The 42,728-nt window shown below is 51.9% G+C and carries 45 protein-coding genes; 22 read left to right on the forward strand and 23 right to left on the reverse strand.

All coding sequences use genetic code 11. The features are described 5' to 3' along the window. Positions 1-184: 184 nt before the first annotated feature. Both ACXAF9_RS17020 and ACXAF9_RS17025 read right to left on the reverse strand, forming a co-directional pair. The gene (locus ACXAF9_RS17020; RefSeq protein WP_475076298.1) at positions 185-1,564 is read right to left on the reverse strand and encodes a TRAP transporter large permease; all 1,380 of its coding nucleotides are present in this window, start codon (positions 1,562-1,564) and stop codon (positions 185-187) included. Then, complete coding sequence (locus tag ACXAF9_RS17025) at positions 1,561-2,112, reverse strand: TRAP transporter small permease subunit (protein WP_475076301.1); 552 nt, start codon at positions 2,110-2,112, stop codon at positions 1,561-1,563. Before ACXAF9_RS17025 ends, ACXAF9_RS17020 begins: the two co-directional genes overlap by 4 nt. A gap of 171 nt (positions 2,113-2,283) precedes the next feature. Here ACXAF9_RS17025 and ACXAF9_RS17030 point away from each other — a divergent pair, with 171 nt between their 5' ends. The 5 genes from ACXAF9_RS17030 to ACXAF9_RS17050 all read left to right on the forward strand — a co-directional run bounded on the left by ACXAF9_RS17030 (position 2,284) and on the right by ACXAF9_RS17050 (position 5,487). Continuing rightward, positions 2,284-2,895, forward strand: coding sequence for a YjaG family protein (locus ACXAF9_RS17030; RefSeq protein ID WP_475076303.1), 612 nt, complete (start codon positions 2,284-2,286; stop codon positions 2,893-2,895). Positions 2,896-2,897: 2 nt separating this feature from the next. Then, positions 2,898-3,170 (forward strand): hypothetical protein, encoded by a 273-nt coding sequence (locus ACXAF9_RS17035; protein WP_475076306.1) that lies wholly within the window; start codon positions 2,898-2,900, stop codon positions 3,168-3,170. Next, positions 3,160-3,588 carry a hypothetical protein gene (locus ACXAF9_RS17040; RefSeq protein WP_475076307.1) on the forward strand — a complete coding sequence of 143 codons (429 nt, stop codon included), beginning with the start codon at positions 3,160-3,162 and terminating at the stop codon, positions 3,586-3,588. The genes ACXAF9_RS17035 and ACXAF9_RS17040 overlap by 11 nt, the downstream gene beginning before the upstream one ends. A 198-nt stretch (positions 3,589-3,786) precedes the next feature. Continuing rightward, entirely contained in the window at positions 3,787-4,776 is a 990-nt protein-coding gene (locus ACXAF9_RS17045; RefSeq protein ID WP_475076309.1) for a GTP-binding protein, read from the forward strand. 6 nt (positions 4,777-4,782) lie between these two features. After that, positions 4,783-5,487: a DUF8082 domain-containing protein gene (locus ACXAF9_RS17050; protein WP_475076311.1), complete on the forward strand. Its 705-nt coding sequence runs from the start codon at positions 4,783-4,785 to the stop codon at positions 5,485-5,487. A gap of 78 nt (positions 5,488-5,565) precedes the next feature. On the opposite strand, the gene ACXAF9_RS17055 is transcribed toward ACXAF9_RS17050, so the two are convergent. Next, positions 5,566-6,507, reverse strand: coding sequence for an NADP-dependent oxidoreductase (locus ACXAF9_RS17055; RefSeq protein WP_475076315.1), 942 nt, complete (start codon positions 6,505-6,507; stop codon positions 5,566-5,568). A gap of 130 nt (positions 6,508-6,637) precedes the next feature. Here ACXAF9_RS17055 and ACXAF9_RS17060 point away from each other — a divergent pair, with 130 nt between their 5' ends. Together ACXAF9_RS17060 and cysZ are read left to right on the forward strand one after the other, a co-directional pair. Continuing rightward, positions 6,638-6,865: a hypothetical protein gene (locus ACXAF9_RS17060; RefSeq protein ID WP_475076319.1), complete on the forward strand. Its 228-nt coding sequence runs from the start codon at positions 6,638-6,640 to the stop codon at positions 6,863-6,865. Between the two features lie 32 nt (positions 6,866-6,897). Continuing rightward, the gene (gene cysZ, locus ACXAF9_RS17065) at positions 6,898-7,641 is read left to right on the forward strand and encodes a sulfate transporter CysZ (RefSeq protein ID WP_475076324.1); all 744 of its coding nucleotides are present in this window, start codon (positions 6,898-6,900) and stop codon (positions 7,639-7,641) included. Here the strand turns inward: cysZ and phoR are convergent. From phoR to ACXAF9_RS17085, 4 genes are all read right to left on the reverse strand, one after another. After that, positions 7,638-8,933, reverse strand: coding sequence for a phosphate regulon sensor histidine kinase PhoR (phoR, locus tag ACXAF9_RS17070; protein WP_475076327.1), 1,296 nt, complete (start codon positions 8,931-8,933; stop codon positions 7,638-7,640). The two genes, cysZ and phoR, sit on opposite strands and share 4 nt — an antisense overlap. Before the next feature lie 85 nt (positions 8,934-9,018). Further along, positions 9,019-9,714, reverse strand: a complete 696-nt coding sequence (phoB, locus tag ACXAF9_RS17075) for a phosphate regulon transcriptional regulator PhoB (protein WP_475076329.1) — start codon at positions 9,712-9,714, stop codon at positions 9,019-9,021. A gap of 86 nt (positions 9,715-9,800) precedes the next feature. Then, positions 9,801-10,691, reverse strand: coding sequence for a 4-hydroxybenzoate octaprenyltransferase (gene ubiA, locus ACXAF9_RS17080; protein ID WP_475076331.1), 891 nt, complete (start codon positions 10,689-10,691; stop codon positions 9,801-9,803). A 24-nt stretch (positions 10,692-10,715) separates the two neighbouring features. Continuing rightward, positions 10,716-11,285, reverse strand: coding sequence for a chorismate--pyruvate lyase family protein (locus ACXAF9_RS17085; protein WP_475076333.1), 570 nt, complete (start codon positions 11,283-11,285; stop codon positions 10,716-10,718). A gap of 149 nt (positions 11,286-11,434) precedes the next feature. Between ACXAF9_RS17085 and ACXAF9_RS17090 the strand changes: the two genes are divergently transcribed. Next, positions 11,435-11,998: a DUF1415 domain-containing protein gene (locus tag ACXAF9_RS17090; RefSeq protein WP_475076335.1), complete on the forward strand. Its 564-nt coding sequence runs from the start codon at positions 11,435-11,437 to the stop codon at positions 11,996-11,998. On the opposite strand, the gene ACXAF9_RS17095 is transcribed toward ACXAF9_RS17090, so the two are convergent. The 6 genes from ACXAF9_RS17095 to ACXAF9_RS17120 all read right to left on the reverse strand — a co-directional run bounded on the left by ACXAF9_RS17095 (position 11,995) and on the right by ACXAF9_RS17120 (position 20,378). Beyond that, positions 11,995-13,506 carry a diguanylate cyclase gene (locus ACXAF9_RS17095; protein WP_475076337.1) on the reverse strand — a complete coding sequence of 504 codons (1,512 nt, stop codon included), beginning with the start codon at positions 13,504-13,506 and terminating at the stop codon, positions 11,995-11,997. The genes ACXAF9_RS17090 and ACXAF9_RS17095 overlap by 4 nt on opposite strands. A 109-nt stretch (positions 13,507-13,615) precedes the next feature. Beyond that, positions 13,616-14,350: a phosphate signaling complex protein PhoU gene (gene phoU, locus ACXAF9_RS17100; protein ID WP_475076339.1), complete on the reverse strand. Its 735-nt coding sequence runs from the start codon at positions 14,348-14,350 to the stop codon at positions 13,616-13,618. A gap of 54 nt (positions 14,351-14,404) precedes the next feature. Next, complete coding sequence (pstB, locus tag ACXAF9_RS17105; protein ID WP_475076341.1) at positions 14,405-15,238, reverse strand: phosphate ABC transporter ATP-binding protein PstB; 834 nt, start codon at positions 15,236-15,238, stop codon at positions 14,405-14,407. 38 nt (positions 15,239-15,276) lie between these two features. Continuing rightward, on the reverse strand, positions 15,277-16,965 hold the full coding sequence (pstA, locus tag ACXAF9_RS17110) for a phosphate ABC transporter permease PstA (RefSeq protein WP_475076343.1): 1,689 nt from the start codon (positions 16,963-16,965) through the stop codon (positions 15,277-15,279). 23 nt (positions 16,966-16,988) lie between these two features. Further along, positions 16,989-19,262, reverse strand: coding sequence for an ABC transporter permease subunit (locus ACXAF9_RS17115; protein WP_475076346.1), 2,274 nt, complete (start codon positions 19,260-19,262; stop codon positions 16,989-16,991). A gap of 144 nt (positions 19,263-19,406) precedes the next feature. Continuing rightward, complete coding sequence (locus ACXAF9_RS17120; RefSeq protein ID WP_475076348.1) at positions 19,407-20,378, reverse strand: PstS family phosphate ABC transporter substrate-binding protein; 972 nt, start codon at positions 20,376-20,378, stop codon at positions 19,407-19,409. Positions 20,379-20,571: 193 nt separating this feature from the next. Between ACXAF9_RS17120 and ACXAF9_RS17125 the strand changes: the two genes are divergently transcribed. After that, positions 20,572-20,988, forward strand: coding sequence for an acyl-CoA thioesterase (locus tag ACXAF9_RS17125; RefSeq protein WP_475076351.1), 417 nt, complete (start codon positions 20,572-20,574; stop codon positions 20,986-20,988). Between the two features lie 11 nt (positions 20,989-20,999). Here ACXAF9_RS17125 and ACXAF9_RS17130 read toward each other — a convergent pair whose 3' ends face one another. The 6 genes from ACXAF9_RS17130 to ACXAF9_RS17155 form a co-directional block, all read right to left on the reverse strand. Beyond that, the gene (locus tag ACXAF9_RS17130) at positions 21,000-21,455 is read right to left on the reverse strand and encodes a c-type cytochrome (RefSeq protein ID WP_475076353.1); all 456 of its coding nucleotides are present in this window, start codon (positions 21,453-21,455) and stop codon (positions 21,000-21,002) included. 62 nt (positions 21,456-21,517) lie between these two features. Beyond that, a complete protein-coding gene (locus ACXAF9_RS17135; protein WP_475076355.1) occupies positions 21,518-22,063 on the reverse strand; it encodes a methylamine dehydrogenase light chain in 546 nt (181 codons plus the stop codon). Between the two features lie 15 nt (positions 22,064-22,078). Further along, positions 22,079-22,669: a methylamine dehydrogenase accessory protein MauD gene (gene mauD, locus ACXAF9_RS17140; protein ID WP_475076357.1), complete on the reverse strand. Its 591-nt coding sequence runs from the start codon at positions 22,667-22,669 to the stop codon at positions 22,079-22,081. A gap of 9 nt (positions 22,670-22,678) precedes the next feature. Continuing rightward, a complete protein-coding gene (locus tag ACXAF9_RS17145; RefSeq protein ID WP_475076359.1) occupies positions 22,679-23,218 on the reverse strand; it encodes a MauE/DoxX family redox-associated membrane protein in 540 nt (179 codons plus the stop codon). Further along, the gene (locus tag ACXAF9_RS17150) at positions 23,215-24,375 is read right to left on the reverse strand and encodes an amine dehydrogenase large subunit (protein WP_475076361.1); all 1,161 of its coding nucleotides are present in this window, start codon (positions 24,373-24,375) and stop codon (positions 23,215-23,217) included. The genes ACXAF9_RS17145 and ACXAF9_RS17150 overlap by 4 nt, the downstream gene beginning before the upstream one ends. 278 nt (positions 24,376-24,653) lie before the next feature. Next, on the reverse strand, positions 24,654-25,004 hold the full coding sequence (locus ACXAF9_RS17155) for a RidA family protein (protein WP_475076363.1): 351 nt from the start codon (positions 25,002-25,004) through the stop codon (positions 24,654-24,656). A gap of 186 nt (positions 25,005-25,190) precedes the next feature. Between ACXAF9_RS17155 and ACXAF9_RS17160 the strand changes: the two genes are divergently transcribed. The 3 genes from ACXAF9_RS17160 to ACXAF9_RS17170 all read left to right on the forward strand — a co-directional run bounded on the left by ACXAF9_RS17160 (position 25,191) and on the right by ACXAF9_RS17170 (position 27,649). Continuing rightward, complete coding sequence (locus ACXAF9_RS17160; RefSeq protein WP_475076365.1) at positions 25,191-26,093, forward strand: hypothetical protein; 903 nt, start codon at positions 25,191-25,193, stop codon at positions 26,091-26,093. Beyond that, entirely contained in the window at positions 26,094-26,651 is a 558-nt protein-coding gene (locus ACXAF9_RS17165) for a hypothetical protein (protein WP_475076368.1), read from the forward strand. Between the two features lie 125 nt (positions 26,652-26,776). Next, positions 26,777-27,649: a hypothetical protein gene (locus ACXAF9_RS17170; RefSeq protein WP_475076370.1), complete on the forward strand. Its 873-nt coding sequence runs from the start codon at positions 26,777-26,779 to the stop codon at positions 27,647-27,649. 382 nt (positions 27,650-28,031) lie between these two features. Here ACXAF9_RS17170 and uvrD read toward each other — a convergent pair whose 3' ends face one another. The 3 genes from uvrD to ACXAF9_RS17185 form a co-directional block, all read right to left on the reverse strand. Further along, positions 28,032-30,239, reverse strand: a complete 2,208-nt coding sequence (uvrD, locus tag ACXAF9_RS17175) for a DNA helicase II (protein WP_475076373.1) — start codon at positions 30,237-30,239, stop codon at positions 28,032-28,034. Between the two features lie 123 nt (positions 30,240-30,362). Then, positions 30,363-31,343: a homoserine kinase gene (locus tag ACXAF9_RS17180; protein WP_475076375.1), complete on the reverse strand. Its 981-nt coding sequence runs from the start codon at positions 31,341-31,343 to the stop codon at positions 30,363-30,365. 15 nt (positions 31,344-31,358) lie between these two features. Then, positions 31,359-31,640, reverse strand: a complete 282-nt coding sequence (locus ACXAF9_RS17185) for a DUF2782 domain-containing protein (RefSeq protein ID WP_475076376.1) — start codon at positions 31,638-31,640, stop codon at positions 31,359-31,361. 146 nt (positions 31,641-31,786) lie between these two features. Here ACXAF9_RS17185 and polA point away from each other — a divergent pair, with 146 nt between their 5' ends. Beyond that, on the forward strand, positions 31,787-34,537 hold the full coding sequence (polA, locus tag ACXAF9_RS17190) for a DNA polymerase I (RefSeq protein WP_475076377.1): 2,751 nt from the start codon (positions 31,787-31,789) through the stop codon (positions 34,535-34,537). A 194-nt stretch (positions 34,538-34,731) separates the two neighbouring features. Here polA and yihA read toward each other — a convergent pair whose 3' ends face one another. Beyond that, positions 34,732-35,388 (reverse strand): ribosome biogenesis GTP-binding protein YihA/YsxC, encoded by a 657-nt coding sequence (gene yihA, locus ACXAF9_RS17195; RefSeq protein ID WP_475076380.1) that lies wholly within the window; start codon positions 35,386-35,388, stop codon positions 34,732-34,734. A 229-nt stretch (positions 35,389-35,617) separates the two neighbouring features. Here yihA and ACXAF9_RS17200 point away from each other — a divergent pair, with 229 nt between their 5' ends. The 9 genes from ACXAF9_RS17200 to tatC all read left to right on the forward strand — a co-directional run bounded on the left by ACXAF9_RS17200 (position 35,618) and on the right by tatC (position 42,561). Beyond that, on the forward strand, positions 35,618-36,220 hold the full coding sequence (locus ACXAF9_RS17200; protein WP_475076383.1) for a c-type cytochrome: 603 nt from the start codon (positions 35,618-35,620) through the stop codon (positions 36,218-36,220). A 130-nt stretch (positions 36,221-36,350) separates the two neighbouring features. After that, entirely contained in the window at positions 36,351-36,980 is a 630-nt protein-coding gene (locus ACXAF9_RS17205; RefSeq protein ID WP_475076386.1) for a thiol:disulfide interchange protein DsbA/DsbL, read from the forward strand. Positions 36,981-37,107: 127 nt separating this feature from the next. Next, the gene (locus ACXAF9_RS17210; RefSeq protein ID WP_475076389.1) at positions 37,108-38,673 is read left to right on the forward strand and encodes a GGDEF domain-containing protein; all 1,566 of its coding nucleotides are present in this window, start codon (positions 37,108-37,110) and stop codon (positions 38,671-38,673) included. Between the two features lie 70 nt (positions 38,674-38,743). Then, positions 38,744-40,372 (forward strand): ubiquinone biosynthesis regulatory protein kinase UbiB, encoded by a 1,629-nt coding sequence (gene ubiB, locus ACXAF9_RS17215; protein ID WP_475076391.1) that lies wholly within the window; start codon positions 38,744-38,746, stop codon positions 40,370-40,372. A 19-nt stretch (positions 40,373-40,391) separates the two neighbouring features. Further along, on the forward strand, positions 40,392-40,790 hold the full coding sequence (gene hisI, locus ACXAF9_RS17220) for a phosphoribosyl-AMP cyclohydrolase (RefSeq protein ID WP_475076394.1): 399 nt from the start codon (positions 40,392-40,394) through the stop codon (positions 40,788-40,790). An 8-nt stretch (positions 40,791-40,798) separates the two neighbouring features. Next, a complete protein-coding gene (locus tag ACXAF9_RS17225; RefSeq protein ID WP_475076396.1) occupies positions 40,799-41,131 on the forward strand; it encodes a phosphoribosyl-ATP diphosphatase in 333 nt (110 codons plus the stop codon). Between the two features lie 55 nt (positions 41,132-41,186). Beyond that, on the forward strand, positions 41,187-41,417 hold the full coding sequence (tatA, locus tag ACXAF9_RS17230) for a twin-arginine translocase TatA/TatE family subunit (RefSeq protein ID WP_475076398.1): 231 nt from the start codon (positions 41,187-41,189) through the stop codon (positions 41,415-41,417). A 14-nt stretch (positions 41,418-41,431) separates the two neighbouring features. Then, on the forward strand, positions 41,432-41,785 hold the full coding sequence (tatB, locus tag ACXAF9_RS17235) for a Sec-independent protein translocase protein TatB (RefSeq protein WP_475076400.1): 354 nt from the start codon (positions 41,432-41,434) through the stop codon (positions 41,783-41,785). Next, positions 41,782-42,561: a twin-arginine translocase subunit TatC gene (gene tatC, locus ACXAF9_RS17240; RefSeq protein ID WP_475076402.1), complete on the forward strand. Its 780-nt coding sequence runs from the start codon at positions 41,782-41,784 to the stop codon at positions 42,559-42,561. Before tatB ends, tatC begins: the two co-directional genes overlap by 4 nt. Positions 42,562-42,728 lie beyond the last annotated feature (167 nt).

Raw genomic sequence — 42,728 nt, forward strand, 5'->3', positions numbered from 1 at the left:
TGCACCATGCGGGGTAAAGTTTGTTTCAAGCAGTGTAACTGAGGATTCGACCGCAGGTCGAGGGCTGAAAGACTTATCCGACAGCCTCAACTCCATAATAACCTTCCTTGTTTCAGAGTAGGCGAAAAATATACCATCTTAATACAACCGTGAAAAATAAACTTTCCACGGTTGTATATGCCTTCTATCCGTACACTACCTCAGGAAGCCATGTCGCTAGGCTTGGCCATGCGGCTAACAAGCCGAGCATGGCTAGCTGGATGATGATAAACGGGATAACCCCTTTGTAGATCTGGCCGGTCGACACACTCTCTGGGGCGACGCCGCGCAAATAGAAGAGCGCAAAGCCAAACGGAGGCGTCAGGAAGGAGGTCTGCAGGTTCAAGGCGATCATGATGCCAAGCCATACAGGGTCCAAGCCCATCGCAAGCAATATCGGCGCTACGATCGGTACCACCACAAAGGTGATCTCGATGAAATCAAGGAAAAAGCCCAAGAAGAACATCACCAGCATCACGATGATCAATGCACCCCAGACACCCCCAGGTAGGTCAGTTAGGAAATCACGCACCAAGTCATCGCCGCCGTAGCCACGGAACACCAGCGAGAAGATCGATGCGCCCACCAAAATGATGAACACCATGGAGCTGACTTGGGTTGTGGAACGCATCACATCCAACAGGATGCGGAACGAGAAGTTACCGTTCATCAGTGACAGTACAATTGCACCAACCGCGCCCACTGCCGCTGCTTCCGTTGGGGTGGCTAAACCGCCCAAGATGGAACCCAGTACTAAGCCGATCAATAAAATCGGTGGGACGAGCGCTTTAAGAATGCGCGAGCCTAAGTTGGTGACCGCCGCGCGTTCCTCTTCGGGGACGGCCGGCACCGATGCCGGTGAAAAGATCGCCTTACCCACCAAATATAGGATGTAGGCACCCACCAATAAAAGACCAGGCACCAAGGCCCCTAGGAACAAATCCCCAACGGTGACGGTCTCGGGGGAGAAGATCCCTTGGTCAAGCTGAGCTTGCTGATACGCCGAGCTGATAACATCGCCCAGCAAAACCAACACGATGGAGGGCGGGATAATCTGCCCCAGTGTGCCGGAGGCGCAAATGACACCGGTGGCTACTTTGGGGTCATACCCACGGCGCAACATGGTCGGTAACGAGAGCAGGCCCATGGTCACAACCGTCGCGCCTACAATGCCGGTACTGGCGGCCAACAGCATACCTACGATGGTGACCGAAATGCCTAAACCGCCGCGCATCGGGCCAAACAAAATGGCCATGGTGTCGAGCAGCTCTTCGGCGATTTTCGATTTCTCCAGCATGACGCCCATGAACACGAAAAGAGGCACGGCAATCAGCACTTCGTTGTTCATCACCCCAAACAATCGGTTAGGGATGGCTTCTAAAAACACGGTATCAAAGTGGCCTGTCACTGCGCCGATGCCCGCAAACAGTAAGCCTGTGCCCGCTAGCGAGAACGCGACGGAGTAACCCATTAAAAGGACAAACACCGCAGCCACAAACAGCAGAAGGGATAGGTATTCCATCATAGTGGGTGCTCCGTCATGTCTTCTTCAAGCAGGTGACCTTGTCCGGCCAAGACCAGAATGGATCGACCCATTTCGGCCAAACCTTGCAACCCCATCAGAACCGGCATCGCAATCAAGGTTGCTTTGAGTAGATAACGAAACGGCAAGCCGCCCGCCTCTTGGGAGCCCTCTTTGAGTGACCAAGACGCCGCGACGTACTCCCATGAGATATAGCCAATGAACCCAATCACTGGGAAGAGTAAAAACAGGGTACCGATTAAATTGATGATCGCTTTCGTGCGCTCGCTGGCCGGGCGGTAGAAAATGTCTACCCGAACGTGCCCATCGTGCTTGAGCGTGTAGGCCGCGCCTAATAAAAACACGAAGCTGTGCATGTAGATCACGGATTCTTGCAGGGCAATATTACCCACTTCAAAAACATAGCGCATGACGACGACCACGAAGGTCACGATGACCATCAGCAGGGTTAACCAGGCAACGGTTCGACCGGTCCACTCACTGATGCCATCGAGCAGTCGCACCAGACGACTCAATGGATTGCTTTGCATTATTGTTCTCTTTAGGTTGCAAGTTAGAGTTGGAAGAGTGTGGCAGGCAGTATATCAATAATAAATAGAGACATTTATCCGTATTACCACCGGTTTTTCCCGTCCGGTTGCTGCAAATTCCCCCAAAAACCTTACAATAGGGGAGTCACTGGGATAAGGATGATAGACGTCATGACCGATAGTTTGCCTGTAGAATCACAACTGCGCTCGCTGGATCACTCTAAGCTGGCGGCTTACTGTGTGGCGTTAACGGAGAGACAGTTTCCTAACTTCCGACTCTTCAGCCGTTTGGTTGAATTTGGCGATGCGGATCAACTGGCCACCATTATCGATGGTGTGTGGCAGTCGCTGGTGCCCGGTGGCGCAAAAATGAACTTTGAAGTTCAGCTCGATAAAGTCGAAGCCAGTATGCCTGACTTGGATGAGTTCGAAATGTACGGCGCGTCTCCTGCGCTGGATGCGGTGGTGTCCTTGTACTCAACGCTGGTGTGCCTACTTGAAGCGGACGTCGATGAGGCGATTGCGGTGGGTAACGTATCGCGTGAGTGTGTTGCCATGTTCATCGAAGTCACCGAGGGCGATGATCAGATGTCCGATGAGGAGATCATCCGACTGATCAACGGTCATGACCTGATGGTCGGCGAAGACGAGTTCCAAGAAGAGGTCGTCGAGCGACTCCAAAATGCCAAAGTCTTGGATAAAGCCTTTATCCAGTCGCTTCGTGAACTCGCACGCAACCAAGGTGCCAGTAACATCGGTATCAGTGAAGACGACGACGCCTAATCATGCTTAAAGCGGGCCTATGCCTTTTAGTGATCCCCTCTGTGCTGATCATGGCAGGCTACCTCTACGAGCTCTCCAATGTGAATGAGTGCATCGGTGCCGGTGGCTCGTTTGACTACTGGATTGGTCAGTGCGACTTTGAGCAATCTCATCTGTTTGTTCCCTTTATGATTCGTCATCCCGAGCTTGTAAACGGCGGCATGCTGGTGGCGGTTGCGGGTCTAGCCTTGTGTGTGGCGGGTTTATATCGCCGCGGAGTGCCAAATGAAGCGTAAGCTGTGGTTGCTGTTCCTACTGGTCGTCATCGGTGGTGGTGTTTACCTTTGGTTCCATCAAGATGAGATCACCGAAACCTTTAACCAAGAGCGTGCCGAAGACCGCGAAAAGTTCACCCAAGAAGGCCTTCAATATGGCCAAGCACACTCGCAACAAGCGTGTCTGGATAAAACCCTAACCGACCTGAACGGCTGTAACTCGTTTGGTTGCTCGGTGAATGCGGGGCTCTTCCTAAAACACTGCTGGAATGTCGCCAGCGACTCCCCTGCGATGTGTGACGGGGTACCTGCCTTTCAAGAAAAACCCAGTGAAGATGACAAAACCTGGGCCAAAGCGTATTGCATCGATCGGGACATCCGCAGCGAAGGATGTCGCAAGCTGATCATGCGTCAACTCTCTCAATTATGTAGTAAATAAGAGACGTTCTCATATGCCCCACGAAAGTTGAATCGAAAAGGGCAAAAACTTTCAAAAGGTTACTTTTTAAGCTATTTTTCATAAAGGTCCTGTCTGACAGGATTACTCGGATAATGACCTCATTAAATAGGACCGACTCGAATAATAATAATCAGAGCATCAACTCAGGCTTCAAGGGCCCAGCGTGGATTTTACCGAATGAAGTACCAAAAGCTCCTGTTCATAGGACCCGTAGGAGCGGGTAAAACGTCAGCGATCAGGGCGTTGAGTGAACACGATGAGAACATCGAAACAGAAGCGGTAGCGAGTGACCTTACAGGATTGCGTAAATCGACAACCACGGTTGCGATGGATTACTCAAGTTTGCCTGTAAGTGAAGATGAAACCATTCTGCTTTACGGCACGCCAGGACAGGCCCGATTCCGCTTCATGTGGGATCTGCTTGCGAACAACTTGGCGGCGGACTGTGCCGGCATCATTTTTCTGGTGGACAACACCCGAAACTATCCGATGCAGGATCTGAAATATTATGCACGAGAGTTTGGCGAATTAATCGCCAGAAAACAGGTCATTATCGGCGTGACTCGCTCGGACCTTCGGGCTGAACCAAAGCTTGAAGAGTACCAAGCAACGCTGGACGAGTTGGGGATTGATGCCCCCATCGAGTTTATCGATGCACGACTCGGTTGTTCCGTCTTACCGCTGGTTCAGCGGATTTTGGAAGAGCGGATGTCGTTTGATGATTGGCCGTCACTCTATGAACGGGCGGCTGAGAGGGACTCAGAAAGGATCGTGCAAGAGACGGATGTTCAGCCGCAAGAGTCGGATTTTGAAGTGGATTCTTACCAAGGGGATACAGTCGTCGTGAAAGATTCAATCGTCGATGATGTGATGAACTTTCAGGGAGTGCGTGGCGCTGCGCTGACCGATGAGATGGGAGAGATCGTTACCTCTTCAATAGAGTCTCAGGAAGTGAATGATTTTGTAGGATTTATCGCAGGCCTGGTCAAAGTCTTTGAGGAAACCTCAGACCTTGGCACGGTTCAAAGTGTGGTACTGAAAAGCACCAAAGAGGATAACCTATCGGTGTTTTTCAAAGGTGATCAAACGCTCGGTGTGCAGTCATCAAACCGAGTATCGGTGCGTACCCTAAAGCAGCAAGTTGATGACGTGTTGCAGTGGGGGTAATGATCAATGAGTAAGCTATTACAAGATCTCGAGAAACTCGGGGGGATTCAATACAGCTGTCTGGCCAGTGCCGAGGGCTTAGTAGCATCCACCTTCCCTGAGCTGCTGGCCTCAAATATGAGTGGTGCCTCCCAAGTGGTGAACCAGATTTTTGCGGCCGTCACGGGTGTTGGGATGGACCATCGCGAGATGATCCTTGAGCTTGATGAAAACCTCTTGATGGCGTTTCAGGTCACCGACGAGCTGGTGCTCATTCTGTTGACCGCCAAAGAGGTCAACATGGCCTTGATCAACACCAGTGTACGCTCGATGATGCCACGTTTCCAAAGTGAAGAGCAGACGAGCGCCGAAGTGAGTGTGGCTGATCCGCCGGTGCTAGAAGTCGCACCTATGCCAACTGAAGCTCCTGAGCAAGCGCCCGCAGCCGAGCCTGTTGCCGCCGAAAAACCAGCTGAAAACCCAGCGTTGGAAGCCCAACTGAAAGGCTTGATGAAGCAGTTAGAAGAACTCTTGGCGGAGTATATTGGCCCTGCGGCGGCAATCGTGTTTGATGATGCCTACGACAGTTGGAAGGCCAAGCACGGTGTGCGTATGAACAAGATTGCTGAGCTTTTGAAAGGCATGGCGATTGAGATCGAAGAAAAAGATGACCGCACAACCTTCCTTCAGCGTGCGGTAACCACGGTCAAAGCGTTTACAGGTAAAGCCTAGCTCGCGTTTTAATCTGAGAACGAAAAAAGGATCTCCAGTGAGGTCCTTTTTTTATGCTATCGCGGCCACATCGTACGACTAAAACATCACCACTACTTTGCCGCGGGTATGGCCGCTGGCCACGGCGTTGTAGGCGTCTTTGATCTGATCGATCGAGTAGTGGGCGGCAATGTCCAGCTTAAGTGTTCCTTGTGTTACTTGATCCACCAAGATGGCGAGTTGCTTACCGCAAGGCTCCACACGAATCGGTTCTGCGCGTTTTCCAGCGGCCGTTGCCGCTTCGATCACCTGATCTTTCGTGACACTTGGAAGCGTCACCAGAACGCCGCTGTATGTGAGTGCGCTAACGGCATCAACGCCCGTCTGACCGCCCACACCATCAATAATCAGATCAAAACCGGTCAGGGCCGAGATCGCGTCTGTGTCTTTGTAATCCACCACTTCATCACAGCCTAAGTTCAGAAGATGAGCGTGATTACTGGGGGAGGCAGTTCCGACCACATAAGCACCCTCGGCTTTGGCCAGTTGCACGGCCAAATGCCCAACACCGCCAGCAGCGGCGAGGATCAACACTCGTTGTTTGGGCTGCAAGTTGCCTTTGTCGAACAGGGCTTGGTACGCGGTCAGGCCTGCTAGGGCCAAGCCTGCGGCGCATCGATCATCCACAGAGGAGGGCAGGTGAGCAATCTGATCGGCCGGTGCACTGACTTGCTCTGCAAAACAGCCAGCGCGGTTTGGGAAGTGTAAAAAGCCGACCACCCGATCCCCTGATGCAAAGCCCGATACGTCCGAGCCGCAACCGATCACCGTACCGGTGCATTCCCAACCCGGAATAAACGGACGCTCTTCGCCAATAAATGGAGCGGCTCCACCCCCTGCGGCCGTTTTTACATCAATGGGGTTGATGCCAACGGCTCGGGTACGAATCAGAACATCACCGGCTTTCATTTCGGGTTCACTGGTGTTGGTCAGTGTCAGCGCATCGGTGCCGGTCAGCTCGTTCAGTACAATCGCTTTCATAAGATTCTGCCTATTGCCGGTGCAGTCAAAAACGGGCTACATCCAAAGTGGTAAGGCTTAGCAGCGTAACGCTAGAGCGAAGTGAGTGCAATTCTGTTAGGCTCGGTCAGTAAAAAACCGAGGAAAATCCATGTATTATCTTGCCGTGCTTGAACCCTTCCTGTTTTGGGGTGGTCTGATTGTGTTTTTGGTGTCGCTGGCGATGTACGTTGGCCGCACAAAAGACATGAAGTCCGTTCTGCTGTTTTGGCAGCCGACCATTTTGTTTAGCCCAAAAGAGTTTAAGGTCAATCGCATAGGACTTGGAATGATGGTGATGGCGGTCATAATCCGGATCACCCTATTTGTGGTGTACTGAGGCGTTAGGCCTTAGGCAAGAGAGGAGTTGTCATGAGAGGGAACCCCATAAAGGGCGTTGGTTATCTGTTTCGCGGCTTTGGACTGCTGACGAAACCTGGGCTTCGCCGATTTGTTATTGTGCCTTTGGTGGTCAATGTTTTGTTGTTTGCGGTTGCCATCGGGCTGTTGGTCTCGCAATTTGATGATTGGGTGGCGTACGCGCTGAGCTTCCTGCCTTCGTGGCTGTCTTTTTTGGACTGGCTGTTGTGGCCCTTGTTCGCGTTAACCATATTGGTGATGGTGTACTACGGGTTTTCCATCGTGGCGAACCTGATCGCTGCGCCGTTTAATGGCTTTTTGTCCGAAAAGGTGGAGCAGCTGTACCGTGGCGAGAAAGTGACGGATGAAGGTTGGGGCGAGATCATTAAAATCATTCCGCAGTCAATCGGGCGAGAGTTGTCGAAAATGATGTATTACTTGCCTCGTGCGGTGATCATCTTTGCGTTCACCTTTATCCCGGTGGTGAACATCATCTCTCCGCTTTTATGGTTATTGTTCGGTGCTTGGATGATGTCGATCCAATATTGCGATTACCCAATGGATAACAACAAGGTGACCTTTAAGCGCATGACCAAGCTGTTGGCCGAGCGTCGTTTAACCTCGATTAGCTTTGGTGGCATTGTTCAAATTGGCTCGTTAGTGCCTATTTTGAACTTGGTTGTGATGCCAGCGGCGGTCATCGGTGCCACGCTTTACTGGTTGGAAGAGCACATGCACATCGCAGTCGACGATTAAGCCGCCTGCGTTTTGCAGATCATCTCGTTAGGGAAGTGGCAGGTAAACGTACTGCCCTTTCCTAATTCGCTGTGAATCTCTAGGCGCGCCCCGTGTCGATAGAGGGCGTGTTTCACAATCGCAAGACCCAGCCCCGTGCCGCCTGTGGCGGTCGAGCGGCCTTCATCCACCCGATAGAATCGCTCGGTTAGGCGAGGTATGTGGATTGAGTCGATCCCGATGCCGTTATCCTTCACCGAGAAATGCCCACCTTTACCATCCACCCACCAACGTATGTGGATCTCACCACCATTCGGCGTGTAACGCACCGCGTTGTACACCAGGTTCGAGAAGGCGCTGTGCAGCTCCTGTGGTTGGCCTAACAGATCGTACTCATCGTCGGCTTGTAAGGTCAGGGTATGGCCGCGCTCCTGTGAGAGCACCGATGCATCATGGTGAATGGTCGAGAGCAACGCACCCAGCTCAATGGGGTGCTCATCGTGCACTTGCTGGCTCGACTCAAGTCTTGAAAGCAGTAATAAGTCAGAGACCAGATTTTCCATTCGGTTGGATTGGGCCAGCATCTGCTTGAGGGCTCGCTGCATCGCGTTGGGTAATGGTTGATCTTGGAAGGTCTCAAGATACCCGCGGATCACCGTAAGCGGCGTACGCAGCTCGTGGGAGGCGTTGGCCACAAAGTCCTGTCGGGTTTGTTCTAGGCGGACCAGTCGCGTGATGTTACGCACCACCAACAGGCGATCGTTATCGCCAAACTTCATGATTTGATATTGTAAAATGGTGTCCGATTGAACAGGGCTTGGCAGCTGAATCGGCTCATCGTACTGATGTTTTCGATAGTAGCGAATAAAGCGCGGATCACGCAGTAAGTTCATCACCGGCATACCGCGGTCACTGCCGTGCTTGAAGCCTAGAAGTTGCTCGGCGGCGCGGTTCCACCACTCGAGGTTGTGATTTTGATCGATGATGACGATGCCATCGGGCAGCGCAGCCGAGGATTGCTCAAAGCGATTGATGATTTTTTTGAGTTCAAGGCGGCGCTTATGATGGCGCTTTTGGAGTCGATGTAGGTCGTCAAACAACTCGCCCCACACCTGATCGGATTCGGGAACCGGTTGATCATGATTGTGCAGCCAAGCTTGAAGGCGGGCCAGCTGTTTGAGCTGAAAAAACGCCCACACTAAAAGGCCAATCACGATGCCCCAACTGATCGATCCGAACATCAAACCGATCACACCGAAGATCGCCGCATACATCACTAACTGACTGATGGCGGCTTTAGGAAAACTTTGCATGTGACTCCACATCATTCAGGCGAACGGGGCGTTTGGTCGACGCCCTTAAAGCTGTCACCCGATCACTTGCGGATAAAAACGCAGATTAGGCGACCTGAGTTGAGAAACGGTACCCTGTTCCCCGCACCGTTTGTACCAGATGATCATAATCGCTGCCAAGTGCTTTTCGAAGGCGACGGATATGCACATCAACGGTTCGCTCTTCTACATAGACATTTCCGCCCCACACCATATCCAGCAGCTGACCACGAGAGTAAGCTCGGTCTTGGTGGGTCATGAAAAACTGCAGTAAGCGAAATTCGGTCGGGCCAAGCTCTAGTGCTTTGCCACCGGCGGTCACACGGTGTGAGATAGGGTCCAACGTTAGGCCCTCAACCGTGACGGGCTCTTCGATCCCTTTTGGTGTCGCGCGGCGCAAAACGGCCTTAAGGCGCGCCACCAGTTCACGCGGGGAGAACGGCTTGGTGATGTAATCATCCACACCCGCTTCCAGACCTTTAATTTTGCTGTCTTCTTCGCCTTTGGCGGTCAGCATGATGATCGGGATATCGGCCGTGGTTTCATCTTTGCGTAGACGGCGGGCCAGTTCGATGCCGCTCACGTTGGGCATCATCCAGTCCAGCAGGATCATGTCCGGCTGTCGATCAATGATCTTTGCGTGCGCATCCTGCGCATTCTCAGCTTCGATGCACTCGTATCCAGCCATTTCCAAGGCTACGGCAATCATTTCACGAATCGGTGCTTCGTCATCGACGATCAGCACGGTTTTACTTGCAGACATGTGGGCGCCTCTACGCTTTTTGTTCGATCCTAAAAAGTCGCGAGTATTACAGTCTTTTTATGTGACAGAAATATGACAGATCGACATCAAACTGTCATAAAGTGTAAAACAATTCCGGCAAAAACCACTAATTCGGCCCAATGATTGTTCAAAAAGGCTTTAAAGCACGCATCGCGGTCCCGATCACGGATCAGAGTTTGCTGATACACAAAGAAGCCGATGGCCGCACACAAGCTTGCGTAGTAGATCCACCCCAGCGACTCCAAGACGCCAACTAAGGCTAACAGGACAATCGCCAACAGCTGCAGTAGGCCAATAATGACCTTATCCTGCTCGCCAAACAGAATCGCGGTGGATTTCACCCCGATTTTGAGATCATCGTCCCGATCCACCATGGCGTATTGGGTATCGTAAGCCACGGTCCACAAAATTTTTGCTAGGAAGATCAACCAGGCAGTGAGCGGAAGCGTCTCGTTAACGGCGGTAAACGCCATCGGAATGGCCCAGCCAAAGGCAGCCCCTAAGACCACTTGGGGCAGATGAGTATGGCGCTTCATAAACGGGTATAACGCAGCTAAAAAGAGCGCCCCAAAGGACATCAACACCGTGGTCGCGTTGGTAAAGAGCACCAAGATAAACGCCGCGATCATTAACCCCGCAAAAAGCCCCAAGGCTTCTTTTGAGCTGATTAACTTTTGCGCTAACGGTCGTCCTGCTGTGCGTTTAACGTGACCATCGATGTGGCGATCCGCAAAATCATTGATCACACAGCCTGCGGAGCGGGTCAGAAATACCCCGACAACGAAGATCAGTAATAAAGAGACACTCGGTACCCCCTCAGAGGCGATCCAAAGCGCCCATAGCGTTGGCCATAGTAGCAGGTAGCTGCCAATCGGCTTATCAAAGCGCGTCAGGCGCACGTACACGGATAAGCGTTCTTTTAAGCTAAGGGTGGGGTAAGTGTCCGTTGCAGCCATGCCTGCTCCCTGATCCGAAAACGATTAAAAACGGTGCGGTTGGTAGTCTACCTGCTCCAATGGGGGAAGAAAAACCTCGGCCACTAAGAGCGGTTTTCCAGATAAACAAAACACCGAGCGACGTGCCCATAAGGTATGCTCACGCTCTTTTAGGCGAGCGGTTTGGAGTGGTCCGCGGCGCATGGTGCGGTCTTTAAAGAGCACACTGCCAAGCGAGCGCTGACCAATGCCATACAGCTGACGCTCGCTGCCGATCAACGTGGTAACCGGAATAATCGTGCGCGCCACAACCCAAGATTGCTCGCAGCCTTCTAAAGATACGGTGCGGATGAGGGCTTTTTGCCGTGCGGGAATCGACAACAATCGCGCTTCGTCAACGGTTGGGTAACCCCAGCGTAAATCTAAGAGTTTGACTTCAAAACGGCTGTCACTGGCCAACACCAGATGTTGAGTCAATGATCCACGATCGGTGAGCCACGACTGCCATTGGTGTGGCAAGCGCGCTTGGCGGCCACGTGTGTGATCGTTCCAGTGGTGACATTGACCGGGTGCCCAAATACGTTGCGATAACAAAAGGGCGTCGTGCGTGTTCAATCCAATCATCCTTATTTCGAATGGCGCTAGTGTACGCGCTAAACACCCCTTGCCCAAGTGGAAAGCCGACAACGCGGTGTTGCACTGACACAAGTCCTTGGGAGGCGCGTTAAAAGCACGTATCCTTACCCTTTTGCCCGAGACCTCGCATGACGCCCTACCAACCTGAATATGCCGAACAACTAACCCGCGAGTGGGTTGATACCATGGTGGTTGGGTTAAACCTGTGTCCATTTGCTGCGCCTGTGGTGCGGCAAAACAGCTTACGCTTTGCGGTGAGTGACGCCACCGAGATGGTGGATGCTGTGCAGTTTTTTACGACGGAGCTAGAGCGCATCGCGGACGCCGACCCTAAAGAGATCGCCACCTCGTTACTGATCTTCCCGTATACAGTGGCCGATTTTTATGAGTATTTGATGCTGCTTGATGAATGCCAGTGGCTATTAGGGCGCGGTGGTTATGAAGGTACCTTTCAATTAGCGAGCTTCCACCCAGGCTACCTGTTTGATGGGCCAGACCCGGATGATCTGTCCCACTGGACCAACCGCTCGCCGTTTCCAACGATTCATATCATCCGCGAAGATCAAATGGCCGCGGTGCTCAAACACGTTGAAGACCCAGAGGCGATCCCAGAGCGCAACATCGAGCTGATGGAGTCTCTGGGAAAAGAGGGGCTGATCGAGCGTTTTCCACCGCTTGGGGAATATGCTTAAGCGGCCACTACACAGTTACGTTGCTTGCCTTTGGCTTTGTAGAGCGCCGCATCGGCTTTCTCCACTAACTCATGTGGACTGTGGCTGTTAGACGGAGTAAGCGCACACACACCCTGGCTTGCGGTAACGACCAACCCTGTGGATGAGCGCTCGTGTTTGATGCCAAGCGACATTATGTCTGTGCGGATGCGCTGGGCAACCGCTTCGGCACCGAGTCGATCGGTTTCTGGGAGTAGCACCACAAACTCCTCTCCGCCATAGCGGAAAGCAGCATCGTGGGAGCGGTTTAACGCACCTTGGATTGCGCTGGCCACTTGGCGCAAACAGCTGTCTCCGGCTAAGTGCCCGTAGTGGTCGTTAAAGGCTTTAAAGTGATCCACATCGATCAAAATTAATGAAAGCTGCTGGCGACCACGGCTGGCACGGCGCCATTCCATCTCTAGCACCTTCTCAAACTCGCGTCGATTATTGACACCCGTTAAGCCGTCAATGCGTGCTGAGCGCTCTAAAATATCGCGAGAGCGTTTAAGCTCTAGCATCATTTTAATGCGGGCTTTGACTATCCCGACGGCGCGATGTTGTGGAATGTAGTCCGATACTCCGTGCTCATACGCTTGAAGCTCGGCTGCATCGTCGGTATCACCATTAATGATGGCGATCGGAATAAAAGCGTTATGGATCTTCTGGATTAAGTTTTGGCAGGCCATTAAAGACTCCATCGCGCTGTCACTGCCATCAATTAACAAGAGATCCGGCGTTTCTTCTTGTGCTAACAGATGCTTTTTAAGATCGTTCAGCGTGGCGGGCATCAAAATATTGTACTGCTTGCGCAAGCCATCGATGGTTTGCCAAACGTGTTCTATACCATTTGGGGCAAAAATCGCCAGCGTGTGGTGATCCGAATACTTACACAAGGTGCGCGCGGTGTACTCGCGCTCGGTCAGCTCCCCACCCATAAAGGCTGAAAGCTCCTCTTCGGTGGCTAAGCCGACCAGCGTGCGTTTATCCTCTGCCACAATAGCGGGGACGCGACAGCCTACGCCTGCGACCTCCCAACTTTCTTGCCAGTCATCGAGTTGATCCTCGGTGTCCATATCAATGGACAGCTCGGTGGGTAATCCAGCGGTTTGCAAGGCTTCATAAATCACAGTAGGGGAGGCGATGTCTTGTCCTTCGACCCAGAGTGCATTGTAGAAAAGATCAATAAACGTACGGGCTTTGCTCTGATCAATCTGCTTGGCAGCAATGGCACACAGGTTGGCAAATCGGCTATCTGGACGCTCAGGTGGGAGCGCGATAGTGACCTCGGGGGCTTGGGAGCGCACTTTAAACACATCGCTGGCAAGCTCGGTCAAGATATCGGGGGTATTGCCATAAAGGCCGATGTCTTGGGCGTGTTCGACCAAGCGGATTTCTACACGATCCAGCACATCCAGTGCCTTTAGGCGATGAAACATCGCATAGCTGTAAGGGCAGTTAAGATCGGCATAGGCCACGTACTTACACATGTGTGACTCCAAACAACGGATTTATTAAGTGTCTGGAATGTAACGGCCGTGTGATCAAAAAGTTGACAATAAAAAAGCGACCCTTAGGCCGCTTTTCATATCATCAAGCTTAGGCGTCGTCGTCTTTGGCACCGGCCACTTCACGCATCTCGTCAAGAGGTGTGTGACGTACGTCTGTGCCGCTGACCAGGTAGATTAGGTGCTCGGCCATGTTGCGGGCGTGGTCGCCGATGCGCTCTAGGCTGCGAAGCACCCAGATCACGTTCAAGCAGCTGGAGATGGCACGTGAGTCTTCCATCATAAAGGTCACCAGAGAGCGCATCGCGGTGCGGTACTCTTGGTCGACGGCTTTGTCTTGCTTAGCCACTTGGTACGCCAGCTCCGCATCGTTACGGGCAAACGCGGTTAGAACGTCTTTTACCATCGCGCGCACCAAAGAGCCGATGTGACGGACTTCCTGATAACCGCGCTGTGATTCGCCTTCTTCAACCAGTTCGATGGCGTGACGGCAGATACGGCTGGCTTCATCGCCCATGCGCTCAAGGTCGTTGACCGCTTTAGAGATGGCAATAATCAAACGCAGGTCGCTGGCCGCTGGCTGACGGCGTGCGATGATCATGGTGCAGTGCTCGTCGATCATCAGCTCCATATCATTGGTCTGACGGTCGTTACGGCGTGATTTCTCGGCCAAATCAGCATCGCCTGTTAGCAAGGCTTCAACGGCCTCGCTCACTTGACGCTCTACAATGCCGCCCATGGTCAGCAGTTCGGTACGAATGTTTTCTAGCTCTTCGTTGAACTGCTGGGAGATGTGTGTTGAATAACTTTCGGTGCTTGGTTCCACAATAGACCCCTTAATAATCCGTTTTCCTGACGCAATCGAAGTGTGGGCAGACCGTTAACCGTAACGGCCTGTGATGTAATCTTCGGTTTGCTTCTTCTCAGGGTTGGTGAACAAGGTGTCAGTGACACCGAATTCGATCAGATCACCCATGTACATAAAGGCAGTATAGTCCGAAACACGGGCGGCCTGCTGCATGTTGTGGGTTACGATCACGATCGTGAAGTCATCTTTGAGCGTGTGGATCAGCTCTTCGATTTTCAGTGTCGAGATCGGGTCCAAGGCGGATGCCGGCTCGTCAAGCAACAAGACTTCGGGCTTAACCGCGATGGTACGCGCAATCACCAAACGCTGCTGCTGACCACCGGACATGCCCAGTGCACTCTCGTGCAGGCGGTCTTTGACCTCATCCCAAAGCGCTGCAGAGCGCAGAGCCCATTCAACGGTCTCGTCGATTTCTCGCTTTTTCTTGATCCCTTGAATACGAAGGCCATACGCCACGTTTTCGTAGATCGATTTAGGGAATGGGTTTGGCTTTTGGAACACCATGCCCACACGGCGACGCAGGTCGGCAACATCGACCGTACGGTCGTAGATGTTATTCTCGTCCAGCAGGATTTGACCGGTGATGTTACAGCTGTCCACCAAGTCGTTCATGCGGTTGAAGCAGCGCAGCAGGGTGGATTTACCACAACCGGATGGACCGATAAACGCGGTAACACGCTTTTTCGGGATATCCATTTCGATGCCGTGCAGGGCTTCTTTCTCGCCGTAGCTAAGGCGCAGGTCGCGCACTTTCAGGGCGATGGTTTCGTTTTCCAGAGACAGTTGGCGATCTTCACGCTGCAGTGAGGAGATGTTGACGCCATGGCTTTTGATAGTACTCGTCATTTTAATCAAACCTTTTTAAATCGCTTCGTTCTACAGCGTTACATTTCAAGAGATTTATACTTTTCACGCAGGTGGTTACGGATCTGTACCGCGCTGATGTTCAGCAAGGCGATGACCACCACCAGCAAGAAGGCCGTTGCGTACACCAGTGGGCGTGCGGCCTCAACGTTCGGGCTTTGGAAACCAACATCGTAGATGTGGAAACCTAAGTGCATGAATTTCTGATCCAAGTGCAAGAATGGGTAGTTACCATCCAGCGGCAGATTCGGCGCCAGCTTAACCACACCCACCAGCATCAAGGGCGCTACTTCTCCCGCTGCACGGGCAATCGCAAGGATCACACCGGTCATCATCGCTGGGCTTGCCATCGGCAGTACCACTTTCCATAGGGTTTCTGCTTTGGTTGCACCAAGGGCCAAAGAGCCTTCACGTACCGCACGTGGAATACGGGATAAGCCTTCCTCGGTCGCGACAATCACCACTGGCACGGTTAACAAGGCCAATGTGATGGATGACCACATCAAACCACCGGTACCAAAGGTCGGTGATGGTAAAGCTTCAGGGTAGAACAGACGGTCGATGTTGCCACCTAAGAAGTAGACAAAGAAGCCCAGACCAAACACACCGTAAACGATGGACGGTACACCGGCCAAGTTGTTTACCGCGATGCGGATCAGACGGGTAACAAAGCCTTGCTTGGCGTATTCACGCAAGTAAACCGCTGCGACCACACCAAATGGAGTCACCAGAACCGACATGATGATGACCATCATGACCGTACCAAAGATGGCTGGGAAGATACCGCCTTCGGTGTTCGCTTCGCGAGGCTCGTCAGAGACAAACTCCCACAGCTTAGCGCCGTAGTGGCCGATCTTCTCAAACAGGCCCATGTCGTTGGGGCGGAACGCGCGCACAATCTTCGCTACAGCGATGGTCACGGTTTGGCCGTTAGAGACCTCGGCCGTGATGCTGTCGCGGTTGATTTGCGTGTACAGATCCACCAGTTGCGCTTGCAGTGCTTCGTACTCGCTGTTGAGCTCGTCACGGCGGTTGTTGATCGCATCGAATTCGCTTTGATCGGTTTCGCCTTTCAGTTCCAGAGAGCGCTGCTTCAGACGCAGACGTTCCAGCTCGTAGTTGATCGCACCAATCTCATGCTTTTGGATGGTGTAGATCTCGTCGTGCAGATCTTCGGCACGTTCGATACGCGCTTGGAATTCGTCCCACAGGGCGATGTACTCGTCGGTTTTATCGTAACCTGTGTACTCGCCAACGACTGTATCGCCTTCTTTAACAGAACGCAGGTAGCCGTAGAAGTTACCCCACTCTTCACGCTCAGCGGTGAAGATCATTTCAGGCTTGCTGCGATCTTTCAGGTAGTCATCCAGCACCCAAGTGAAGTCCAAACCACCGACATCACGGTTACCGATTTTCAGAAGATCACGACGCATGGTCGGTACGCCTTCCGGCACATCGACGCCTGCGCCACGCAGCTGCTCGGCTGGGACATCTTCAATTTCGACCACTTCACCGATGATCGGCGTTGATTGACCATCGTGTACGTGATTGGCTTGAATCACATCCGCCGGCCAAAAGTGACCCAAACCGCGCACCGCGATCAGGCCCAACAAACCGACGACCATAATGATGCTGATTGCAACGGCCCCAGCATTCAGCCAGATCCATGGGGAGCCGGATTTTGTCCATTCTGTTAATGATATTCTCATTACTAAACTTCCTCAGGACCCGATTAAAGCGAGCCGTATTTCTTACGCAAACGCTGACGAACCACTTCGGCCAACGTGTTGACGACAAAGGTAAACAGGAACAGCACAAACGCCGCCAAGAACAGAATACGGAAATGGGTACTGCCCACTTCGGACTCTGGCATCTCAACCGCAATGTTGGCTGCCAAGGTACGCATACCTTCAAAGATATTGATGTCCATAATCGGCGTGTTACCGGTGGCCATCAGTACGATCATGGTTTCACCTACCGCACGACCCATACCGATCATCAGCGCCGAGAAGATACCTGGGCTTGCTGTTGGCAGGATAACGCGTGTCAGGGTTTGCCAAGGCGTCGCACCCAGTGCGAGTGAACCGTAGCTTAGGTGTTTTGGCACCGCAAAGATCGCATCTTCGGTGATCGAGAAGATGGTTGGGATGACTGCAAAGCCCATCGCGATACCGACTACCAAGGCGTTACGCTGGTCAAATGGGATACCCGCTTCGTTGGTTAACCAAGTGCGCATATCACCACCGAAGAACACCCCTTCAACCGACGGCGCAATCGACAGGGCCACCATGGTTGAGATGATGATCACAGGCACCAAGAGTGCTGCATCCCATCCTTCTGGAATCAGGAAGCGAATCTTGTTGGGTACTTGTGCCCAGGTAAAGCCAAACACCACGATCGCGATCGGCACGATCATTAAGGTGACGAAGATACCGGCGAGGTGGATCTCCATAAACGGTGCTAACCAAAGGCCCGCCAAGAAACCAAGAATAACGGTTGGCAGTGCTTCCATCAGTTCGATAAACGGTTTCACCTTACGACGCATCGCAGGCACCATGAAGTAAGCGGTGTAGATCGCACCACAGATCGCCAATGGCGTACCGAGCAACATGGCATAGAATGCGGCTTTCAGCGTACCGAAGGCCAATGGCATCAAGCTGTATTTTGGCTCAAAGTCGTTGTTGGCAGCAGACGATTGCCAGATGTACGCAGGCTCCTCATAGCCTTCGTACCACACCTCGCTCCACAGCGCGGACCAAGAGATGTCTGGGTGTTCGTTTTCGATCTGCCAAAAGCGGATTTGACCGTCTTTTTCGATCAGCATCGCGTTTGAGCGCGGCGCGTACGCCAGTGTGTGAATCGTGCCAGATGCGACTTGTTCGGTCAGCGCGGTACGCTCGGCGGTGGTGTTGATCAGGGACAACTCACCATCAGCGTTCATGACTGCAAAGCCTTTACGACGCTGTTCGATGGTCAGGTCCGTCACAGCCGAACTGCCGACATTGAATTCACGAATCTTAGTCAGGTGCCAGTCGTTGTTGCCATCACGCACCAAGAACCACTGAGACACTTTACCTTTGTCATCACCGATCAGCAGTGAGTTGCCACCCAATAATAGTTGGAATGTAGTGATGTTGGCTTTGGTCGCTTCAACAATTTCGCTGGTTTCAGGGCCATCTTCGGCTTTTAAGTCGACTACGACAACCTTGTGCTTGCCGGCCAGCATCAACCAACGATCATCCGGGAATAACTGAATGTCTTGCGCTTTGATGCTGAACGTTGGCAGTGCTTGAGTCTCGGTCTCTACCTCAACTTCACCGGTGATCATGTTCTCATCAAGTGACACCAGTACTTGGTTAAGACCGTTCTCGTCACCGCCGACCATGTTCCAACTGTCGCCAGAGAAGGTGATCGACAATTGAGTTAATGGACGATCCGAGATCTGTACCGGCTCTTCACCCAATGGGTACTCGATGCTTGGCGTGATCACACGCACGCCATCCGGGTAGGTCGAGCGATACTCGTGCTTGATCACAACCGCCGCACCGTTATCCAGACCCAACGCAAATAAGCGATTTGGTTCAGAGATAACCGCGGTGCTGGTGACTTTCGCACCTTCTGGCACGGGCAGATCAACCGTATCGATCTGCTGACCGTTTAGGGTGCTAAAGAAGATCGCTTGGTTTTGATCGGTGACACGAAGGCCGATCTCGGCTTGTTCTTCCATCGCCAGATACAGGGTCTGGCCTTGGCCTGGTAGGGCGTAGGCTTCTACTTCCTGACCGTTCTGTTGCCACGGCGCCATATGGGCGGAGCGGAACAGAGGCGCTACTTCATAAAGAAGGTAAAAGAAGATCAGCAAGATCGCGATGATCACGCTGATACCACCGAATGCGATACCTACACCGGCCAGTTTGTCTTTTAACGCGCGTGATTTACGGCGTCTTTTGAGCGCCGGCGTATCGAAACTGATCGAAGGAGGCGTATTGGTGTTTTCGTTGCTCATGAGGAGGACCAAAGGTTCGACAATTTTAAGTGTGCGCAAGAATACGTCAGTTTTGTGACGCTAATGTTACAGAGGTGTCATAACGACAAAAGGGAGTGTCTTTCGACACTCCCTAGCGCTGTCCTTAGCGAGGTTGAGTGAGTCTTACAGACCCAGATCAGCCATTTGTTTTTCAACTACTTTAGCAGGCAGTGGGATGTAGCCGTCTTTAACAACTACTTCTTGACCTACTTTAGCCATAACCATTTTCAGGAACTCAGCATCCATTGGTGCCAGAGGTTGGCCTGGTTTCTTGTTCACGTATACCCACAAGAAACGAGACAGTGGGTAAGTACCGTTTACAGCGTTCTCTGGAGTCGCTTCTACGAAAGCGTCGCCTTCTTTCTTAGCCAGTGGCAGTGCACGAACAGAAGAGGTTTTGTAACCGATACCTGAGTAACCCAGACCGTTCAAAGAAGTAGAAACAGACTGAACAACCGATGCAGAACCAGGTTGTTCGTTTACGTTGTTACGGTAGTCACCTTTACACAGTGCTTTCTTTTTGAAGTAACCGTATGTACCTGATACTGAGTTACGACCGAACAGTTGGATCGTTTTGTCAGCCAGTGAACCTTCAACGCCTGCTTGACCCCAAGTAGTGATGTCTTCAGCAGCGCCACACTTACGAGTAGAAGAGAAGATTGCATCAACTTGTGGGATAGACAGACCTTTGATTGGGTTGTCTTTGTGTGCGAATACCGCCAGAGCGTCGATCGCAACCGCTACGGCTGTTGGCTTGTAGCCGTATTTTTTCTCGAACGCTTCGATCTCTTTGTCTTTCATTTTACGAGACATAGGACCGAAGTTAGACGTGCCTTCTGTCAGAGCTGGAGGCGCAGTAGAAGACCCAGCTGCTTGGATCTGAACGTTAACGTTCGGGTACATACGCTTGAACTCTTCAGCCCACAGCGTCATCAGGTTTGCCAAAGTGTCAGAACCAACGCTAGACATGTTACCAGATACACCAGATGCTTTAGTGTAAGTTGGTAGGTTAGGGTCCAGCAGATCAGCAGCGGATGCAGTGAAAGACACGGCTGTCATAGCAACAGCGGCGAACAACTTCTTCATTGGTTTCATTACTAGCTCCAGAGAGACGAGTTAAACGTTTTGTAATTAATTTCGATGTGCGCACTATAAGTAGGCTTTGTGACAAGAATGTGACAGGGTGTAAAAAAGCGAAATCAATTCGGCGATGCCCTTATCGCGATGGGGAGCTGTGCTTTATACTATGGGCTAATGTGTTAACCCTTTAACAAAAACAAGAACGGATATGGATACTCAGAACGATACGGATCTGGACAACTTGGATGACGAGCTCACCCCAACCGGTGAGATGACGCTGAAACTGCCAGCCAACCACGCGGCAACGAACATGTTTGGTGATGTGTACGGTGGCTGGGTATCGGCGCAAGCGGTTTTAGCAGCTGAGATGCGTGCGGCTCAGGAAACGGCAGGTCGCGTTGCGACGGTATCGATCGGTACATTGGACTTTATGTCGCCTGTTTTGGTCGGCACGATTCTGAGCTTTTATACCGATATTCTTGAGATGGGCCGAAGCTCAGTGAAACTGCGCGTCGAAGTGTGGGGACGCTGTCCTGATGGTCGCGCGCTTCGTAAAGTGACCGAGACCGAATGCGTCATGGTTGCCATCGACGAAGACGGTCGAATCCGCCGAGCACAAGGGTAATCAGGCAAGGCTTACGGCCAAGGGTAGGGCGCGACCGCGCGTCCATCCGCGGTGAGCTTCTCAACCACGGTTCGGCGGTAATCCACCACATCTTTGAGTGGCTTGGCCCGAAGCGTCTGAACCTCGTGTTCGGTGAAGGGCTGATACCCTGAGTCCTTCGATTCGCCGCCCCACTCATGCATCAAGTAGTTCATCACATCGGCGATCTCTTGGTCGTTCAAACCGGAACCGACCACGCCAGGTACATGCATTAAGTACAAGCGACCCTCTGGCAAGTAGCTAAACGCGCCGACAAAGCCGTTAAAATCAGGAATGCCCCCTTTTTCACTGCCGCTGCCATCAGGGCCGTGGCAGCCCACGCATTTAAGAATGAAATTGTTTTTAGGGCTTAGCGATTGCGCGTGTGCACTTGGAAAACCTATCCCTATCAGAAACGCTAAGCTCAGGGTAAAAACCACTTGGCGCATCGTTTTATCCTTACCAGACCATCTGGGAGAAGACCGCGAAGGCGGACCTTCGCGGGGTTGCGTTACTCGGCGATACCGACCAGTACCGCCACCGTGCAGTGATACCCTTGAGAGGTATTGGCCATGCACCAGTTGATGTCGTTGTGAAGACCCATCTGATAACCCGGTCGCTCGCGCTCGCTGGTTAAACAGGCGTTGCCATTACACATCGCTTTACCGCAACAGTCGTTGTAAGAGACCAGATAATCCTTATCGTCATTCGGGTTATGACAGGTGCCCACCCAAGAGACTTTCGAGGCTTCCGATCCCGGTGGGCAGCTGGTCAGTGTGCCGCCACAGTCATTACACAAAGCGCCATCCAACGCGCAGTAACGCCAATAATCGCAGCTGGTCGGGTCATTGGGGTCGGCCGCGTCAGCGGTTTCATTGGCAAAAGCCTGTCCAAAATTGCGGTCAAAGGGCAGCACAGGCAGAAGACCGCCTCCGGCGACGGCGACACCCGCTTTGGTCAGGAAACTGCGGCGTCCATTTTTGTGGGCCACGGTACGGGTCATGCGTTCGGTGCGGTTATCGATGGCACCCATCAAAGATTCCAGTAATCGTTTCATCCGTTAACTCCTTCCTTATGAGTGTGCTTCATCCAAGTAGCCCTGAATGGAGGGCACATTCATCTCATGGGCATTGAACAGGCTTTCCAGCTGCTCGCGGCTATTGACTAAGCCTTTTGAGCGGATGGTGCCTTGATCATCCAGTAACACCGCAAATGGCAAGCGCGAGACACGGTAAGCGATGCCAAGCTCTGGTGAGAGTAGATAAGGGAAGTCGGTCAACCCTGTGTACTCGATAAAGCGTTGGTGCTTATCCGCCTCGCCATCACTGGCCAACACAACGTCCAGCCACGCCTCTTCGCTGTCACGCACGGAGCGCAAAATAGGAATCAGCTTTTTACAGACAGGGCAGGTTGGGGATAAGAAAAACACCAAGGTAGATCGGCGTTGCCCTTGGCCCAGTTGCACCGCATCGCCTGTGAGGCTTGGCAGTGAGAAGGTCGGGGATTGATCACCGACTTTGGGGCCGGAATCATTCACGAGTGCTCCCATCGGTGCGATGCGCTCGTACAGAACGCCAATTTGTCGAGCCAGGATGAAGAAACCTGTGCCCAGCACGATGACCGCAATCATCAAGAAAGCCACAGCAAAGTACAAAGCAGTCATAGTCAGTCCTTATAAACGGGGAGATTGAAGATCCATCACATTGGCGTTGATCTGCTCAATCAGTGCATACATCGCAAACATGAACAGACCCGCCAACAGGGGCAGTAAGGTGTCACTGGCGCTCATCGCCTGAGGCAGCCCAGCTAAGGGCAAAAGGGCGATCACCATCAACACGGCATTGCGCACCAGTAAGCGTGGGCTTAGATACTGAGGCACACCGCCACAGCCACACTCGATTTGAGAACGACCACGTTTTAGGTTGATGCCCATTGAGATGGCGTACAGGGTTAATAAACCGACCGCGAGCACGACGCCGATCATGCGCGTCGCCTCAAATAAGAGGGTCAGCACCGTTAGGCATTCGAGCACCACAATCGCCATGGCCGCTGGGCGCACCCATCTGTCTGGCAGTAGCTGGTAGTCGGCAACGTAACCTTGGAACTCCAAAAAGTCGAAGCCTTTAAACAGCGCCGCTTTGAGGAACAGCAGCACGGTAAACACCAAGGCGGTCAGTGCAAAGTAGCCGATCACATCGGCGATCATGCTCATTTGGCCACCAATAAAGAGGTCGTCCAGCCCGCTTTACCGTCGGAAGCCGCTTTGGTGAGGCTAAAGTCTTTGGTGGACGAAACGGTGTACTCATCGACGGATTCCTCATCCTCATTGGATCCGTACACCTTAGGTGTTTTGTCCTGAGTCACGGTGATGGCGACTAAGTGCTCTGCTGGCGAGCGGCTCAGTAACTTGCGTTTCTTAAGACTGTAGGCCCAGATCTCCTCGGAGCCATCTTTGTGGCTACCTTCGTAGGCATCGCTGTGCATGATCATATAAACCAGATCATTCGGGGCGTTGTACGCGGTGACCATGTAGCCACCTGGCACCCAGTTGCCTTCCTCTTTGGATGCGACCGGAATCGTCTCTAGAAAGCGCATGGTTGGGCCGCTGTCATCGGCGATCACCAAATCCCCGTTGAAACCTACCAATAGCAATTTGCCATCTTTTAATCGCTGGCTATGGACGTACAAAGGCGAGTTTTCGCTGTCGAACAGCGGGTCGGATGTTTCGACCGAGTATTGGTCGCCATTGACGGTAAAGGTCTTAAATTGCCCGGTACCGCACCAGGTGGAAAAGCGATAACCGCGGGTGGACGGGATAATGCCGTAGCAACCAGGGGTTGGGATGATCCCTTGAACCACGCCGATTTTCTGATTGGCAATGGTGACAGAGGTCGCAGGTGTGGCGTTTTGAATATAAATTAAGGATTCATCCGCGCTCTTTTCTAACAACTGAGACATGCCGATCGCTTTGGCCGCTTGGTTGGGAATCACAATCTCGGTTTCAGGCGTTAGCGTATTCACATCAAAGATCTGCAACACACTCTCAACGGGGCCGTAGCTGTAGCGTTTCATGTAGTCAGAGAACGCATACACCTTGGAGGCGTCCTTCGAGAGCAAAATCTGAGAGGTGAGGCCCAGCGACAACAGGCCTTTGTAGGTTAATCCATCTTGACCGTAGACATGGATTTTACTGGCGGCGTCCCATCCGGCCTCATTTACAAAGACATTAGGGCCTTTGGGGATCGCTTCTTCAACGGTAAAGACTTCGGGTTTAAACGACTCGTCAGCGACGGCGGTGAGTGACCATTGAGTAAGACCTAAAAAGGCAGCACCGACTGCACATTGGGTCATCCGTTTCAGTGTTGTCATGCATTAACTCTCCTACGTTAATCCGACTTACGGCCTCGCAGGATGTGTGCCACCAACACTGTGTTGGTATACAACAGCTGTTTACATCAAACAGATCTATCAAAAAAAGTCATTATGACAAGGTGGAATAAAAACTAACCTTTTGGTCAAAACACATCCAAAGTAGGACGTCTTTATGGGTGAGGAGCGTTGACGCGTTTTAGGGCAGCGATTAAAAAAGATGCCTCAAAATGAGGAGGGGAGGTCGATCACGCGGTTATCATGATCGACCCAAAGGCTTACTTCTCGGCCGCAATCACAGAGACTTCGACCAGAAGCTCTGGGCGAGCCATACGTGCTTCTACGCACGCACGTGCAGGGGCGTGACCTTCTGGCACCCATGCATCCCATACCGCATTCATCGCCGCAAAATCTTTCATGTCGCGGATGTAAACGGTGGCGGATAAGATGTGCTCTTTATCGGAGCCGGCTTGTTCTAGCAGCGCTTCCACTTTATCCAGCATGGTTTGCGTTTGTTCAGCGATGCCTGCATTTGCATCAGCTGCCACTTGGCCACACAGGTAAATGGTGCCGTTATGTTTAACGATGCGGCTCATGCGCTGACCGATCTCTTGACGTTCGATAGTCATATTTACTCCAAAGAATCAGTTTTTAAACGAATAGCACCAGTATATCGAAAAAGGGCTAGAAGAATTTTTGGAATTTTATCGCTTGGCAACAATCTTATCTTTTCGGATCTGTTTGCCGGGCCTTCGCTTCTCGCGTATGGTGGCCGCACGTGGAATGACTCCCTGCACTTATATAAGGATGTAATCATGGATTTGAATACCCTTCTTAATCGGCCAACGTTAGGTCAACAAACCCTACAGGCTCGTTTAAACGCCTCTGTCGATACTCAAAAGTTGTTTGCCGCCATTGATGCAGACCCTGCGCTGGTGGGTGCAGGTGTTGTGTATGTGGATGCGCATTTGAACATCGTAACGCTGCGCGAATTTCAGCCTGTGTGCCGAATCAAACCGATTAAAGTCGTGATCCGCGAGCCGTTTGAGCCGGTCAGCGACCAGCAGTTTATCGCCGCTGCACAAACCCCACGTGAGTCCAAAATGCTGATGGAAAGCGTATCCACCGGCTTGGCTTGCGCGGGCATGGTGTTCAGTATTGTGGCGATCATTACCTCGGCTGCGGCTGTACCCGTCACCGGTGGCGGTAGCTCTGCAATGACGTATGTGGCGTACGGCGCCGCCGTGGCCACCGGTGCACAGTGTTTGAACGGTGCGGTGCGTGTCACTTTGGAAGCGCAATCGCCTGCAACCTTGGATGCGTTGGACTCGGAAGAGTGGTACACCAACACCATGACCGCGTTGGATGTTATCTCGCTGGCGGGTGTAGCGGTGTCTGGGTATCAGATGATCAAGTACGTTAAGGTACTGAACTCTGAGGGGCAGTCGGTGCGTACAGTACTGCAAGGGCTGAACCGCCACGAGCGTCGTCGTTTGACCGAAGAGATCATTCGTCAAAACCGTCCGGGCATCTCGAACCGAATGCGAAAAATGCTGCAACGCCAAGGCGTTTACCCGACCCGCTACGCCGCGGATCGACTACAACGCACCACCATCAGCCAAATTACCGACTCCTTTGCCGCCTTATTGGCCTTTACCGGCAGTGCGGGCAGCGGTGTGGTACGTCAGTTGGCCGTTAACGTATACGAAGAGTTTTAAGTGAAACCGTCCAACCAAGCTCAGCCCCGCCAAGATCACGACGCTCCATTGCAGGGTAAGGTCAGTTTATTGCGGCTGGTTTTTCCCCCGAACACCGTTACGGTGGTGTTTGCGCATATCTTGTTGATCGGTGCGGGTGTGTCTTGGTTGGCGGGTGTGTTCTTCTTGCAGCCGAACGGCATCACGGTCGATCAGGTCAAGGTGTTGATGATCGGCGCTGTGTTACAGATCGCGCTCTTAAGCTTTTTCTTTGTGAAAATGCTGCGTTTTTCGAAGCGGTTTCGATACCTATCTGCGTATGCAGCGGGGTTTTATGCGCTGCTGCACGCTGGCCTTGGGGTTAAGGCGTTGTTGTCAGGTGCTTCGGGTGAGGTATGGTATCTCATCTGGGCTTTGGTCGCGGCACTCAGTGGATGGCTCTTTTACTCCAGCCGTGTGGATCAGTTACTTAAAAGCAACGCGATCCGCTATAAGCTATTGCACGGTCGAGACCCTTACGAGGAACTTGCGGACCTAAAAGCTAGAAAGGCGATGAAGAAACAAAAAAAAGGGCGTTAGCCCTTTTTTGTTATAGAGCCCATGTAATCCATTAAAAAGAGTGTTTAACGCAACGCACTGTCGCACCGACTTTTTCATCGGATTTATCAGATGGTATCAGCGCAACACCCACTGGAGCCCCACTTGTGATCGCCATTATTGCTGGCTTTTTGGCCGTTGTTAGCCAATCCATCTTCTATCTGTTTGTTCGGCGTGCACAAGTGCATCTTCTGATCCCAGGACTGACGGTTAATGTTCAGATGCATTGGCAGCTTGGCTGGATTGCATGGCCGGTGGCGATCATCTACTGGCCGGACACCATGACCTTGCAAACTCATTTGTTTGCGTTGGGGGTCTCGGTGTTTTACTGGGTCGCGCAGGTGAGTTTCTTCTCGGCGCTCAATCGCGCTTCCTCCTCACAAGTTGCGCCTTTGTTGGCGCTCAAGTTGATGGTGGTTGGCGTGGGCAGTGCGATTTTCCTAAGTACCGACCTATCTGTTACACAGTGGCAAGCCGTTGCGTTGGCGACGGCCTCGGCGATCTTCCTATCCATCGGCGCGGACCGACCGCCGTTGCGAGCCACTTTACTGGCGCTGACGACGGTGTTGTTTTTCTCCGTCTCGGACATCAGTCTAGGCGCTTTCATCGGTCATGTGGGTATCGAGAGCGATCTGGATCGAATCATCTTTGTCCTGAGCTACTGCTACGGGTTGAACAGCTTGTTTACACTGCCCTTCCGACCATGGCGATTGGCGCGTGCCGCTGTTAAAGCGTGCATTACACCTGCGTTTTTGTGTTTGATTGCGATGGTGTTTTTGTTCACAGCCTTTGTTCTGGGTGGGGTTGTATTGGGGAATCTGATGCTGGCGACGCGCGGTTTGGTAGTGGTGTTTATTGGGCTTGCGCTTAAGCCGTTTTTGGAGGCGGGGGTTGAGCCTTCGGTGAGTTGGCAAGTCTGGATGCGGCGGATTATTTCAGCGATTGGGATGTTGATTTCGGTGGAGTGGTTTTTATCCTAACTGTATTAGGTTAAGACCTTTGCTTCGCCAAAGGCCTTAACAATCCAAAGGCGACCCGTTGCTCGGTCGGCGTTGCCGACGCCCTTGCGTTTCTCGCTTTTGAAAGGACGTTTGAGAACTCGGCCTTTGGCCTCAGACAATCAAACGTCTGATCTTTCAAAATCTGCGATACTCGGCTTCGCAAAATGGGAGTTACTTTACCTTTCTGCTCAACTGAGCATTGCAGGTGATTGGGATCAGCGGTGCTTTTGTTTGAGGCCGAAGGCCGAGTTGTAAACGCCGCCCCAAGCACTGAAACGCGCAAGGGATCTTACGCAGTAAGATTGAGCAGAGGTTTGCAGAGGGTTAAGGGAGAGGGTAATCCCTCTCCCTTAGAAACAAATTACATGGGCTCTAACTTAGCAAACCCAAGCACCAACCACTTTGTCCCTTCATCATCGAAGTTCACTTGAACTCGTGCCTTAGGCCCATCTCCCTCACAATTCAACACGATCCCTTCACCAAAGATTGGGTGTTTCACCCGTTGGCCAAGGAAAATCTTCGGTGTGGAGTCATCTATCTGCACTCTGTTAAACATGCTGTTGTTTGATGGTGGACGACCACTGGTCAGTGGGCGGCTAACGGTCGCGTTTAATCGGACCTCTTCCACCAGATCTGTTGGGATCTCTTGGATAAAGCGCGAAGGGCGGTTGTAGTTGTCTTGGCCGTGCATGCGGCGGGATTCCGCATAGGTCAGATACAGTTTTTTCATCGCGCGGGTGATGCCCACGTAGCAAAGGCGGCGTTCCTCCTCCATGCGGCCGGGTTCTTCGGCTGACATGCTGTGCGGGAAGAGGCCTTCTTCCATACCGGCCATAAAGACCAACGGGAACTCCAAGCCTTTGGCGGAGTGAAGGGTCATTAGCTGTACGCTATCCTGGAAGTCATCCGCCTGAGCGTCGCCAGCATCCAGTGCAGCTTGATCCAAAAAGGCCGACAGCAGGGTGGTATCCGCCGCTTCATCTTCGGGGGTGGCTTCCCACTGCATGCTGAACTGTTTAGCCGCGTTGACCAGCTCTTCCAAGTTCTCGATGCGGGATTGGCCTTTTTCGCCTTTCTCTTTTTCGTGATGCTCAATCAGACCACTGACCTTAATAACGTGATCCGTGGTTTCGTGCAGGTCGGTGTCTTCGGTAGCGGTATCAAGTTGATTGATCAGATCCAAGAAGGTCTGCAGTGCATTGAGCGCACGCGCTGGGAGTTTTTTATACTCAACCACTTCGTTGGCCGCGCGCCACATCGAGACGTTTTCGTTTTTGGCGTGTTCACGCACCACATCAATCGTACGTGTACCGATGCCGCGGGTCGGGACGTTGATGACCCGCTCCATCGCGGTGTCGTCTTCTCGGTTCGAGACCAGACGTAAGTAAGCCAGTGCGTTTTTGATCTCGAGTCGATCATAGAACCGATGACCGCCATAGATTCGGTAAGGCACGCCAGAGCGGATCAGGGCTTCCTCCAGCACCCGCGATTGGGCGTTGGATCGATACAAAATGGCGGATTCAGAGCGTAGATTGCCATCATCGATCCATTTTTGGATCTGCCCAACAATAAAGCGCGCTTCATCTTGTTCGTTAAAGGCGGAATACAGCGAGATCTTCTCGCCATCCATGCCTTCGGTCCAAAGCTGCTTGCCTAAACGGCCTTGGTTGTTGGCGATCACCGCGTTGGCGGCCTGCAAAATCGTGTGGGTAGAGCGGTAGTTTTGCTCTAAACGGATTGTATCGGCCCCCGGGAAATGCTCTGGCAGGTTTTGAATGTTCTCGATGCGCGCACCACGCCAGCCATAGATCGACTGATCATCATCACCCACGGCCATCAGTTTACGCTCGTGGCCGGTGAGTAAGCGCAGCCATGCGTATTGGATCGAGTTGGTGTCCTGAAACTCATCGACCAGAATGTAGCGAAAACGCTCTTGGTAATGCGCCAAGAGCTGCGGGTTGTGATCGCGCAGCAGTTCCAGACAGCGCAGCAGTAACTCGCCAAAGTCGATCATCCCGCCACGGTCACAGGCCTCTTCGTAGGCTTCGTACATGCCGATCATGGTTTGATCAAACACATCGTGGGTGCGTTCAAGGTGACGGCTACGCAAGCCTTCGTCTTTTTGACCGTTGATGTACCACTGAAATTGACGAGGTGGCCAGCGGTTCTCATCCAGATTCATCTCTTTGCAGAGACGTTTGATCAAGCGCAGTTGATCATCGCTGTCCATGATTTGGAAGTTTTCGGCCAAGCCCGCTTCACGCCAGTGGGCGCGTAAGATGCGGTGTGCCAGCCCGTGAAAGGTACCCACCCACATACCGCCGGGGTTTACGCCCAACAGCTCTTCGATACGGGCGCGCATCTCCCGAGCGGCTTTATTGGTAAAGGTCACCGCCATGATGGAGTAGGGGGAGATCCCCTCGGTTTGTACCAGCCAAGCGATGCGATGCACCAAAACTCGGGTTTTACCGGAGCCTGCGCCCGCCAGTACCAAGAGGTTTTGCACAGGCGCGGTCACCGCGTTGCGTTGTGCATCGTTCAAGCCATCAATGATTGCAGTTACGTCCATCGGGAGTGTCTTTTGTCTGTGGGTTGATCGCAAAAAGCCAGCAGGGTCAGTGCTGGCTTTTTAGGATACACGAACTGGCGATATACGGCTAAGAAAACCTGTATAAAACACCAGGTGTGTGGGTTAATTTGGCAGTGCTGTGGGCGAGGCGATGCGTGCTAAAAGCACCTGCTTTAGCTCATCCGGGTCTTTAATGACTTGCTCGCTGCCACCTTGGCGATGCGCTTGCTCAAGACCACACGCCGGAATCAGACGCGATAGCCAAAAACGCATGGCCGCCGTACGTGCCAGTTGTGGCCACGCTTTGTACTCATCCTCGGTGAACGGGCGATGGCCAGCGTAAGCGTTCATTAAGGCTGCTTCGCGGACCGGATCTATGCGGCCATCGGGCTCGGTACACCAATCGTTGGCCACAATTGCCAAGTCAAACAGGTGGAACGCGGTTGCAGCGTTGTACACATCCAAAATGGCACTGACTTCGGTGCCGTTAAACAGAGCATTGTCATGGAACAGATCGCCATGCACTACGCCCATTGGCAAGCCCCACGGTTGCTCACGCAGCTCATCGAACAGGCGAACCTCCTCTTGAAGCAGCTCGCTGTCCTCTTTGGAGAGGTGACGGGCGATGTTCTGACTCTCGCGTCGCCACCAAAACACGCCGCGATGAGATTGGCGGCGTAGGTAAAAGTTTTCACCGACCATGTGAAACTTGGCTAAGTGCGCACCAATGGATGCGCAATGCGCCGCGGTCAGCTCACTTTTTTCAACGTGATGGCCAGCAAATTTCGGCTGTAAAAATGTAGGACGGTTGTGCACTTTTTTAAGCGCGATGCCGTTTCTATCTTTAAACGGCGCTGGCACAGGGATACCGCGCTCGGCCAACCAGGTGGTGAGTTCTACGAAGAAAGGCATATCTTCCATCGTAAACTCTTCAAATAAGGTCAAAACGTATTCGGACGTTGTTCCCGCGTTGTCCAACGTGACAAAGTAGTTGGTGTTCTCGACACCGCCATCAATCCCTTTAAAGTTGATGTACTTACCCAGGTCGAATTGCTCCAGCAAGCGGTCGATATCGTTTGGGGAGAGTTGCGTATATACAGCCACAAATAAACCCTCAGCTTACCAGCGGAAAATAACCCATTTTGGCAGCACCAAAGATGAGGTATCCAATTGCTTCATTGAGCCATCTTTCTGAGGCACTAAGTAGTAAGTTTTGCCGACGGCCGGCACAACCTTGATCTCTTTGAGTTGGCCGTTGACTCGGTATTCGTAATAAGTGGAGTCATCCTTGTAGGTGATGCGAATATCAGGCTCGCCGTTGTCCGGTGCACCAGGTAAATCGTTGGCAAAGGTCAGTGACGAAACGCACAGCGCCATCAACAGCATCAAAGTTTTGATCATTATCCAGTCTCTTTTTTGATCAATCGAGTTTCATTCGGCGTCCCCGTTGGGATCGGACTCGTTTAACGGGCACGAATTGACTATGATTGTGAGCCTGTAACGAAGGCGTGTAAAGCGCCCTAGGCAACATAACCGATGGATTTCGAATGTCACAGCAAACCTCACCTTTGATTCTTGTCGATGGCTCTTCTTATTTATACCGAGCGTTTTTCGCTTCCCAGCAAGCTAACTTGCGAACCAGCAGTGGTCAGCCAAGTGGTGCTGTGCGGGTTGTGACCTCGATGTTAAGAAGCCTGATCAATCAATATCCACAAAGCCGTATTGCCGTGGTGTTTGATGCCAAAGGTAAAACGTTTCGTGACGAAATCTTCGCCGACTACAAGTCGCATCGCCCGCCGATGCCTGACGATCTTCGCGCCCAAGTTGAGCCGATCCACGCCATTATCAAAGCGATGGGCCTGCCTTTATTGGTGGAAGATGGGGTTGAAGCCGATGACGTTATTGGAACATTGGCGCGTTTAGCGACCGAGCTAGGGTGCGACACTCTGATTTCCACAGGCGACAAAGACATGGCGCAGTTGGTGAATCAACACATCACCTTGATCAACACCATGACGAATACCGTGATGGATGTGGATGGCGTTAAAGAAAAATACGGAATCCCACCAGAGCTGATCATCGACTTTCTGGCGTTGATGGGGGATAAGGTGGATAACATCCCAGGCGTTCCGGGGGTCGGTGAGAAAACCGCCTTAGCGCTTCTTCAAGGGATTGGCAGCATCGAAACTCTGTATCAAAATTTGGATAAGATTGCGGATCTCTCCTTCCGCGGTTCCAAGTCGATGGCGAAAAAGCTCGAAGAGAACAAAGACGCCGCCGAGCTTTCCTATCTACTGGCCACCATCAAAACCGATGTGCCTTTGGATGTCACACTGGATGACATCAAACAGCCGAACCCTGATAAAGACGCACTCCTGACCCTCTTTAAAGAGTATGAGTTTAAAACCTGGGTGCGTGAGCTTGAAGAGGGCGGTGCTGAGTCACAGGCTTTGGCCAGTGATGATGATACCGCGCCACAAGCGCCATCAGAGCTCAACTACGAAGTCGTAACGGAGGCCGCGCGCTTTGATGAGTGGCTGGAACGACTGGCCAAGGCTGAGCTGTTTGCCTTTGATACCGAAACCGATTCCCTCGATTACATGGAGGCGAATTTGATCGGTGTCTCCTTTGCCATTGAGGCTGGTGAGGCGGCGTACGTGCCGGTTGCACACGATTATGTCGGTGCGCCGGATCAACTGGATCGTAACGAGGTGTTAGCCAAGTTAAAGCCTTTGCTGGAAGATGAGTCGATCAAAAAAGTCGGCCAACACATTAAGTACGATATGAACGTGCTGGCTCGTTACGACATCACGTTGCAGGGCGTTGCATTCGATACGATGCTCGAATCCTACGTCCTGAACTCCACCGCCACGCGTCATGATATGGACAGCTTGGCGGATAAGTACCTTGGGGTTAAAACCGTCTCCTTTGAAGAGATCGCCGGTAAAGGCAAAAAGCAGCTGACCTTTAACCAGATCGACCTTGAGCAAGCCGGCCCCTATGCGGCTGAAGATGCGGACATTACGCTGCGCTTGCACCAAACCCTGCGCCCGAAATTAGAGAGCGCTGGGGCATTAAGCCAGGTTTTTGATGATATCGAGCGTCCGTTGATCCCCGTGTTGTCGCGTATGGAGCGAATCGGTGCTTTAGTGGATGCCACCGTGCTTGGGAAACAAAGCAAAGAGATCGAGCAGCGCTTAGGTGAGCTTGAAAAAGCCGCCTATGAAGAAGCAGGCGAGGAGTTCAACTTAGCGTCCACCAAACAATTGCAGCAGATCTTATTCGAAAAGCTGGGATTGCCGGTGAAAAAGAAGACGCCAAAAGGCGTTCCTTCGACCGCTGAAGAGGTGCTTCAAGAGTTGGCCTTGGATTACCCTTTACCGAGCATTTTGTTAGAGCACCGAAGCCTCAGTAAATTGAAGTCGACCTACACCGATAAGCTGCCTTTGATGATCAATCCGCGCACCGGGCGTATTCACACCTCTTACCATCAGGCGGTGACAGCCACAGGGCGTTTATCATCGACGGATCCTAACTTACAAAACATCCCGATCCGTACCCAAGAAGGGCGACGCATTCGTCAGGCCTTTGTTGCGCCAAAGGGTTATAAAATTGTCGCGGCCGATTACTCGCAGATTGAGCTTCGCATCATGGCGCACCTGTCGGGTGATGAAGGCTTATTGAATGCGTTTTCACACGGCGAGGATATCCACAAGGCGACCGCATCAGAGGTGTTCAAAACACCGTTGGACGAGGTCAACGCAGATCAGCGCCGCAGCGCAAAAGCGATCAACTTTGGTTTGATCTACGGTATGTCGGCGTTTGGTTTGGCTAAGCAGTTGGGCATTGGCCGAAAAGAAGCGCAAGAGTACATCGATCACTATTTTGCGACCTACCCGGGTGTGCAGGACTACATGGACGCCATCCGTGAAAAGGCAAAAGGGGATGGGTACGTTGAGACGGTCTTTGGGCGTCGTTTGTATCTGCCGGCCATCAACGCCAGCAATGCGATTGCCCGTCAAGCCGCGGAGCGCACAGCGATCAACTCGCCTATGCAGGGGACGGCCGCCGACATCATCAAACAGGCCATGGTCAAAGTGGATCTTTGGTTAGCGCAAGGCGAGTTTGATGCCCGCATGTTTATGCAGGTTCACGATGAATTGGTCTTTGAAGTGAAAGAGGATCAAGTTGATGCGTTCATTCCGGCACTGTTAGAGCAGATGCAAACGGCCGCACAGTTAGATGTGCCGTTAATTGTCGAAGCCGGCGTGGGAGAAAGCTGGGATCAAGCGCATTAATGTCTCTTTTAAGAGACTTTAATTATCTATGCTGGTTAAAAATTCAACATTTTTGGAAACCAAACCGAAAATGGTAGGTCTGTTTAAGAAGCAAGGCTCTGAGTTCCCCATCGTTTGATGTCGAGCCCTTGCTGCAGAGGACGCATTGACCCCAGGCGGCATCCTTCCCCTTCTGGATGTGCCTGGGGTCTATTTTATGGGGCGACGGTTATCTCTTCTTCGAACTCATCTTCCGGCTCGGCCAGCATCCACATATCTAAACGTTGACTGAGAATCTCGACGCCACTGCGCTTTAAAGACGAGAACGGCTGTACACTCACCAGATCCCCTAAACGCTCTTTGAGTGCCTTTTTAATCTGAAGCACCGTTGACTGCGCTGGGCCTTTTTTGAGCTTATCCGACTTGGTTAGGATCACGTGCAGCGGTACGCCTGTAGCTTCACACCACTGAACCATCATCTCGTCAAACTCTTTCATCGGATGGCGGATATCCATCACCAGCACGACACCGCGCAAACACTGACGTTTTTGCAGGTACTGATCCAAGTGCTTTTGCCAGTGCTCTTTCATCGACACAGGGACTTTGGCGTAGCCGTAGCCGGGTAGATCCACCAAACGGCAATCCTCTGTGCTGAGTGAAAAGAAGTTGATCAGCTGCGTACGACCGGGGGTTTTGGAGGTACGGGCCAGTTTGGTGTTATTGGTCAGCGCATTAATAGCACTGGATTTACCTGCGTTGGAACGACCGGCAAATGCGACTTCCGCACCCGTGTCTTCAGGGCATTGGCTCAGTTTGCTAGCGCTGATGAGGAACCGTGCAGAGTTATAGTGAATTTTATTGATCTCGGACATACTTACCTAATTAAACCCCCTATTTGTGGGGACTTATGTCATTCCAGAGTGTGTGGTTATTACGGTAAAATTTGGTCAAATATTACCCTTGAACGCCCTGAACCACCAGTGGTGATGCCTTGGGACCAATAATAAAGCGTGTAATAACACCGTCGTATCTGCCAAGCGCATCATAAAAGTTTATGTGGCGAGGTAGGTGATCAACACATGATAAGAGTCTGGGTTACATATGAACAAACTATTGATCAGCGTAATGTTAACCTTGGGTGTCAGCGGGCTGGCTCATGCGGCTGGTGATGCTACGGCAGGTCAGGGGAAAACCGCTGTGTGTGCGGCCTGCCACAACGCCGATGGTAACAGTGCGGTTGGCACCTTTCCTAAGCTGGCCGGCCAAAACGAGACGTATCTGTTTAAACAGATGAAAGAGATCAAAGCGGGCGCGCGCCCAATCGTCGAGATGACGGGCCTATTAGATAACCTGACCGATCAAGATATGGCCGACATCGCGGCCTACTTTGCAGGTCAAAAGGTGCAAGGTGGTCAAGCCAGTCAAGATCAGTTGGAGCTCGGTCAGCAGATCTACCGAGCGGGCCTTGCGGATAAAGGTGTTCCGGCCTGTACTGCGTGCCATATGCCAAGTGGCCAAGGGATGTCTGCGGCGGGGTATCCGGCGCTCAGCGGTCAGCACGAAACCTACACTCAATCACAGTTGACCAAGTTCCGCGCCGGAGAGCGCAGTAACGATCCGCAAGGGATGATGCGCGATATCGCGGCCAAGCTAAGCGATACCGAAATGAAAGCGGTCGCAAACTTTATCCAAGGCCTGTATTGATCCTGACAGCCCTTTAAAAAGCAGCTTCGGCTGCTTTTTTTACGCCGATAGGAATGATTCGTAATGACGGAACGAAACGGAGTTGCTAAGGTCTCACGTTGACACTTTTCTGAGAATGGAGATCACCATCATGTTGAAGTCCCTTGCGACCGCAACTATGGCCGTTGGGCTGATGTTTTCAACAGTACAGGCGGCAGAGCCTTACCAGGCAGGTAAAGATTACGTCGAGCTGACTCAGCCGGTAAAAACCGCTGATCCGAACAAGGTCGAAGTCGTCGAGATGTTTGGTTACCCTTGCCCGCACTGTAATAGCTTTGAACCGATGCTAAAAGCATGGGAAAAGCAAAAAGGTGAAGAGATCGATTTCGAACGTATTCCGGTGGTCTTCGGCCGTAGCTGGGAAGGCCCAGCGCGCTCTTACTACACAGCTGAACTGATGGGTAAGGTCGACGAAACACACCAAGCGATGTTCGATGCCATTCATGTAGAGCGTAAGCGTTTTCGTGGTGCTGAAGACTTTGCCGATTTTTATGAGTCTTTAGGGGTCGATCGCGATCAGTTCCTAAAAACCTACAACTCGTTTGCGGTTAACATGAAGCTGAATCAAGGTGATTCCAAGCTTCGTAGCTATCAGGTGGATGGCGTACCAACCTTGATCGTTAACGGTAAATATCGCGTTACGGCGGGTATGGCCGGTAGCCAAGCTGACATGCTCAAAGTGGTTGATTACTTGATCAACAAAGAAGAAGGTGATCAGTAACCCCTGATTCCTCCTTTTAAGAAAGCTGCCTATGTGCGGCTTTTTTTGTTTTTAGATCCGATTCAATGAAACCTCAAAATGGCCGCTATACTAATGATGACCTAACGCATCATCGGAGAGCCAAGGCGTGGCAAAAGATCAAACCGACTGGAAACAAAAATACAAAGAAGCCGCCAGAGAGTTAGAACGCTTAGAGGGCGACCGCTCTGACGAGTACCTGCGTTTAGCGCTCTCGCAAATGACGTTGGGCTTACAAGGTCAGTCGGAGGCGCTCGATGATGCGCTTCAACAAACCCGCAAAGAGATGCAATCGTCCACTGGCTTAAGCAAAGCGTCGGTAGGCCTTCTTGAGAAAGAGATTCGTTCGATTGACCAAGCCAACCACGAAGCCAGTGATGCGCTGCTCAAAACGGTTCAGGAGTGGGCGCTGACGTTAAAGCGCGTGTGCAAAGGGGATCAACAAGCGGCGCTGATCTTGTTGGAACGTGAAGCCGAAGCGGCCACCGAAAGCTTATACGCGCTGCCGGATTGGGTATCGCGCATGGTGGCCTTCCAAAAAGGGCTGAACCTAAGCCCGTTACCTGCGAATCTGTTTGATGGAGGGGATGAGAGCCCAGCCGAGGCAACCAAACCGGCTGCGGCCTCTGAGCCGCCAGTCAGCTGGGAAGGTGTCATCAGTGAATTACAACAGCTGGTTGAGGCGCTGGAGCTGAATAACGGTGAGGCGACAAAACTGGCGTCGTTGCAAAATTCGATCAAGCAGATCGACTCTATGGATCAACTGATCAGTGTGCTGGTTGATCTTATTGCGCAAGTACAGGCAGCGTCGATCGCGGCTCACAAAGACTTTGAACAATATCTGGTTAATCTCAACACCCAGTTGAGTGCCGTGCAATCCTATCTGACTGATAATCAAAAAGACGATGTATTGCTCATCGAAGCGCACAAAGCGTTGGATGAACAGGTCCGTACTGAAGTACAGAGCATCCACAGCGCAGTCAGTACATCGAATGACCTAACGGACCTTAAATCCACCGTCTCCACCCAGCTCAACACCATCGTTTCGGCAATGGACGAGTTTCGTAAAAATGAAGAAGCTCGGGAGCAACGCTCTCAACAACGTCACGATGAGTTGATGCAACAGATGCGCGCCATGGAGGAGGAATCCCGACGGGTGAAAGCGCACATGGAAGCGGAGCGCTTAAAAGCCCGTACCGATGCGTTAACAGGCCTCCCTAACCGTGCCGCTTATGATGATCACCTTAATAAAGAGTTTCAACGCTGGGTTCGTTATCAGCAAAGCTTCTCGGTGGCGGTGGGTGATTTGGATTTATTTAAGTCCATCAATGACAACTACGGCCACTTGGCAGGCGACAAAGTACTGCGTCTGGTGGCGCGCGTATTGTCTAAAAACTTACGTACCAGCGATTTCATTGCGCGTTTTGGGGGCGAGGAGTTTGTGATTCTGTTGCCTTCGACGGAGGCTGAAACGGCGGTAACCGTGATTGATAAACTTCGAAGCCGCATCAGCGAGAGTCCTTTCAACTTCCATGGCAAACCGGTCAAGATCACCATGTCCTTTGGTGTGGCTGAGACGCAAGAAAACGATAACGTAGAGCAACTCTTTGAACGGGCCGATAAAGCTTTGTATCAGGCGAAAAACAATGGTCGAGATCAGGTTTGTCGGGCTTGATGCTTTACCTTAACGCATGATCGGTGCACACTTGTCTCCGCTTTAGTTTACTCCACAAGGACAAACCGCGGTGCGTCGTCTCTCCCGAAGTCTGAAAATTGCTTATACCTTTATCCGCTATCGACTGGATACGTTTTTTGATGATTTGCCACTGCCGTGGTACCTACGACTGCTGACCTATCTGATGGTCTGGCGCTACTTTATTAAAGTAGAGCAGCCGCGCGGAGAGCGCTTGCGTCTGGCATTAGAGTCGCTTGGCCCTGTGTTCATTAAGTTTGGTCAGATGCTATCAACCCGGCGAGATCTTCTTCCAGATGACATCGCCAACGAGCTAAAAAAGCTGCAAGACAACGTCCCGCCTTTTGAAGGGCCAAAAGCCAAAGCCCTGATCGAAAAGGCGCTGGGCAGCTCGGTTGAGTCCGTATTCTCCTCGTTTGAAATTACCCCGTTAGCCTCTGCATCCGTTGCGCAGGTGCACGGCGCTGTCCTTAAAGATGGTCAGCAAGTGGTCGTGAAGGTGATCCGCCCGGGCATCAATAAAACGATCGAAAAAGACGTGGCGCTTTTGTTTACGCTGGCGCATTTGATCCAAAAAGTGTGGCACGAAGGGCGTCGTTTACGCCCGGTCGAGGTGGTTAAAGAGTACAAACAAACCTTATTGGATGAGCTGGATCTTCGTAAAGAGGCCGCAAACGGCTCGCAACTGCGTCGTAACTTCGAACAGTCAGAACTCCTCTATGTACCAGAGATCTTTTGGGATTACACCCGTCAGAACATTCTGGTGATGGAGCGCATCCATGGCATCCCGGTTGCGAACATTGATGAGCTGATCGAGCAAGGCACCGACCTGAAATGCTTGGCCGAGCGAGGTGTAGAGATCTTCTTCTCGCAAGTCTTTAGAGACAGCTTCTTCCATGCAGATATGCATCCCGGCAACATCTTCGTCTCACGAGAAACCCCGAATAACCCCAAATACATCGCGGTGGATTTTGGCATCATCGGGTCACTCACATCCGAAGATCAAAACTACTTGGCGCGTAATTTCTTAGCTTTCTTTACCCGCGATTATCGCCAAGTGGCGCAGTTGCACATTGATTCGGGTTGGGTGCCGCCGGATACCAACGTCACGGCGTTTGAAACTGCCATCCGGAGTGTCTGTGAGCCGATCTTTAACAAGCCGTTAAAAGACATCTCCTTTGGTCAGGTGCTGCTCGGTCTATTCCAAACGGCTCGTCGCTTTAATATGGAGGTTCAGCCGCAGCTGGTACTGCTCCAGAAAACCCTGCTCAACATTGAAGGTTTGGGACGACAGCTGTACCCAGAGTTGGATCTATGGAAAACCGGTAAGCCTTTCCTTGAGCGCTGGATGAAAGATCGGGTCGGGCCAAAAGCGGCGTATCACTCGGTTAAACAGCAGATCCCAGATTGGTTGGATAAAATGCCGCAGGTGCCTCAGCTGGTCTTTGACACCTTAACGCACGTTAAAAACCAGCAAGCGCTTCGCGATACCGAGTGGCAAGCGCACCAAGAACAGTTGGCTAAACATGCCCGAATCCGTCGACGTAAAACAGCGGCTGCCGTGCTGCTTGTGATGGTTGCGGTGGGCTTTGGGCATCCGGAGCTGAAAGAGTGGCTGGAAGAGATCTCTCTGATAGGCTGGGGCGTGATCGCCTTCTCCGCGTGGCTTTGGTGGCATTAAACAGATGAAAGAGAACACAATGACTGAACAAACCTATGCGTGGCTAGAGCAGGTTAAGTGGGACGATCAAGGTTTGATCCCCGCGATTGCTCAGGACGTTAAAACAGGCAAGATCTTAATGGTGGCCTGGATGAACCGAGAAGCGCTTAAATTGACCGCAATAGAGAATCGTGCAATCTATTGGTCACGTTCGCGCGGTAAACTGTGGCGTAAGGGCGAAGAGTCAGGTCACGTACAAATGCTTCACGAGTTGCGTTTGGACTGTGATGCTGATGTTATCCTAATGAAAGTGGAACAGCTTGGCGGTATTGCTTGCCATACTGGTCGTGAAAGCTGTTTTTACAGAGTGTATAAAGAAGGCGAGTGGGTTCCGGTCGATCCGGTACTGAAAGACCCCTCCGACATTTATAAGAAGTAAGGTTCAACATGTCCGATATTTTGCAAAAACTCGGTGAGGTGCTGGAAACGCGTAAAAGCGCGGAAGCCGATAGCTCCTATGTTGCGAGTCTGCACGCAAAAGGCTTAAACAAGATCCTCGAAAAGCTGGGTGAAGAGTGCACCGAGACCATCATTGCCGCAAAAGACGCGGAGCACAGTGGCGATCATAAGGATGTCATTTACGAAACAGCTGACTTATGGTTCCATTCATTGGTAATGTTGTCTCATCTTGATGAATCGCCGCAAGCGGTTCTGGATGAGTTAGCACGCCGCTTTGGTTTGTCCGGGATTGAAGAAAAGGCATCCCGCAGCAAAGATTAAACATTTCAAATACAGGTGATCGCATTTCAGGGACGACACCTATCAGGAGTAAAGCATGGGTATTGGTGGTATCAGCATTTGGCAACTGGTTATCGTACTGGGCATCATCGTTCTGCTGTTCGGAACAAAGAAACTGCGCAACTTAGGCGGTGACGTGGGCGGTGCGATCAAAGGCTTTAAGAAAGCGATGAACGAAGAGCCAGAAGTGGATAAAAAGATCGAAAACAAAGACGCTGACTTCGATACAGCACAAGCAAAGACAGAAAAAACGACTGAAACTAAATAACGACCGGTGTCATTATGTTTGATATCGGCTTTACAGAGCTTCTGTTAATCGCGGTTGTCGCTTTGGTGGTGCTTGGTCCTGATAAACTGCCCACCGCGGTGAGAACCGTCGGTCTTTGGGTCGGACGAGCTAAGCGAACCATTGGCGGCATCCAGCGTGAAATCTCCGAAGAATTGCGAATGGAAGAGTTACGTCGTACCTCGGCCATTGAAAAAGAGCGCTTAGAAAAAGAGCTCAACGAGATGCGCCAGCCGTACTCTTCCAGCGAATCTTCGCTTAAGACTGAATCCCAAGAGAGTGATTCGGCATCCCCCTCCAACGAGGCGATTCGGCCAACGCCAGAGAGTAAGGATAATCCTGCGGCATGAGCCAACACATACATCAAGACGAGCCGGAAGAACAAACGCTCGTTTCCCATCTAGTAGAACTGCGTCAGCGCCTAATTTGGGCGCTAGTGATCGTTTTTGCGGTCTTTCTCGGCTTGTTCTACTTTGCAAATGACCTTTACCAGGCGTTATCGGAGCCGCTGACCTCTCTGTTACCAGAGGGGACCAGCATGATCGCAACGGATGTAACCTCGCCATTCTTTGCGCCTTTTAAGCTTACCTTGGTCGCTTCTATCTTCTTGGCGATGCCGTTTATCTTGCATCAGGCTTGGTCATTTATTGCGCCAGGCTTATATAAGCATGAGAAGCGCTTAGCGATCCCTCTGTTAGTGTCGAGTATCTTCCTCTTCTATTGTGGTATCGCCTTTGCCTACTTTGTGGTCTTTCCACTTATCTTTAGCTTCTTTACAAGCGTAGGGCCTGAGAACGTAGCGGTAATGACGGACATCAGCAGTTACCTGAACTTTGTGCTGAAGCTGTTTTTCGCGTTTGGGATTGTGTTTGAGATTCCAATCGCCACACTGCTGTTAATCTGGAGTGGCGCCACCACGGCAAAAGACCTTGCGGCTAAACGTGCTTACGTTCTGGTCGGGTGCTTTGTGATCGGAATGCTGCTGACCCCGCCGGATGTGATCTCTCAAAGCCTTCTGGCCATCCCAATGTGGCTATTGTTTGAGTTAGGCATTCTTCTCTCGAAGATCTTTGTCCGTAAAGAAGACCTCGATGAAGCGGATGAGGAAGAAGCGGTCCAATCCTAACGTCCAATCCATACTTATATAGCTAAGTTAACGCCCTCCTAAAGAGGGCGTTTTTCGTTTTCGTAAATAATTTACAAAATATGAAAGAAAGGTGTTGACGCCAGATCTTAAATCAGTAGAATTTGCGCTCCCAACCAACGAGGGGTTCAAACCAAAGCGGTTTCACA

The sequence above is a fragment of the Neptunomonas sp. ABH4_499 genome (assembly GCF_056160565.1).

Coding starts and splice junctions, on each gene's coding strand:
- ubiA (WP_475076331.1), bottom strand. CDS start 10,691: ATGGCTGCAACGGACACTTACCCCACCCTTAGCTTAAAAGAACGCTTA.
- hisI (WP_475076394.1), top strand. CDS start 40,392: ATGACTGAACAAACCTATGCGTGGCTAGAGCAGGTTAAGTGGGACGAT.
- pstB (WP_475076341.1), bottom strand. CDS start 15,238: ATGACGAGTACTATCAAAAGCCATGGCGTCAACATCTCCTCACTGCAG.
- tatA (WP_475076398.1), top strand. CDS start 41,187: ATGGGTATTGGTGGTATCAGCATTTGGCAACTGGTTATCGTACTGGGC.
- phoB (WP_475076329.1), bottom strand. CDS start 9,714: ATGTCTGCAAGTAAAACCGTGCTGATCGTCGATGACGAAGCACCGATT.
- ACXAF9_RS17225 (WP_475076396.1), top strand. CDS start 40,799: ATGTCCGATATTTTGCAAAAACTCGGTGAGGTGCTGGAAACGCGTAAA.
- ACXAF9_RS17145 (WP_475076359.1), bottom strand. CDS start 23,218: ATGAGCATGATCGCCGATGTGATCGGCTACTTTGCACTGACCGCCTTG.
- phoR (WP_475076327.1), bottom strand. CDS start 8,933: ATGCAAAGTTTTCCTAAAGCCGCCATCAGTCAGTTAGTGATGTATGCG.
- uvrD (WP_475076373.1), bottom strand. CDS start 30,239: ATGGACGTAACTGCAATCATTGATGGCTTGAACGATGCACAACGCAAC.
- ACXAF9_RS17205 (WP_475076386.1), top strand. CDS start 36,351: ATGTTGAAGTCCCTTGCGACCGCAACTATGGCCGTTGGGCTGATGTTT.
- ACXAF9_RS17055 (WP_475076315.1), bottom strand. CDS start 6,507: ATGAAAGCGATTGTACTGAACGAGCTGACCGGCACCGATGCGCTGACA.
- ACXAF9_RS17125 (WP_475076351.1), top strand. CDS start 20,572: ATGGATACTCAGAACGATACGGATCTGGACAACTTGGATGACGAGCTC.
- ACXAF9_RS17060 (WP_475076319.1), top strand. CDS start 6,638: ATGTATTATCTTGCCGTGCTTGAACCCTTCCTGTTTTGGGGTGGTCTG.
- ACXAF9_RS17040 (WP_475076307.1), top strand. CDS start 3,160: ATGAAGCGTAAGCTGTGGTTGCTGTTCCTACTGGTCGTCATCGGTGGT.
- ACXAF9_RS17115 (WP_475076346.1), bottom strand. CDS start 19,262: ATGAGCAACGAAAACACCAATACGCCTCCTTCGATCAGTTTCGATACG.
- pstA (WP_475076343.1), bottom strand. CDS start 16,965: ATGAGAATATCATTAACAGAATGGACAAAATCCGGCTCCCCATGGATC.
- ACXAF9_RS17090 (WP_475076335.1), top strand. CDS start 11,435: ATGACGCCCTACCAACCTGAATATGCCGAACAACTAACCCGCGAGTGG.
- tatB (WP_475076400.1), top strand. CDS start 41,432: ATGTTTGATATCGGCTTTACAGAGCTTCTGTTAATCGCGGTTGTCGCT.
- ACXAF9_RS17160 (WP_475076365.1), top strand. CDS start 25,191: ATGGATTTGAATACCCTTCTTAATCGGCCAACGTTAGGTCAACAAACC.
- ACXAF9_RS17035 (WP_475076306.1), top strand. CDS start 2,898: ATGCTTAAAGCGGGCCTATGCCTTTTAGTGATCCCCTCTGTGCTGATC.
- yihA (WP_475076380.1), bottom strand. CDS start 35,388: ATGTCCGAGATCAATAAAATTCACTATAACTCTGCACGGTTCCTCATC.
- ACXAF9_RS17025 (WP_475076301.1), bottom strand. CDS start 2,112: ATGCAAAGCAATCCATTGAGTCGTCTGGTGCGACTGCTCGATGGCATC.
- ACXAF9_RS17030 (WP_475076303.1), top strand. CDS start 2,284: ATGACCGATAGTTTGCCTGTAGAATCACAACTGCGCTCGCTGGATCAC.
- ACXAF9_RS17120 (WP_475076348.1), bottom strand. CDS start 20,378: ATGAAACCAATGAAGAAGTTGTTCGCCGCTGTTGCTATGACAGCCGTG.
- ACXAF9_RS17130 (WP_475076353.1), bottom strand. CDS start 21,455: ATGCGCCAAGTGGTTTTTACCCTGAGCTTAGCGTTTCTGATAGGGATA.
- ACXAF9_RS17155 (WP_475076363.1), bottom strand. CDS start 25,004: ATGACTATCGAACGTCAAGAGATCGGTCAGCGCATGAGCCGCATCGTT.
- mauD (WP_475076357.1), bottom strand. CDS start 22,669: ATGACTGCTTTGTACTTTGCTGTGGCTTTCTTGATGATTGCGGTCATC.
- ACXAF9_RS17135 (WP_475076355.1), bottom strand. CDS start 22,063: ATGAAACGATTACTGGAATCTTTGATGGGTGCCATCGATAACCGCACC.
- ACXAF9_RS17200 (WP_475076383.1), top strand. CDS start 35,618: ATGAACAAACTATTGATCAGCGTAATGTTAACCTTGGGTGTCAGCGGG.
- ACXAF9_RS17045 (WP_475076309.1), top strand. CDS start 3,787: ATGAAGTACCAAAAGCTCCTGTTCATAGGACCCGTAGGAGCGGGTAAA.
- ACXAF9_RS17095 (WP_475076337.1), bottom strand. CDS start 13,506: ATGTGTAAGTACGTGGCCTATGCCGATCTTAACTGCCCTTACAGCTAT.
- tatC (WP_475076402.1), top strand. CDS start 41,782: ATGAGCCAACACATACATCAAGACGAGCCGGAAGAACAAACGCTCGTT.
- ACXAF9_RS17150 (WP_475076361.1), bottom strand. CDS start 24,375: ATGACAACACTGAAACGGATGACCCAATGTGCAGTCGGTGCTGCCTTT.
- ACXAF9_RS17020 (WP_475076298.1), bottom strand. CDS start 1,564: ATGATGGAATACCTATCCCTTCTGCTGTTTGTGGCTGCGGTGTTTGTC.
- ACXAF9_RS17185 (WP_475076376.1), bottom strand. CDS start 31,640: ATGATCAAAACTTTGATGCTGTTGATGGCGCTGTGCGTTTCGTCACTG.
- polA (WP_475076377.1), top strand. CDS start 31,787: ATGTCACAGCAAACCTCACCTTTGATTCTTGTCGATGGCTCTTCTTAT.
- ACXAF9_RS17050 (WP_475076311.1), top strand. CDS start 4,783: ATGAGTAAGCTATTACAAGATCTCGAGAAACTCGGGGGGATTCAATAC.
- cysZ (WP_475076324.1), top strand. CDS start 6,898: ATGAGAGGGAACCCCATAAAGGGCGTTGGTTATCTGTTTCGCGGCTTT.